We start from the raw sequence: 57,671 nt of genomic DNA on the forward strand, positions 1-57,671 counted from the left end.
AAGATTGAATCGGATAATTATTCAAATTCAGAAGTGAAAAATAATTTTACACTTGGATATTTATTTTGAGTCATTTGTATCGTAAAATCAGAATCGGCTAAAAACACTAATTGACCGTATTTATCTTTTGCTAAGAATTTTTGTTTGATACGTTTAAATTCTTTGAATTCATCATTTTTTGCATCATCAGGTTTTACCCAACATGCTTTGTGAACAGGGAAATTTTCATACGTACATTTTGCACCATATTCATGCTCCAAACGGTACTGAATTACCTCATATTGAAGAGCTCCAACAGTTCCGATTACCTTACGGTTATTCATTTCAAGAGTAAATAACTGCGCAACACCTTCATCCATTAATTGATCAACACCTTTGTCTAATTGCTTAGCTTTCATTGGGTCGGCATTATTAATGTATCTAAAGTGTTCTGGTGAGAAACTTGGGATTCCTTTAAAGCTCATTACTTCACCTTCGGTTAATGTATCACCAATTTTGAAATTTCCTGTATCGTGTAAACCAACAATATCACCAGGATATGAAATATCTACAATTTCTTTCTTCTCTGCGAAAAAAGCATTCGGACTAGAAAATTTTAGATTTTTTTTCTGGCGAACGTGGTAATAAGGTTTGTTTCTTTCGAAAGTACCCGAAACAATTTTGATAAATGCTAAACGGTCTCTATGTTTAGGATCCATATTGGCATGTATTTTAAATACAAAACCAGTCATTTTTTCTTCTGTTGGATCAACTAAACGAGTTTCAGAATCTTTTGGTCTTGGTGATGGAGCGATAGTAACAAAACAATCTAATAATTCACGTACTCCAAAGTTATTTAATGCAGAACCAAAAAAGACAGGTTGCAATTTTCCATCTAAATAATCCTGACGATCAAATTTAGGATAAACTTCATCAATTAATTCTAATTCTTCACGAAGTTTTTCCGCTGCTTTCTCTCCAACAATTTTATCTAGTTCTGGATTATTTTGAACATCAGAGAAAGCGATAGTTTCTTCGATATTTTTACGGCTGTCTCCACTAAAAAGGTTGATGTTTTGTTCCCATAAGTTGTAGATTCCTTGAAAATCGTAACCCATTCCGATAGGGAAACTTAATGGAGTAACAGTCAAACCTAATTTTTGTTCTACTTCGTCCATCAAATCAAAAGCATCTTTACCTTCACGATCTAATTTGTTGATAAAAACAATCATCGGAATATTACGCATTCTACAAACTGCAACCAATTTTTCAGTTTGTTCCTCAACTCCTTTTGCAACGTCTATTACAACAATTACGCTATCTACAGCAGTTAAAGTTCTAAAAGTATCTTCAGCAAAATCCTTGTGCCCAGGAGTATCAAGGATATTGATTTTTTTATCTTTATAATTAAAGGCTAGTACAGATGTAGAAACCGAAATTCCTCTCTGACGTTCGATTTCCATGAAATCACTCGTAGCTCCTTTTTTTATTTTATTGTTTTTTACTGCACCTGCTTCTTGAATAGCACCCCCAAATAACAGTAACTTCTCCGTTAAGGTTGTTTTACCGGCATCAGGATGCGATATAATTCCAAATGTTCTTCTGCGTTGTATTTCTTTTAAAAAGCTCATATTTCGTATAAATAGGTTGCAAAAGTACTATTAATTACGGCTTAATAAAAATATTAGCTTCTTATTTAAGCCTGTTTGGTTTAGAAAATTTGTTGTTATTATTAGATTGTTTGAATAAAAAAGAGGCTGATTATTTAAATCAGCCTCAAAATTAAATCAGTTTTATTAGTTAATAATTAATTATTAATCGACCAGACGGTATATCCTTTTGGCGGACATTGAATTTTTACCCACTGATCAGCTTGTGTTGTAGGATACCAACTAGAACTTCCTGTAAAATCTTTTATTTGAGTATTAGCCCAATTAGTTTGGATCCATCTTTCTTGCCATGATGATGAGTTATTGATATATACCACTAAACCGGGGTTTCCGTTATATCCGTTTCTGCGGGCAATATATTCGTCGTTGTCAGAATATAAAATAGAAGTTGTTCCTGTTGCTTTATTATTATGAATCCAGATAAGATTATTTAATTTGCTTTTATCTAGCCATTCTTCATAATCTCTGTAAAAAATAGTTGGATATCCTTCGTGAGTTAAAATATAGGAATAAGCCAATAATTTGTTTGAAATTTCATCAGTATCATGATTCGTAACAAAAGTTACCGCTTTATACGGGTTTCTTTTCCACATCATATCATCATTTAATACGGCAAGATTATTTCCATCAAACGCATCATTCATTTTGTAATAACAAGCAAAATCAAAAACAGAACTATTGGCATTATTAGCCCAGTCATTTAATACGTTTACATTCGAATCCCATAATTCGCCAACCGAAAAGCCGCCTACATTTGCATTCCAAGCATTTACGACCCACGCACCAAATCCTTTAACGTAATCAAATCTCCAGCCATCAAATTTCATGGTATTTTTATAATATTTACCAACACCATCAGCTCTAAGCCATAACCAATCTTGGACATGAGGATTTGCGTGGCATAAATCTGGGAAACCACCAAAAGATCCTTCGTCATTATTACCGTAGCTATTTTTATAAAAGTCATTATAATTACGAGTGAATTTTCCTGAAGCAACTCCGCTAAAATTAGTCCAAGTATTTGTTCCAGTAAATGGATTTGCTTCCGATTGTCCTCCACTGTTATGATTAATTACAATATCGGCATATACTTGCATATTTTCAGTATGTGCTTTGCTAATCAAACTTACCAATTCAGTTTTAGAGCCAAATCGAGTTTCTGTAGAGCCATTTTGATTATAATCTCCAAAATCAAAATAATCTGTAGGATCATAGCCCATAGAAAAAGCTCCGTTTTGTGCTTTTGATGCAGGAGGTAACCAAATTGAGCCAATTCCAGCATTCGACCAGTCGGTAATTTTGGTGTTTATTGTATTCCACCAATTACCGCCAGCAGGAACATCCCAATAAAAAGCCTGCATCATTACGCCTCCACCAGGATTGGCAACGTATTTTCCAGTAGTAGGAGTTCCTGTGCTAAATGGACGTCCATCATGTTTAGTTACGTTAATAACTTTGAACTGAGTATTTGCAGCAGCAACTTCAGATTCTGCATTTTCATTTGAGCTACAGGAGTAAAAAAATGCTGTTAAAGCAGTAACTAAATAGAGTTTTACAATTTGTTTTTTCATGATTAAATGATTTTTAGGTTAATTAAGGATTTGGGTAATCAAATTGTGATTAATTAAATAATTAGCTAATTAATTGTTTAATTACTGTTTTTAAATGCTAAATAGTAATAATCACATATCGAATGTATGCAAAACTTGTTTACCTAATTATTTTGAAATTTTATTTAATAAGCGAAAACGTTGTAGTGTTGAAAACTTTGTTGTATTAAGTTAAAAATGAGTGATTTGATTGGGTGTTGTTTTGGGTTTTATAGATAAAAAACAATGAGATAATAGGATAGATGATTCTTAAAATTGCTTTAAATATTAGATGTAGTGAATTCTTGAGAATAAGATTTTTTTTAGTTGCATATAATTTTTTGTTAATAGTATTAACTATACTTGTATTATGTGATTGAATTGTTATTTTTGTTCGTTATAAGTTAATTAAGCAATGTTTGTTAGATTTGTAAAGATTTTTATTTTCTGAACATTTAAAATATATATTGAAATATGCGGTTTACTATATTTGTAAGCCAATAATGCTAAATAATAAAGCTACTTTACATTAAAATTAAATTTTAAAATAATGCTATTAAAAAAATTACGAATAAAAACTATCAATTGTCAATTTGTATTTACAATAAGTTTTTTGCTTCTTTTCAATTCGCTAACCAGAGCGCAAGAAATTATTAAGGATACGGTTATAGCAAAGCCAGTTGTAGTTAAAAGTAATCAGAAACAAAAAATTGATGGTATTATCGCTACTGTAGGTGATTACATTATTTTAGATTCAGATATCGATAAAGGATACCTAGAAATTAGTAGTCAGGGAGGATCTATAAAAGATGTTTCTAGATGCCAGATGTTAGGAAAACTTCTAGAAGATAAACTATACGCGCACCAAGCTATTCAGGATAGTATTATTGTAAGTGATGCCGAAGTAAAAGGTATGATGGATGAACGATTAAATTATATGGTTCAGCAAATCGGAGATATAAATAAGGTAGTTCAGTATTACAAAAAGAATTCTATTGAAGAATTTAAAACATATTTTGCCGACATCTTAAAAGAGCAAAAGTTAGCATCTGAAATGCAAAAAAAGATCATCGATGGAGTTGAAATAACTCCAGAAGAAGTTCGTAGTTTTTTCAAAAAAATTCCTGAAAATGAATTGCCAACATTTGGAGCAGAAATGGAAGTGGCACAGATTGTTGTGAATCCTAAAATTTCTGACGCTGAAAAGAAAAAAGTAATCGATCGTTTAAACGGTATTAAGAAAGATGTAGAAGACGGAGCTAGTTTTGCAACCAAAGCTGTTTTGTACTCACAAGATCCAGGTTCTAGTTCGAATGGAGGATATTATAAGATGACAAGAAAGACACCTTTCGTAAAAGAGTTTAAGGAGGTAGCTTTTAGTCTTCAGGAAGGAGAGATTTCTGCGCCTTTTGAAACTACTTTCGGGTTTCATATTATAAAAATTGATAAGATTAAAGGACAAGAAGTAGAGTTGCGTCATATCCTGATAGCGCCAGTAGTTTCTGAAGATGCTTTAAAAGAAGCAAAAGAAAGAATTACAGGAATTAGAGAGAAGATAATAGATAAGAAAGTAACTTTTGCTGAAGCAGCCAGAGCAGATTCTGACGAAAAAGAAACACGTGCAAACGGTGGAGCTTTGATTAATCCAAATACGCAAGATACACGTTTTGAATTAACAAAAATGGATCCTACTTTATATAGTCAGGTTTCTAATTTAAAAGATAATGAAGTTTCACAACCAGTTTTAGATACTGATCCACAAGGGAAAAAGAGTTATAAGTTAATTACTGTAACAAAAAGAATCGAAGCACATACTGCTGATTACGGTAAGGATTATATCAAGATTAAAGATTTAGCTTTAAAAGAAAAACAAATTAAAGCTATCGCTAAATGGTTTGATGAAAAAATAAAAGAAACTTACATTAAGATTCTTGGTGAGTACAGAGATTGTACTTTTACTAATAATTGGTTGAAAAAATAATTTTTATATAATAAATAAAAAGAGTTAGTTTTATGTGTTCATAGAACTAACTCTTTTTAATTTTAAATACATTCATAGATGTCTGATGTAACAGCAATTCATAACTTAGTTCAAAAACGTAATGAATTAAAAACCGAAATCGCAAAAATTATTGTAGGTCAGGATGCAGTTGTAGATCAAATTTTGATTTGCATTTTCTCTGGCGGACATGCTCTTTTAATAGGTGTGCCTGGATTGGCAAAAACATTATTGATAAATACGCTATCTCAGGCTTTAGGACTTGATTTTAAAAGAATTCAATTTACTCCAGATTTAATGCCTTCTGATATTTTGGGAAGCGAAATCTTGGATGAAAACAGACGTTTCAAGTTTATAAAAGGACCAGTTTTTTCTAATATTATTTTGGCAGATGAGATTAATAGAACGCCGCCAAAAACGCAAGCAGCTTTACTAGAGGCGATGCAGGAGCGTTCGGTAACGATTGCTGGTGAAAATCATAAATTAGATTTGCCTTACTTTGTATTGGCTACACAAAACCCGATTGAGCAAGAAGGAACGTATCCTTTGCCAGAAGCACAATTGGACCGTTTTATGTTTGCTATAAAATTAGAATATCCAAGTTTTGAAGAAGAAGTACAAGTTGTAAAGCGTACAACTTCAGATAACACAAGTACAATAAATCCGCTGTTTACTGCTCAGGAAATTATAGATTTTCAGCATTTAATTCGTCGAATTCCAGTTGCTGATAATGTGATAGAATATGCTGTAACGTTGGTGAGTAAAACACGTCCTGATAATAGTCTGACGAATGATTTTGTTAAAAATTACCTGGATTGGGGAGCAGGTCCAAGAGCTTCGCAAAATTTAATTTTGGCGGCAAAAGCACATGCTGCATTCAATGGTAAATTCTCGCCAGATATTGAAGATGTAAAAGCTGTAGCGACTGGTATTTTGAGACATCGAATTATTAAAAATTATAAAGCCGATGCCGAAGGAATTACAGAAGAAATCATCATTCAAAAATTGATGTAAATTATAGGAAAAACTTTTAGAGTAAGCCTGATGATTGTCGTCAGGCTTTTTTATTTATGTTGATTTGAATTTTAAATAATTATCAATTTTGTGATAATGAGAAATGTTTCAGATGATGTAAAAAGGTGTAACTATAACGTTGTAAATTTTAATTTAGAAAGATTCTTAGTTAAAAACGAGGTAAAATCTGACTTCCTTTTTAAGGTCGAATTTCGACTTTGCTAAAGAAAAGATTTTAAAATGTTAATAATTCATTTTTTTAATTCAAAACTGTTGTTTTGACAAAAACAAGCAGTCAAAATCGTTTTTTAATAATAATAATTTTTGAAAAGGCGAGTTCTGTTATATTTTTTTTAATTCTCGGCTTTAATTTTTAAATTTGCGTACAAAAAAATAAGATACCTAGAAAATACTTCGATTATGAATACTTATAACGATTACATTAAAGAGATTGCAGAACGCAAAGACCAAGGACTTCACCCGAAGCCAATTGATGGTGCTGAGTTGTTAAGCGTGATTATTGACCAAATTAAAGATTTAGATAACGAATATCGTGAAGAATCTATTAAACACTTTATTTATAACACTATACCAGGAACTACAAGTGCTGCAGGTGTAAAAGCTAAGTTTTTAAAAGAGATTATTCTTGGAGAATCTGTAGTGAAAGAAATAACACCAGCTTTTGCATTTGAGTTGTTATCACACATGAAGGGTGGACCTTCTATTGAAGTGTTGCTAGATTTAGCTTTAGGTAATGATGCTGCTATTGCAAAAGAAGCTGGAGATGTTCTTAAAACACAAGTTTACCTTTATGAGGCAGACACAGATCGTTTAAAAGAAGCGTTTAAAAATGGTAATCCAATTGCTATAGAAATTATTAAAAGCTATGCACAGGCAGAGTTTTTTACTAAACTACCAGAAGTAGTAGAGGAAATTAAAGTAGTTACTTTTATTGCTGGTGAAGGTGATATCTCTACCGATTTATTGTCTCCGGGTAATCAGGCTCACTCACGTTCTGATCGTGAACTTCATGGGCAGTGTATGATTACACCAAAAGCACAAGAAGAAATTAAGGCTTTACAAGCACAACATCCAGACAAAAGTGTGATGTTAATTGCTGAGAAAGGTACTATGGGAGTTGGTTCTTCTAGAATGTCAGGTGTAAACAACGTGGCACTTTGGACAGGAAAACAAGCAAGCCCATATATTCCATTCGTTAACATAGCTCCAATTGTTGGAGGAACAAATGGTATTTCACCAATTTTCTTAACAACTGTAGATGTTACAGGAGGTATTGGTTTAGACCTTAAAAACTGGGTTAAAAAGCTAGATGCAGATGGTAACGTTGTTCGTAATGAAAGTGGTGATCCTGTTCTTGAAGAGGTATATTCAGTCGCTACAGGTACAGTACTTACAATAAATACAAAGACAAAAAAACTTTATAACGGAGATAAAGAATTAATTGATATTTCTAAGGCTTTTACGCCTCAGAAAATGGAATTTATAAAAGCTGGAGGATCATATGCAATTGTATTTGGTAAAAAACTTCAAACATTGGCAGCTAAAATTTTAGAAATTGAGGCTCCTCTTGTGTTTGCTCCGTCAAAAGAGATTTCTCTTGAAGGACAAGGACTTACAGCAGTAGAAAAAATCTTCAACAAAAATGCTGTTGGTATAGCTCCGGGTAAAGTATTACACGCAGGTTCAGATGTTCGTGTAGAAGTAAACATTGTAGGGTCACAAGACACTACAGGACTTATGACTGCTCAAGAATTAGAGTCTATGGCAGCTACAGTAATTTCGCCAATCGTTGATGGTGCATACCAATCAGGTTGTCACACCGCTTCAGTATGGGATAAAAAAGCTCAGGCAAATATTCCTAAACTGATGAAATTCATGAACGATTTCGGATTAATCACAGCTCGTGACCCGAAAGGAGTTTATCACGCAATGACAGATGTAATTCACAAAGTTCTTAATGATATTACTATTGATGAGTGGGCTATCATTATTGGTGGTGACTCACATACAAGAATGTCAAAAGGTGTTGCTTTTGGTGCTGACTCAGGAACAGTTGCACTTGCACTTGCTACTGGAGAGGCTTCTATGCCAATTCCGGAATCTGTGAAGGTGACGTTTAAGGGTGAGATGAAAGATTATATGGACTTCCGTGATGTGGTTCATGCTACACAAGCTCAAATGCTTAAAAAGTTTGGTGGAGAGAATGTTTTCCAAGGTAGAATTATCGAGGTTCACATCGGAACTCTTACTGCTGACCAGGCATTTACATTTACAGATTGGACTGCAGAAATGAAAGCTAAGGCTTCTATCTGTATTTCTGAAGATGACACCTTGATTGAATCATTAGAGATTGCAAAAGGAAGAATCCAGATTATGATCAATAAAGGAATGGACAATGAAAAACAAGTTCTTCAAGGGTTGATCAACAAAGCAGATAAGAGAATTGCAGAAATTAAATCGGCTGAGAAACCAGCTCTTACTCCAGATGCAAATGCTAAGTATTATGCAGAAGTTGTTGTAGATCTTGATCAAATTATTGAGCCAATGATTGCTGACCCAGACGTAAATAATGCTGATGTTTCTAAGAGATATACGCACGATACAATTAGACCTCTTTCTTTCTACGGAGGAGAGAAAAAAGTAGACTTAGGGTTTATTGGTTCTTGTATGGTTCACAAAGGAGATATGAAGATTCTTGCTCAAATGCTTAAAAATATCGAAGAGCAACATGGTAAAGTTGAGTTCAAAGCGCCACTTGTTGTAGCGCCACCTACTTATAATATTGTAGATGAGCTTAAAGCTGAAGGAGACTGGGAAGTTTTACAAAAATACTCAGGTTTCGAATTTAACGATAGCGCACCTAAAGGAGCAGCACGTACAGAATACGAGAATATGTTATACTTAGAGCGTCCAGGATGTAACCTATGTATGGGTAATCAGGAAAAAGCTGCAAAAGGAGATACTGTAATGGCAACATCTACACGTCTTTTCCAAGGGAGAGTTGTAGAAGATACTGAAGGTAAAAAAGGAGAATCATTACTTTCTTCTACACCGGTAGTAGTTTTATCTACAATTTTAGGTAGAACTCCTACGCTTGCTGAATATACAGCTGCAGTAGATGGTATTAGCTTGACTAGGTTTGCACCTTCTCATAAACTGTTAGTAATGTAATTTACGATTAGTTATAATCATTATATATAAAAGGCCTGAGTGATAAACTCAGGCTTTTTTTCTTTTCTACCTCTTCTATTTTTTGTAACTTGTGATGTTCAAAAAAAATAAAAAAAAACAAAAACAATTATACTTATGGCTTTTGATATTGAAATGATTAAAAAAGTGTATGAGAACATGCCAGGTCGTGTTGATAAAGCACGCGAGATTGTTGGTCGTCCACTTACTTTAACGGAGAAAATTTTGTACAATCACCTTTGGGATGGAAATCCAACTAAGGCGTTTGGTAGAGGAGTCGATTATGTTGATTTTGCTCCAGATCGAGTAGCATGTCAGGATGCAACAGCACAAATGGCATTATTGCAATTTATGCATGCTGGTAAGGCTAAAGTAGCAGTGCCTACAACTGTTCATTGTGATCACTTAATTCAAGCTAAAGTAGATGCTGTAACCGATTTGGCTAGAGCAAAAACTCAAAGTAATGAAGTTTTCGACTTCTTGTCGTCAGTTTCTAATAAATACGGAATTGGTTTCTGGAAGCCAGGAGCAGGTATTATTCACCAAGTAGTGCTTGAGAATTATGCTTTTCCTGGAGGAATGATGATTGGTACCGATTCACATACTGTAAATGCAGGAGGTTTAGGGATGGTAGCTATTGGTGTTGGTGGAGCCGATGCAGTAGATGTTATGTCAGGAATGGCATGGGAATTAAAATTTCCTAAATTAATTGGAGTAAAATTAACTGGTAAATTATCAGGATGGACAGCTCCAAAAGATGTTATCCTTAAAGTTGCTGGTATTCTTACTGTAAAAGGTGGTACAGGAGCAATCGTTGAATATTTTGGCGAAGGAGCAACTTCTATGTCATGTACAGGAAAAGGTACTATTTGTAATATGGGTGCAGAGATTGGAGCTACAACTTCAACTTTTGGTTATGATGATTCAATGAGTCGTTACCTGCGTTCTACAAATAGAGCCGATGTTGCAGATGCTGCAGATAAAGTAGCTTCTTACTTAACAGGAGATCCAGAAGTTTACGCTAATCCAGAAAAATATTTTGATCAAGTTATCGAAATTAACTTAACGGAATTAGAGCCACACTTAAACGGTCCTTTTACGCCAGATTTAGCTACGCCAATTTCTAAAATGAAAGAAGCAGCAATCAAAAATAACTGGCCATTACAAATTCAGGTTGGTTTAATAGGTTCATGTACAAACTCATCTTACGAAGATATTTCGCGTGCGGCATCTTTGGCAAGACAAGTTTCGGCTAAAAAATTAAAAACAAAATCACAGTTTACTATTACTCCAGGTTCGGAGGTAGTTCGCTATACAATCGAGCGTGATGGTTTTATCGATACATTCCATAAAATTGGAGCGACAGTATTTGCTAACGCTTGCGGACCGTGTATTGGTATGTGGGATAGAGAAGGAGCAGAGAAAGAAGAAAGAAATACAATCGTTCACTCTTTTAATCGTAACTTCTCAAAACGTGCCGATGGTAATCCAAATACGCTAGCTTTTGTAGGTTCGCCAGAATTGGTAACCGCTATGGCTATCGCAGGAGATTTAAGTTTTAATCCATTAACAGATACTTTAATCAATGAAGATGGAGAAGAAGTAATGTTAGATGAGCCTACAGGAGACGAATTGCCTCCAAAAGGATTTGATGTTAAAGATCCAGGATTCCAGGTTCCGGCAGCAGATGGTTCAGGAGTTCAGGTAGTTGTAAGCCCAACATCAGAGCGTTTACAATTATTAGCTCCGTTTGATGCTTGGGATGGTAAAAACATTACAGGTGCTAAATTGTTAATCAAAGCATTCGGAAAATGTACTACAGACCACATTTCTATGGCAGGACCATGGTTACGTTTCCGCGGACATTTAGATAATATTTCTAACAATATGTTGATTGGTGCAGTAAATGCATACAACCAAAAAACAAATTCAGTTAAAAATCAATTAACAGGAACATACGATGCAGTTCCTGCAGTTGCACGTGCATACAAAGCGGCTGGAGTTCCATCTATCGTTGTGGGAGACCATAACTATGGCGAAGGATCTTCTCGTGAGCACGCAGCAATGGAGCCACGTTTCTTAGGAGTTAAAGCGGTATTAGTAAAATCGTTTGCTCGTATCCACGAAACAAACCTTAAAAAACAAGGACTTTTGGGATTAACATTTGCTAATGAAACAGATTATGACAAAATCCAAGAAGATGATACAATCAATTTTGTTGATTTAGTAGATTTTGCTCCAGGAAAACCATTAACGTTAGAATTCGTTCACGCAGATGGAACTAAAGATATAATCTTAGCAAATCATACATATAATGCAGGACAAATTGGCTGGTTTGTAGCTGGTTCAGCATTAAACTTAATTGCAGCCGGAAAAGCGTAATTAAAGATTTAAACTATACTAAAAACTCTCAAGGCAACTTGGGAGTTTTTTTATTTGGAGCTATTTCCAGCTATCCGCTATATCTTTTCTTTTTTAAAGAAAAAAAGAAAAGGATGCCGCTCCTATCTGGGCTAGAAAACTCGTTTACAGGATTAACTTTTTTATAAATTATAAAAATTTACTTCTATTAGTTTTTGTGTTTTCAAATTCCGTTATATCAATACTATAATTGTTTGATGATGGGGATCTGGAATAATCATTCTCCGTATAACCTCCAAGTAAATACAATTTGTTATCACTGTAAAACATTTCAGCGGCTTTTAGTGGTAATGAAATTAAGTATTCTTTTAGTTGTTTGGTTAAGATATTGTAGGTGAAAATTTTTTCATTTTCAAGAATATAAATTATACTGTCATTATAAGTAACGGCAGGTTTGCTTAAACCATAAAATAGTTCGCCTTCAGTTTGCCATTTCTCAGTAGTTAAATCAAAAGATTCCATTTCAGATATAGGCTTTCCATTAAAACCACCAATTAGATAAATTTTATTTCCAATCAAAACTCCTTCCGTTTCTTTAGCAGTAAGCATATCTGGTAGTTCATACCAATATCCTGAAGATATATTATAAGAATGTGCTTTTTTAGAGTATTCCTTTATTCCATTTTCGGTCATTTTTACAGAACCGCCCATAACTATTATGTTGTCATTATATGTAAAAGAAGCAAAATCGGCTGCTTGATGTGGGTTTGTGTCATCTATAGTAATTGATCCTTTGTTTATGTCAAAAACTTCAATCTTATTATCCAGATATTCAAATTTTCCATTTGCCGAAGAACTTTTACCGCCCAAAACATAAATTGTATTATTGTAGAAATTGAGATTATGATAGGCTCTTTTTCTAAATTTTATTTTTGATGTTTCCCAGCTATCTGTTTTTATATCATAAATTAATAACTTGTTGCTGTATAATTTTAAGGTCATTTGCTTTCTAAGTTCTTCAATGTAGTCATTCAAGGTGAAATCTGCTTTAGTATATTTTGCTTTTTTAAAAGCATCAGATTCAAAAGAGGCATCACCACCAATAACATAGATTTTATTGTCTTTTAGTACAGAGCCAAAAGAAGAGATAGCATATTTTAAAGGAGCTAACTTGGTATAGGCAATTTTCGATTTTAGAGATCTATTCTTAGTAACAGTTACTCCATTTAAAATTTCTACTTCGGGGTCAAGAGAAATAATAGAATTATTTAGCTTTAATTCCGTAAAAGGAACTTTTTTGGCAATGTATCCAATATGCGATATATATAAAGTATCAGTCTCTTGAATTTTGCCAGAAACGACTAGTTTAAATTCTCCTTTTTCATTCGTTAAACTTCTTGTATTTAATTGTTTTACAAAAACATTAGCGTCTTCAATCGGAGTGTTATTTGTTTTGTCGATTACGATTCCTTTTATGTTTTGAGCAATTAATACCGCTGGAAAGAATATGGAAATTAAAATTAGCTTTTTCAAGAATGTTATTTTTTAGTCGGTTATTCCTTGTTTAAAAGTAGGATTATTTTTTCAGGTAAAATAATTGAATTAATATAGAATGATTCTTTTTTATGCGGAATTTGTTAATTTGAATATAAAGAGTTGTTAAAAAATAGCAATTTTTAGTTTAAAAAGTTAAATTAGCTTTTTAAGTAATTGGATTGTTGTTTTTTGATTTTTTTTAAATGAATTAAATGTAATCTGCGAATGTAATTTGAATAAGAATGAAAAGTTTTGGACTGATATTAGCGTTGTTTTTTTTTAGTTTTAGTGTTTTTTCACAAGAAAAATATATTAAGCATAAAATTTCTGAAGGAGAGAACGTTAGCGTTATAGCCAAAAAATACCATGTAAAAGTAAAGGATATTCTAGATTTAAATCCGAAAGCTAGTAAATTGTTAAAACTAAATTCAATTTTACTAATTCCAAGTTCAGAGAAAAATGTTGCTAATAAAGATAAAGCAACAAAAACAAAAACTAAGACCAAAGAAAAAGAGGTAATTGCAAGTAATAAAAGCAATTCAGACAATTCGAATACTGCAACAAGTAATCAAGAAACAACTACACATGAAATCCTACCAAAAGAAACATTGTACGGAATTTCAAAACAATATCAGCTTACAGTTGAAGAATTAAAAAAAGCCAATCCAAAATTAGAAAGTGAAGGATTAAGAATTGGACAGCAAATTATAATTCCAGGTAATGCTAAGCCAATTATAAAAGAAACTGCAATAGTTGCTACTACAATTGTCGCAACTCCTGAGCCAGAGATAATCGAAAAACCAGTAGAAGCCGAAATTGTTCGTGAAGTTTTACCTAAAGAAACTAAATATGCAATTGCCAAAGAATACGGACTTACGGTTAAAGAATTAGAAAGACAAAACCCATTTATAAAAGGAAAATTACCAGTAGGTTACGTTCTTAAAATAAATCCTTCAAAAACATATGTGAAGAAAGAAGGAGTACAAGAAGCTAAAACTTTAATTGATAATACAGCTACAGCAGTAGCAACAACAACGATTAAAGATACTGCAACAACCAACAATATAAAGTTTGTTCATAACTCAGATTTATTAAATCAATTGGTATTAAACGCTACTGAAAACGTAGGAGTCCGGTACCGTTCGGGAGGGACTTCGAGAGCAGGTTTTGATTGTTCAGGTTTAATGGTAACTACATTTGGAAGTTTTGATATTAAGTTACCTAGAAGTTCAATCGAGCAATCACGTATTGGAGTTAAAATAGCATCGGAAGATGCACAAAAAGGAGATTTAATCTTCTTTAAAACCAACGGAAGACGCCAGATAAACCATGTTGGGATGGTAGTTGAAGTATTAGATGGCGAAATTAAATTTGTTCACTCATCTGTACATGGTGGTGTAATTGTATCTTCTACAAAAGAAGCGTACTACGAAAGAAATTTCACCCAAGTCAATCGTATTTTACAATAAAACATAATATAAGTTTTAAGCTTTTAGGCTTACTTAGGTAAAGAATTTTCATTTCTTTATTTTTTCTAGATTTTCTTTCACCCGAAATTTTACAATCTTCGTTATTAAATCCAAAGGCATAGGTTTATTTAATGGAAACTGAATAGAACCTTTTCCTGATTTGTAGATGGAAAGTTGTTCTTGAAAAGCTTCGTTCCCTGAAGGCAACGCATAAAATCCAATATGATTTTTGAAAGCCGCAAAATGCACTAAGTTACCATTGAGCGTAAAAGTAGGAATGGCGTAACTTATTTTCTCTTCAGCATTTGGAGCTGCCTGTTTAATTGTCTGTCTAACTTGTTCTAATATTTCCTGAATTTCTACAGGAAAACCAGCAATATATTCATCAATAGTTTTAGGTTTTGAGCTTATCATAACTTTGAGTTTTATAAAAACCAAAACCGCAATTTTCTTAAATTGCGGCAGTTTAGGTAAATTTTTAAATGTATTATTTAGATATTTCTTCTAATGTTTTCTTTCCGCTTTCATTTTTTGGATCAAGTTGTATTGATTTTTTATAGTTTAAGATAGCGAGTTTTTTATCTCCATCTTTTAAATAAGCCTCGCCTAAACTATCATATACATTTCCTGATTTAGGAAAAGCATCTACATTTGCTTTAAAAACAGCTATTGCTTCTTTAGTTTTTCCTGATTGTAGTAATTCATATCCTGCATAATTCATCTCGTTTTCCTTAACAGCGTATTCATTAGATTTATTTAATTCTGCAAAGTTTTTCAATCCAGTTTCTAATCCTTGAGATTTAATAGTGTTTAATAAAGCATAAGCAGCAGACTTTTTTGGGGCATCATACGGCATATCGTATAAAATTGCTCGTATTGCTATAGACATTTCATTAAGACCAGTTCCTCCGGTATTGTTTAATAAAAGTATCAAATCTTTAGATGATGGAATGCGTGAGATTAATGTATTGAATCCATTTATTCCACCGCCATGTTCAATAATCTGGACTTTTTTATCAGTTTTATCAATGCTAGCTTCCTCAATAAACCAACCGTATCCATAATATGATGTATCAGAGAATCTTGTGTTTATGTATTTGTCAAATAGTAATTTTTTAGAATTAGCAGATAATAATTTTTCTGTATAAAGTGCCTGATCCCATAAGTATAAGTCTTCTACAGTCGAATACAAAGATCCTGCAGCATAAGGAAGAGACATATCGATGTAACTAGAATTTACATAGTTGTTTGTGCTTCTTTCTTTTCTTTCATATCCTGTGGCTCTATTGGCTAAAATAATGTCATGATGGTCGAAACCAGAATTATTCATCTTAAGAGGTGTGAAAATATTATCTTGTAAATATTGCTCATACGTTTTTCCGGTAACTTTCTCTATAATATAACCCAATACAAAATAACCAGAATTGCTATAAGCAAATTTTTCTCCTGGTTTAAACTCAAGAGGTAAGTCGGAAAATATTTTTACAAAAGCTTCGGGAGTGTAAGGATTACGACTAATATCTGAGAAAAAATTAGGAAAAGAAGTGTAATTGGGTATTCCTGCAGTATGTGTAAGTAATTGGTGAATAGTTATTTTATCTCCATTAGTTTTAGAGTAGTCAGGAAGATAAGTAGAAATTGGAACATCTAATTTAAGCTTTCCTTGTTCAACCAATTGGAGGATTGCTAATGCGGTAAATTGTTTGGTAATAGAACCTAACCTAAACTTTGTATTAGGTTCATTTGGGATTTTCCATTCCATGTTGGCCAATCCAAAGCCTTTTTCATAGATTATCTTTCCGTTTTCAGCTACGAGCACAGTTCCATTAAACTGATCATATTTTGAGTATACACTTAGTAATTCGTTAATTTTATCGGCCTTGCTAGTCTGACCAATACATACATTAACGAATAATTGGAAAGCGATACTGAAAATTAGTGCTTTAAATAAAGAGCGATTTGATTTTGTTTCCATGATGATTGATTTGATTGATGATTTTTTCAGTTACTCTACTTTAAATATATGTTAGAATAGACGGTAAATATTTAATAAAGTTACTAAAAAGAAAAACTATCTTCAATAAAGTGCTATAATTGTCGATGTTGTCGTCGTAACCCTCAGCGATAAGTTATGGCTAATCATGTATGCTATAATTTTTGTAGATTTTAGAATAGATGTTTGGTTAGTGTTTATGGCAATACTATGATTATAATAAGGTTCATATTTTTTTTGCTCACTAATTGAGAATAAACCTACAGTTGGTGTTTGTACTGAACTTGCTAAGTGCATGATTCCAGAGTCAGCCCCAATAAAAGCTTCGGTGTTTGCGATTAGCGCACCAATTTCTCGAATATTTTTACTGTAAAAATGAGTGGCTTTAAAGCCAATTTGAGAGACATTTTCGATAGGTAAAATTTCAATAATATTATGGTCAGGATATTGCGTTTTTAGTTTTTTATAAAACTTGCCCCACCATGATTCAGAGTAACATTTGTCACCAGTTGCATAAGTATAAATGCAAAGCGTTTTTCTATCGTTATTGACTAATTTGTCTAGAAGTTTTTTCCCTTCGGCAATTTCAGATTCACTTAATTTCAGATCTAATGGAGCGATAGGTTTGTTATTTGGAATAAAGCCTAATTCGCTTAAATAACTTCTGAAGTTGTATACAGGATATTTTGCGATATGTGCGTAATCAGAATATTTTGATTGGATGTCTTCGACTGTAGAATCTCCAAAGAATTTAAATTTGGAATTTGAAAACTTAACAGAAAGCCTCCCTGATGAAGAATTTTTGTCAACATTAATGGCAATGTCATACGGTTGTTTTCGGAGAGATATCCATGTTGCGATATATTGCAGCAAGCTCTTAAAAGGTTTTTTGGGTAGCTTAATAATTTTATCAACGTTGTCGTAGTTTTCAAACAATATAGGGGCGAGGTTACCTTTTACAAATAAATCTATTTTGCATCCAGGAAATGTAGTTATGACTTCTTCTATGAGTGGGGTGATTAACAGCAGATTTCCTAATCTGGCATTTGGGCGAGAGATTAAAACTCTTTTAATCTCGGGTTTAATGGTTAAGTGTTTTTTATTAGTATTTGTAGAGTGGCCAATATTTTTAGTTAAATTATACATTAACTTTCGTCTAATTATGTTTACGCTTTTTAAGATTTTCATAATGTAAATAATTATTTATTAAACTTATTTTGGTTAAAAAGAAATAAATGGCAACCCGAAGAACAGAAAGAATTAAAAGCAAATTGTAAAAACTTATTTTAGACTCATTGTAATGATAACTAAATGAGGTTGTTATCTGACTTGCTTAAAGTAAAGTTAACTAATTCATTTATAAGGCCATTACATAATTTCCTGTTTTTTTTATACGATCAATCTAAATTGAGTTTTTTTAGCTAATTAACGGTTAATCCTTAGTTAGCTTATAATTAAGTTTTTAGCAGTTGCATGGTGTTTTTAATAAATAGCTTTGTGAATGATTCTAAATGCAATTATTATTTAAAAAACTTCTAATGAAAATGGGATTTGCGTGAGGGGTAGAGGTGATATCCTTTTGCGAGCGAAGCAGAGTAAAAGATAAAGCCGAAAGCCCGACCCGCTTTTTCTGCGGGACACGCCCAAAACGGCATTGTTGTATAAAAGAGAATAATTTATTGGTTTTATCTGATAATGAAAAAGAACTTTGTCTATGCTTTATTTGTTAGTACGACTGAAACTAAAAACAGTGATTGGGGCATGATCTAAAATCGAGTGTGTAAATTCTAAAACTTCTTACAAATTGTATATCTTTAACCAACCAAAAACCAAAAAACATGCAAGAAAACAAACCAGAAGATTTTAAAAGAGAACTCGGATTACTAGACGGAACCATGCTTGTGGTAGGGTCTATGATTGGTTCGGGAATATTTATTGTAAGTGCCGACATAGCTCGACAGGTAGGTTCTGCAGGTTGGCTAACTTTGATTTGGCTAATTTCAGGATTAATAACAGTTATTGCTGCTGTAAGTTATGGAGAGCTCAGTGCGATGTTTCCAAAAGCAGGAGGGCAGTATGTGTACTTAAAAGAAGCTTATAATAAATTGATAGCATTCTTGTACGGATGGAGCTTTTTTGCCGTAATACAAACAGGTACAATTGCTGCAGTAGGAGTTGCATTTGCTAAATTTGCGGCTTATCTCTATGAACCTTTAAGTGATGAAAATATCCTTTTAGAGTTAGGTTCTTTTGATTTAAATGCTGCTCAATTAGTTTCTATTGTAACGATTATTCTATTAACATATATAAATAGTCGTGGAGTTAAAAATAGTAAGATTCTACAAACGGTTTTAACGATTATCAAGATCTTATCACTTTTAGGATTAATTGTTTTCGGGTTAACCCTTGGAGCAAAAGCTTCTGTTTGGGATGCAAATTGGGTAGATGGTTGGTCTACTCGTGCTTTTGATGCAGATACTAAATCTTGGTTTCCGATAGGTGGTACGGCTTTGCTTACAGGTATTTCGGCAGCGATGGTGGGATCTTTGTTCTCTAGTGATGCTTGGAATGGAGTAACCTTTATTGCGGGAGAAATTAAAAATCCAAAACGTAATGTAGGTTTGAGTTTGTTCTTGGGAACTTTTACTGTTGCAAGTATTTATGTTTTAACAAATTTAATGTATCTGGCTGTGGTTCCTTTTGATGAAATTGCAACGGCAAAATCGGATAGAGTAGCAGTTGTAGCATCACAATATATTTTTGGTAATATAGGAACGCTAATTATTGCAATTATGATTATGATTTCGACTTTTGCTTGTAACAATGGTCTAATAATGGCTGGAGCAAGAGTGTATTATACAATGGCAAAAGATGGCTTGTTTTTTAAGAAAGCGGCTGTATTAAATGAATCTAGCGTTCCGGCTTGGGCATTATGGGCGCAATGTGTTTGGGCTTCGGCTTTATGCCTGACAGGAAAATATGGTGACTTGTTAGACTTTGTTATTATCATTGTTCTGATTTTTTACATTCTGACTATTTACGGAATTTTTATTCTACGCAAGAAAATGCCAGATGCCGAGAGACCTTATAAGGCTTTTGGATATCCGTTCTTATCATTTTTATATATTGTAGTAGCATCGGCAATTTGTATTTGCTTATTGCTTACTAAATTTTCTACTTGTGGATGGGGAGTTTTAATTATGTTAACCGGAATTCCAGTTTACTATTTAACAAAGCCAAAAGAATAAGCGAGATAAATCATTAATCTGTGGCAAAATCACTGAAAATAATCAGTGGCAAGTAAAACTATATAAAAACAGAAAACCCGTCCTAAAGACGGGTTTTTCTAGTGTAGTAAGCACTTATGTAGTGATAACTAATTATTTAGCTAACACTAATTCTTCATTAAATGGAAGATTCCAAGCTTCTGCAACTCCTTTATAAAGGATTTTTCCATTAGCGATATTTAATCCTTTTTTCAATTCTTCGTTTTCAGCACAAGCTTTTTCCCATCCTTTGTTTGCTAATTGTAAAGCATAAGGTAAAGTAGCGTTTGTTAAAGCAAGTGTAGATGTGTAAGGTACAGCTCCTGGCATATTAGCCACACAGTAATGTACAATATCATCGATAATAAAAGTTGGGTTTTCGTGAGTTGTTGGTGTACATGTTTCGATACATCCACCTTGGTCAACAGCAACGTCTACAACAACAGTTCCTGGACGCATTAATTTAAGCATATCACGAGTAACTAAGTGAGGTGCTTTTGCTCCTGGAATTAATACTGCTCCAACTACTAAGTCAGCATCAGCGATTGCTTTTGTAATGTTATAGTGGTTAGACATTTGAGTGTTTACGTTTGCAGGCATAATATCATCTAAGTGACGAAGACGTGCTAAACTTACATCCATAATAGTAACTTGAGCTCCTAAACCAGCAGCCATTTTTGCAGCTTGAGTACCAACGATTCCACCACCAAGTACTAATACTTTAGCTGGAGGAACACCTGGAACACCTCCTAAAAGGATTCCTCTTCCTTTTAATGGTTTCTCAAGATATTTAGCTCCTTGTTGGATAGACATACGTCCAGCAACTTCAGACATTGGAACTAATAATGGTAAACTACGGTCAGTTTTTTCAACAGTTTCGTAAGCTAAACATACAGCTCCTTTTTCGATCATTGCGTGTGTTAACGGCTCTGATGAAGCAAAGTGAAAGTATGTAAATAATAATTGATCTTTTTTGATTAAATCATATTCAGATGCAATAGGTTCTTTAACTTTAATAATCATTTCAGCAATAGCATATACCTCTTCAATAGTTGCTAATACCTGAGCACCAGCATTAGTATACTCCTCATCGCTAAATCCACTTCCTAAACCGGCAGTTGCTTGAACGTAAACAACATGTCCGTGTTTTTTCATTTCCGAAACTCCAGCTGGTGTTACAGCTACACGGTTTTCGTTATTCTTGATTTCTTTTGGAACACCTATTATCATTTTTATATCTTTTTTTGTTTTTGTTAATTTTGTTTTACAAAGCTACATATAGAGAATATATTATCGATATTATGGGTATAATTAAGAAAATATTGTTTTTATTTAATATTTTTACAAAAAAATATTCTTTTTAAGGAGCTTTAATCGTCTGTAAAAAGAAAAATTGACTGATTAGCAATAATTTTTGAAACACTTTTTACTATGCTTTTAGACGAAACTGACAAAAAAATCCTACGCCTTTTACAAGAAGATGCGCACTATACCTTAAAAGACATTGCAAACAAAATAAATTTGTCTCTTACACCTGTTCATGATAGAGTCAAACGACTTGAGAGAGAGGGAGTTATTGAGAAATATGTGTCTATTTTGAATAAGAAAAAACTAGGGAATAATCTTACGGTTTATTGTCAGGTTACGCTCACAAAACAGACTTATGATACCTCAGAAGGGTTTAATCAATCTATTTTGAATTTACCCGAAGTTGTGGAATGTAATTATGTGTCGGGAAATTTTGATTATATGCTTAAAGTTATCATTCCGGATATGGAATCCTATCATCATTTCCATCAAAAAAAATTATCAATTTTACCCGAAGTTTCTTTGATCAATACAGTTTTTGTAATATCCGAAGTAAAAAGCACGACGGTTTTACCTATAATATAATTCAAAATAAAAAAAGCATCAAGAAATCTTGATGCTTTTTAGAAAAAGTTGGTTTTGGTTGGTGTACATCCTAGTAGTAAGTAAAACGTCTTACTTTCGCGATATATTTTGCTAATCGAATAACTTGGTGGCTATAGCCATATTCATTATCGTACCAAATATATAATACAATGCTTTTTCCGTCTTTAGAAACTATTGTAGCATTACTATCATAAATTGATGGTGCCGATGTACCGATAATGTCAGAAGAAACCAATTCTGTATTCAAAGAATATTTTATTTGTTCTACCAATTCGCCTTCAAGCGCATATTTCTTCATTATTTTATTAATTCCAGCAATCGAAGTTGCTTTCTTAACATCAAGATTCAATACAACAAGAGAGCCGTTAGGAACAGGAACGCGTATAGCATTTGAAGTTAATTTCCCTTCAAGCGATGGTAATGCTTTTGCAACAGCACTTCCAGCTCCAGTTTCGGTAATTACCATATTTAATGCAGCTGCTCTGCCACGACGGTATTTCTTGTGCATGTTATCAACCAGATTTTGGTCGTTGGTATAAGCGTGTATAGTTTCTAGGTGACCTTTTACAACACCTAATGTATCTTCAATTGCTTTTAAAACAGGCGTTATAGCATTTGTTGTGCAAGATGCGGCCGAGAAAATATCATTTTCGTCAGGATTGTATTCATTATGATTTACTCCGTGTACAATATTAGGAACTCCTTTTCCTGGTGCAGTAAGTAAAACTTTGCTAACACCTTTAGAAACTAAGTGTCTGCTTAATGCTTCTTGAGTTGTAAAAGCACCAGTATTATCGATTACAAGAGCATCATTTATACCATATATAGTATAATCTATTTCTTCTGGTGAGTTTGCCGAAATAATATGTACCGTAGTACCATTTATTAAAAGCGCATTATTCTTTGGGTCAGCAACTACAGATCCCTGAAAATCTCCATGAATAGAGTCATATCTTAATAAAGAAGCTCTTTTTTCAAGATTAGCTAATTCGCTTTTGTCACGAATAACAATTGCTCTTAATCTCAACTGATTTCCTTTACCAGTTTTAGACATTAATTCTCTAGCCAATAAACGACCAATTCGGCCAAAGCCATAAAGAACAACATCTTTAGGTTGAATTTCTTCAGATGTTTTAGCTTCTTTTAATTTTTCGATTACAAAATGGCGAGCATCTGGATATTTTTCATCCTCCAAACGATACTCATAAGTTAGTTTTCCGATATCTATTTTAGATGGAGGTAATTTTAAAGATAAAACAACTCTAGCAATTTCAACAGAGTCAAAAATTGTAATTGGTTTGCCTACAAATTCCCCAGCGTATTGATGTAAATTAATAATGTCGCTTACATTTTTATCCAGTAATTGATTTTTGAATAAAACCATTTCGATAGACTTATCATACCATAAATCACTTATGATTTTAATCAATTCTACTCCGGCTTTTCGTCTGTCGACTTGAAATGATACTTCTTTTTGGTACAAAGATTTTTTGCTCATAGTTGAAAATTTGTAAAAATAAAACAGCTTGTTTTTTTAAATTTGGCGCAAAAGTACCCATTTCAATCGATTTCGTAAACTATTTTGTGATTTATTTTGGAAACCTATGAAAAATAATATTCTCCTATAAAATGAAAATTAGGTTCTCTGAAAACAAAAAAATAAATTTATTATGAGAAGGAAATAAAAAAGCCATCCTGATTTTACAGGATGGCTTTTAAACTTGGGAAATAAAAAGATTTAGATGATAACTCGAATAACTTGACCGTTTCTATTAATCATTTCAATTCGTATACTTTGGTTTTCATCTTTTTTACTTAGTAAACTTGAAACCGTTTCGATATCGGTTGCTTTTATATTATCAATGCTCAATATAATATTGCCTTGTAATTCATTATTATATTGTTTAAGATTTTCGTTCGTTAGTGCTTTTATTTTTACACCATAGTTTATACCGAATCTCTTTTTGTCGGTTGCATCAATATTCTCTAATTCGATTCCTTTATATTCAGTACTAAAAAATTCATTTTTACTTAAAGTAACAGGAACAACTTTGTTTTTTCCGTCACGTATATAAGTTACCTGAATTACATCATTAGGTCTTTTAGTATTAATATATCCAGAAAAATCAGCATAAGTAGCAATATCTCTATTATCTAATTTTACAATGATATCTCCTTTTTGAAGACCCGCTTTTTCAGCCCCAGATTTTTGAGTTACTTTATTAATGTAAAAACCTTGAGTTTGAGGAATACCTAATTCTTTAGAAGCAGCATCATTAAGTTCGCCACCTTCTACACCTAGTATCGCTCTCTGAACATTACCAAACTCCATAATATCTTCGATTATTTTTCTGGCAATATTAGATGGGACCGCAAATGAATATCCTACATAAGAACCAGTTGTAGATGATATCATAGTATTAATACCAATTAAGTCACCTCTGGTATTTACTAATGCACCACCACTATTACCTGGGTTTACCGCAGCATCAGTTTGGATAAACGATTGAATTCCGTTTGTATCTAAATTTCTGGCTTTCGCCGAAACAATCCCAGCAGTTACTGTAGAAGTTAGGTTATAAGGGTTTCCAACTGCAAGAACCCATTCGCCTACTTTTACCGCATCAGAATCGGCAAAAGCGGTATAAGGTAATTTTTCGTCAGCATTAATTTTTAATAAAGCAATATCCATTTTAGAATCAGTTCCAATAAGTTTTGCGGTATATGATTTTTTATTGTTTAAAGTAATTTCAATTTCAGTAGCATTTTTTATCACGTGATTATTGGTTACGATATATCCGTCAGCAGAAATAATTACACCCGAACCCGTACCAACTTGTTCCTGTGTTTGCTGACCTCCATAACCATAAAAATATTCTAACATAGGGTTAGTAACAGTTCTGCGAGATACATTTTTTACGTGTACTACAGTATGAATAGTCTTATCGGCAGCAGCAGTAAAGTCTACAGTTTCGGCTCCTAATCCTACTGGTTTTGAGTAAGGATCTGAAGCAAGAGTTACTATCGATTTCTTTTCGCCAAAAAGAGAACCGTTATTATCAAATAATAACTTGTATGCACCAAGAGTAGTAGCACCACTTAATAAGGATACTAAAAATAAGGTTGAAAATCGTTTCATAGTTTTGATTAGTGTTTAAGTTATCTATTATAAAATTATATCAAAAAAAAACTGAAGTAAAGTGGTTTAACGCTCTTTAACAATGATTAACATTTCATTAATAGTTTGTACTTTTGTATTTCTCAATTCAATAAAAATGCAAGTAGAATTTTATAAATATCAAGGTACAGGAAATGATTTTGTAATGATTGATAATCGTTCTGATTTTTTTCCAAAGAAAGATACGAAATTAATTGAACGTTTATGCGACAGACGATTCGGAATTGGTGCAGACGGACTCATTTTGTTAGAAAATGATTCTGAAACTGATTTTAGAATGGTGTACTACAATGCCGACGGAAATCAAAGTTCGATGTGCGGAAACGGTGGTCGATGCTTAGTTGCATTTGCAAAAAAACTAGATGTAATAGAAAACGAAACTACCTTTATAGCTACAGATGGTTTGCATCATGCTACAATAGCGCCAGATGCTATTGTCTCTTTGCAAATGATTGATGTAGACGCTATAAATAAATTTGATAATTATACGTTCTTAAATACAGGATCTCCACATCATGTACAATTAGTAGACGATTTAGAACATTATAATGTAAAAGAAAACGGTGCTGCTATACGTTACGGAGAATTGTACGGAAAACCAGGAAGTAATGTAAACTTTGTAAAGAAAGTAGATGATAAAACTTTCTCATTACGTACTTATGAAAGAGGAGTAGAGGATGAAACTCTTGCGTGTGGAACTGGAGCTACAGCGGTTGCAATAGCTATGAATGCAATAGGAGAGACTAATGAAACTGATATCAACTTAAATGTTGAAGGAGGTAAACTAGTGGTTTCTTTTGATAAAGTTGGGGAGCATTTTACAAATGTTTTTCTTAAAGGACCGGCCGAATTTGTATTTAAAGGAACAATTGAGATTTAATGTTTCAGACTGAAATCTGAAATCTATCCCGATAGTTTCGGGACTAAAATCTAAAAAAATAAAATGATTACATTAAAAGGAGATACTATATATATACGAGCATTAGAACCCAATGATTTGGAGTTTATTTATGCAGTCGAAAATGACCTTAGTATCTGGGAAGTAAGCAATACTCAAACACCTTACAGCCGATTCTTGATAAAACAATATCTGGAAAATGCTCATCAAGACATTTATGAAGCTAAACAATTAAGACTTGCTATTTGCCAGGATCAGGATTTTCCTGCCATTGGTCTAGTCGATTTATTCGATTTTGACCCTAAAAATAATAGAGCAGGTATTGGAATTGTAATTCAGGATAATGAGAGAAGGAATCAAAATATTGGCTCAGAAGCTTTAACATTATTAATTAAGTATTCTTTTTATCATCTTAATTTACATCAATTATATGCAAATATTGGTGTTAAAAACGAAGCAAGTAATGCACTTTTTACTAAATTTGGCTTTGAAAAAATTGGAACAAAAAAAGATTGGCTTTTAGTTAATGGTGTTTATCAGGACGAAGCCATTTTTCAATTAATCAATAAAGAGTTTTAAAATTTAGTTTTCAAATTGTTATAATTAAAAAAAAATACTAGCAAGTAATGCAACCACATATGAATATAAAGAAAATTATAACAATAAGTGCCGTAATAGTAATTTCGGTTTTGATGGTTTATGGGTTTATTTTGATAAGCCAAATTTTTAGTGCTAATACTAAATTTTCTGAAAAAGAGGTTTACGTTTATGTACCTACGGGATCTACTTACGAAGATGTAAAAAAGATACTAGAACCTTATGTAAAAGATTTAAATAACTTTGAAATGGTTGCTAGTAAAAGAAGTTATCCTGATAATGTAAAGCCAGGACGCTTTTTGCTAACCAAGGATATGAATAATATGGATTTGGTTAGAGCTATGCGATCTAATGTTCCAGTAAAACTAGCTTTTAACAATCAGGAACGTTTAGAAAACTTTGCAGGACGTATTGCTTCACAAATAGAAGCTGATAGCTTATCATTGATGAAGGTGTTTAAAGACTCTATTTTCATGAAAGAAAATGGGTTTAACGAAGATAATGTGTTTGCGATGTTCATTCCGAATACATACGAAGTTTATTGGAATACTTCAGCTCTTAAGTTTCGTGATAAAATGATTAAAGAATATCATAATTTCTGGACTAAAGAAAGAATTGATCAGGCTGCTGCACAAGGATTAACTCCAGTAGAAGCTACAATCTTAGCTTCAATCGTACATAAAGAATCTGTAAAAAAGGACGAGAGACCTAGAATTGCAGGAGTTTATTTAAACAGATTGCGTTTAGAAATGCCATTACAAGCCGATCCAACGGTTATTTACGCAATCAAAAAGAAATCAAATGACTTTGATCAGGTAATAAAAAGAGTTTTCTATAAAGACTTAACCATGTCGTCTCCATATAATACATATATGAACACGGGACTTCCTCCTGGACCAATTGCAATGCCAGATATTACAGCATTAGAAGCGGTTTTAAAGCCAGAAAAAAATGATTACATCTATTTCTGCGCAAGTGTTGACCGTTTTGGATATCATGAGTTTGCATCTACACTAGCACAACATAATGTAAATGCAAAAAAATACTCAGACTGGATTAATAGTCAAGGAGTAGTAAGATAGACTCAGAAATAAAATATAATCTAAAAAAAGATGCCGAAGTTAATTATGACTTCGGCATCTTTTTTTTTATGAATATTGATAATATAAATTGCTCTCATAATTGAATTTATTTTTAGTTAAAAGGTAGAATTGTTTTTGTTAAAAATATCGTGGAAAACGATACTAATTTAACGGTTTAGAATTTTTAAATAGATTACTAGTTCTTATCCTGTCTCGACGTTTTTCTTACAAAAAATAATAAAAAAGTCTTTTTTTTGAAAACGTTTTCATTGGGATTCCGCGTTATTGAGAATTTAAATTTGTTTTTGGAACGCTCTTCTAACTAGACGGTTACGGGGCGTATTTTGTGTTTTTTGAAAAGTTTAACTGGTTGATTTATAGCTTTGTAAATTTTGTTGTATCTTTGTGGGCAGAAATTTTTGAATGGGACAGCGTTCAAAAGAAAAACAATCTATGATAAAGAAATGGTATTTTTACACAACATTAACCGTTATTATTGGGTTTTTAAGCTCAGGTTTTAAGTCCTTTAATTTAGACACCACTCCTTGGTTTCTTACAGAAAAAACAGATGGAACAGACTACTTATTACCATCTAAAGAAAAGAAAGATTATCCTGTCGCAGACAGTATCCCTTTCACCGGAAACCACCTAATCGGTTTCAAAGAAGCAATCGCTTTAAGAGAATCTCAAGGCAAATACAGAAAAGTAAATACACTTGGTTACATGGGAAAATATCAATTCGGAACCCAAGCTTTAAGAGCAATTGGAGTACGAAATGATGAAGCATTCCTAAAAAACCCTGCGTTACAAGAAAAAGCTTTTATTGCTTTATTGTCTAAAAATAAATGGATTTTAAGGAAGGAAATCGAGAAGTATGAAGGAAAGCTTATCAGCGGAATTTATATTACCGAATCAGGAATATTAGCAGCGGCTCATTTAGGAGGTGCTGGTTCTGTTAAAAACTTTTTTAAGTATAATGGACAGAAATATTTCAGAGATGCTTATGGAACGTCTATTAGAAGTTACATGAAAGCTTTTGGAGGTTACAATGTCTCTTCAATCGAAGCAGATAATGATGCCACAGTTCACTCGATATAATTCATTACGAATTAAGAATATAAAAAAACCTGCAAGAGATTGCAGGTTTTTTACTTTTTAGTCAATTAAGATTTCTAGGATTGTAATGGCAGCTTCGCTAATTTTTGTTCCAGGTCCAAAAACCGCTACAGCACCAGCATCAAATAAATATTGATAATCTTGTGCAGGTATTACACCTCCTACGATTACCATAATATCTTCACGACCATGTTTTTTAAGTTCTTCGATAACTTGTGGTACAAGTGTTTTATGTCCCGCAGCAAGTGAAGAAACACCTAGGATGTGGACGTCATTTTCTACAGCTTGTTTGGCAGCTTCTGCCGGAGTCTGAAAAAGCGGACCTATATCTACATCAAAACCTACATCGGCATAACCAGTGGCAACAACTTTTGCGCCTCTGTCATGACCGTCTTGCCCCATTTTGGCAATCATAATTCTTGGACGACGACCTTCTTGTTTGGCAAAGGTATCGGCCAGTTGTTTTGCTTTCTCAAAGCTCTTGTCGTCTTTTATTGCTGCACTGTACACGCCACTAAAGGATTTAATTTGTGCTTTGTATCTCCCGAAAACAGTTTCTAATGCATCGCTTATTTCGCCAAGTGTAGCACGATTTCTAGCAGCATCAATAGCTATTTCAAGTAAATTACCGTCGCCGGTTTTTGCACAATGAATTAATTTTTCGAGTATTGCTTTTACTTTTTCAGAATCTCTGGTTGTCTTTATGCGTTCTAGTTGAGCAACTTGTTGTTTACGTACCATTTGGTTGTCAACATCGAGAATCTGTAAAGGATCTTCCTTTTCTAGTCGGTATTTATTAACACCTACAATAATATCTTGTCCGCTATCTATTCGGGCTTGTTTTCTTGCCGCAGCTTCTTCTATTCGTAATTTAGGTATTCCAGCTTCGATAGCTTTTGTCATTCCACCAAGTTCTTCAACCTCTTCAATAAGTTTCCAAGCGTTGGCAACAATTTCATTTGTTAGGCTTTCTACATAATAACTACCTGCCCAAGGGTCAACGGTTTTAGTTATTTTGGTTTCTTCCTGCAAGAAGATTTGTGTATTACGAGCAATCCTTGCCGAAAAATCTGTTGGTAATGCAATGGCCTCATCTAGTGCATTTGTGTGTAATGATTGTGTACCACCAAACGCTGCTGCAGTAGCTTCAATACAAGTACGTGCTACATTATTAAATGGATCTTGCTCGGTTAAACTCCAGCCACTTGTTTGGCAATGTGTTCTTAGTGCAAGAGATTTATCGCTTTTAGGATTAAATTGCTGAACAAGTTTTGCCCAAATCATTCTTCCTGCACGCATTTTGGCAATTTCCATAAAGTGATTCATTCCTATTGCCCAGAAAAAAGACAATCGTGGAGCAAACTCATCTATCGGCATTCCTGTTGCTAATCCAGTTCTAATATACTCTAAACCATCGGCTAGTGTATAGGCTAATTCGATATCGGCTGTAGCACCTGCTTCTTGCATGTGATATCCAGAAATTGAAATAGAATTGAATTTCGGCATTTTTTTGCTCGTAAATTCAAAAATATCAGCAATAATCTTCATCGATGGAGTAGGTGGATAAATATAAGTGTTACGCACCATGAACTCTTTTAGGATATCATTTTGGATAGTTCCCGAAAGTTTTACAGGAGGAACACCTTGTTCCTCGGCAGCAACAATATAAAAAGCCATAATTGGTAAAACCGCCCCATTCATTGTCATAGAAACCGACATTTCTTCTAGCGGAATCTGATCAAATAAAACCTTCATGTCTTCGACAGAGTCTATCGCAACTCCGGCTTTCCCTACATCACCAACAACACGCTCGTGATCAGAGTCGTATCCGCGATGTGTAGGCAAATCAAATGCAATTGATAGTCCCTTTTGTCCAGCAGCAAGATTACGTCTGTAAAAAGCGTTGCTTTCTTCAGCAGTCGAAAATCCTGCATATTGCCTGATTGTCCAAGGACGTCTTACGTGCATAGTTGCATAAGGACCTCTTAAATTGGGCGCAAAACCAGCTCCAAAATCAAGATGTTCAATATTCTCAATATCTTGTTTTGTATAGGTTGCTTTTAGGTCAATCCCTTCGGCTGTTTCAAAGTTACTGCTTGTCGGTTGTTGGTCTTTAGGAGCAACGTCTAACTTCTCACTTTTAACATCTAACTTTATATGTGTAAGGTCTTTTCTCAATTGTAAAATTGTTATTAAAATAAGTTTAATTCGTTATCTCTCGATGTATGAAAAATGGATTTTATAACAATACAATTTTCATAAATAGAATAATGCAAAGCGTATGGAAAAGATTTAAAAAAAATGATTCGAACGTTGTCATATCTTATCTGAAATAATAATGGATTTTTTTTAATGATGGTTATACTTTTTTTAAAGGAATCATTAAATCTGACAGCTAATTTTGGATGTATATCTTTATAAAAGAACAAAGATTTTTTATAGTCTATTTTAGCTTCTTCAATAATAACTACTTTATAAATCATCTTCAATTTCTTTTAAAAAATCATCAATGTCAGTAACATTCTTTGGATTTTTTAAATAGATTTCTGTTCTTTCTCTAACTTGATCAATTTGCCATTGAGGAATTCTATATTCATCATTTTGAACAGGTAAAATAATTACTTCTACTTCATCTGCTTTAAAATCATCTGGTAGAATAACAGTTACAGAATGATTTTTGACCGATACTATTCTTCTAATTGCTTCCATAATTATTTTAGGTTTGTATTCAAATATAACTATTTGAAATTAATTTATTCAAGCTCAAGTCTTTCCTGTTCTAATTTCTCGGCCAACCGTTTTTCTATTATTGGTGTAATTAATGTCTTTCTTGGTTTTACTTTTACAAAAGGGAAGAGTTCCAAATCATGTTTCATTTTGTCGTCTTTGTTCGGATACTTATTCGTTCCGAGTAAGACCTCTTTCTTTGTGTCAAATAATTCTTGTTCCTTATCGGCACTTTCCTGAATTTTTCTTTTGATGACTCCTTCGTTTAATAACTTTAAGAAACCTCCACTGGCTTCAATATCTTTAAACAAGTTTAATGATTTCTCCGCAAGTTGGTTTGTAATACTTTCTATGTAATAACTTCCGTCGGCAGGATTATTGACTTTATCAAAGTAACTCTCGTTTTTAAGAATCAATAATTGATTGCGTGCAATTCTGTCTCCAAATTCGTTGTCTTTATGATATAAAGCATCGTATGGTAAATTTGCAACGGCGTCTGCACCACCTATTATTGCCGACATACATTCGGTTGTGGTACGTAACATATTTACATTGTAATCATACAAGGTTTTATTTCGCTTTGTAGGCGTAACAAGTAAATGACATTTTAGGTCAGGATTGTATTCGGTTGCAATTAAATTAAAAAGCAATCTTAAGGCACGAAGCTTAGCAATTTCAAAAAAGTAGTTTGTTCCTACGGCTACTTGTAACACAATGGTTCCGTTTATAGAGGGAATTCGGTTAAAGTATTCGTTTGCATGTGCAATTGTATACGCGATTTGCTGTACCATATTGGCACCAGCATTTTGATATAAACTAGCATTAATGCTTATTAAAGATGTATTAGGGATTTCTTTTGAAAGTATTTCAAGAGTTTCGAAATTGTTTTTCTCCTTGGTTGTAAATGAAAACCAATTTCCCTCTTTTGCTAATTGTCCGAGTGGGTCTAGATTATAGAAAAAATTTGCTTTCTTCTGTATTGAAATTGTATTTAATCTTTTTACGAAATCGATTGAAATGAAATTCAAATTAAAGTAAACATTGCTGTTTTCTAAAGGTAATTTTTCGAATAATTTATCAATGTTGATGGTGTCATTTTCAATTGTAAAATACAAACTTTCAGCACCTCTTTTTAGGGAGTCTAAAGCCCTTTCAACTGATTTTGAAACGTCGTGAACAAAAATGTTCTGACATATTTTAAAATCAGTTGATTTGGTTGTTACTTCAACAGGCTTGATGTCTTCATCACTATGATAAAATGGTTTTACCTGAATGTCTTCTGGCGAATTCCAAATCAGAGTTTCGTTATAATCGGCACCATCCAATTCAAATTGAATTTTTTGTTTCCATTGTTTGGATGATACTGGACTAAAATTATCGAAAAGGGGAGTAGCCATTTTTATCTTTTTATAATTCTGAAATTTATTTTTTTTCGATAGTGTCACCTTCAAACTCGATGATGTAAATGTCTTCACTATCTTTTTTCATAAAATACTTTTCCCTAGCATATTTCTCAATTTGCTCTGGGTTTTTAAGTTCTTTTATTTGTTCCTGGTCTTTTTTTATCTCTTCTTGATAATAGGTTTTATTGTCTTTTAACTCATTTATTTGGTTATCGAGAAAACGATGGTCAAAATAGGAGTAATTATCTAGAAAAACCATCCAGATTATAAAAAACAACAGTACCCAAACATACTTGTTGCTCAGGAATTTAAACCAAGGTTTATTTTTATACGGATTTGTCATTTTTTATTTTTTAGCCCCGATAAAGCCGATATCCTTTGAGAGGAACGAACAAAGATAAAGGCGAAAGCGGGAATAGCTCCTAATTATTAATGCAATAAAATTACAATAAAATTATAGAATACGTTGATTAATTACTGCACGAACTACATCTATTGCTACAGTATTGTACTTGTCGTTTGGTATAATAATGTCTGCAAAAGCTTTTGTAGGTTCGATAAATTGCTCATGCATAGGTTTTAAGGTGTTTTGGTAACGTGTTAAAACCTCGTCTAGATCACGACCACGTTCTGCGATATCACGCTTTAAACGTCTGATAAGTCTTTCGTCAGAATCAGCATGAACGTAAACTTTAATATCAAAAAGTTCTCTTAGTTCTGGATTTGTCAGGATTAAAATTCCTTCTACAAGCATTACTTTTCTAGGATGAGTGCTTATTGTATCGTCGGTTCTGTTATGAGTGATAAAAGAATAAACTGGCTGATCGATAGTTTTTCCTTCTTTAAGGTCTTTTAAGTGGGTAACTAATAAATCGAAATCGATCGCACGTGGATGATCAAAATTTATAAGGGCTCTTTCATCAAAAGATAGATTTTTATTTTCTTTGTAGTATGAATCCTGAGAGATTACGCCCACTTCTGTATGAGGTAATTCATTCATGATTTGATGTACTACGGTTGTTTTCCCGCTTCCTGTTCCGCCTGCAATTCCAATGATGAGCATAAAAATATTGTTATAATTTGAAGCCGCAAAAATAAGAATTAATACGGATTTGTCATTAGATAAAATTCCTAAAATTCGGTGTAGCTTTTATCTTGTTTTAATTTATTTATTGATTCGGTTTTTAATTCAATAAATAATCCTTGCCTGAAGAAAGGTTTAATGCTGATTTCTCAAATTTGCACTAATCAGTACTTTAGATTGGTTTGAATATCTTCGATAAAAAAGGACTTAAAAGAAAAGACCTCGATTACTTAGTAATCGAGGTCTTTGGTGCAATCAGTGATTTTTTAGGAATACCTGACTTTAGTAAGCACTTATTATTTGTTTTTCTTTGCTTTTATCATCATTTCAAGCTGATCCCAAAGTTCTTCCGGAATTGCTTCTAATAAATTAAATTGTCCAGCACCTTTTAGCCATTCGCCACCATCGATTGTGATAACATCACCATTTACATAGGCAGAGAAATCAGAAACTAAATAAGCAGCTAAATTTGCCAATTCCTGATGGTCTCCCACACGTTTCAAAGGTACTTTTTTTGCCATATCAAATTTTTCAGCAAGATCTCCTGGAAGTAATCTGTCCCAAGCTCCTTTTGTAGGGAATGGACCTGGAGCGATAGCATTAGTACGGATTCCGTATTTTGCCCATTCTACAGCAAGACTTCTTGTCATAGCTAGTACTCCAGCTTTTGCAGTAGCACTTGGTACAACATAAGCTGATCCTGTCCAAGCATAAGTAGTTACGATATTCAATACCGTAGCCGATGTTTGTTTAGTGTCAATCCAGTGCTTTCCGAAAGCAAGTGTACAGTTTTTAGAACCTTTTAATACAATATCGATAACAGTGTCAAAAGCATTAGCAGATAATCTTTCGGTTGGCGAAATGAAATTTCCAGCCGCATTGTTTAGTAAAACATCTACTTTACCAAAAGCTTTTAAAACTTCTTGCAGCATGTTTTCTACTTCTTCGTAATGACGAACATCACATTGTAGTGGTAAACAAGTTCCTCCTGTTTGGCCCTCAAGTTCTGTAGCTGTGTTTTTTAGTTTTTCTAAATCTCTCGACGTTATAGCAACTTTAGCACCTAACTCCAGAAAGTATTTTGTCATGGCTTTTCCTAGACCGCTTCCTCCACCGGTTACCACTATTACTTTGCCTTTTAAAGCATCGTCTCTTAACATTTTATCTGTATAACTCATGTTTTTTTAAATTTAAAAGGTAAATATAAGAATTAAATAGTATGCATGCATAATAAATGTGTTAATTTTAGTTTATGCTAAATGTTACATAATCTTTCGGCAGCAGCCTCGAGTGTTGCATTATCTTTGGCAAAACAAAAACGGATTAGTTTTAAATCTTTTCCGTTGGCATAGAAAGTTGAAATAGGAATTGCGGCAACTCCATATTCGGTTATTAGTCTTTTGCAAAAAGTTACATCATCTTCGTCGGAGATAGATTTATAGGATGCAACCTGAAAATAAGTTCCTTCGCATGGTTTTAATTCGAATCGACTTTTTTCTAGTAATTTTTTAAAGTAATCTCGTTTTTCCTGATAGAATTTACCAAGTTTAGTAACATCTACAATATCTTGGTATTCGCTTATTGCAACTTGCGAAATGCTGTTTACACTAAACACTAAAAACTGATGTACTTTTTTGATTTCTACCATTAAATGTTCTGGCGCTACAACGTAACCAATTTTCCATCCTGTAATATGAAATGATTTCCCGAAAGACGAAATCATAATGCAACGGTCTAAAAGTTGCTCACGGGTATGTGCCGAGATATGTTTTTCTTCAAAAGTGATGTACTCATACACTTCATCGGATAATACTAATAGGTCTGGATATTTTTTAAGAATGTTTTCTAATCGCACAAAATCTGCTTCCGCTAAAATTTTTCCTGTTGGGTTGTGCGGATTATTAATGATTATCATTCTTGTTTTGGCTGAACAAGCTTTCTCGATAGTTTCCCAATTTGGTGTGTAATCATCGTTTAAGGGAACTCGAATAGGATTTGCGCTGCTTAATAAAACGGGTGCTTCGTAACAATCATAACTCGGGTCGAGGATAATTACTTCGTCGTTTGCTTTGATTAATGCTTGTATGGTGGTAAAAATACCTTGAGTTGCCCCGGCAGTTACAAGGATTTCGGTTTCTGGTATAGCTACTCGGTTATAAGAGTCTAGAACTAGTTTTGCTATTTTGGTTAATAATGGCGGGTAACCTGCCATTGGGGTGTATTGATGTACGTTTTCGGTGGCAAGTCGGGCTACAATACTAGTTAATCGTTCGTCAACAGGAAAATTAGGGAATCCTTGCGATAGGTTAATGGCATTGTATTCGTTTGCCATTTTAGACATTACTGTAAAAATACTTGTGCCAATGTGGGGGAGTTTGCTCATAAAAATCTATAATTACTTTTATAAAGATAGCTTTTTTATGATAATTTTAATTTCTTTTTCTGAAACGAATATTTTTCTAAAAAGAGAATCTATAACTTATTAGTTGACAGTTATAGGGAGAGAATAAAGAACTCTTACTTCTTTATTTTTTAGTTTTCCAGGTGACCATTTTGGAGATATTTTTAAAACGCGAATGGCTTCAGCACTGGTTCCATAGCCAATATCTCTTAAAATTTTGATATCACTTAATGAGCCATCTTTTTCTATTATAAACGTCACATATATTTTGCCATTTAGATTATCTGTTGGGTTTTTATAATTTTGTTTTATAAAACTGTCCAAACCGATCAATCCTCCGGGAAATTCAGGCTTAACTTCTATGCCAGCGGTATTATAGATGTAATCCGGACCTTTTGCCTCTTGACTTTTAAGTAATTCATTTGAGGGTATTTCAGTTTTAGAATCTTCTTTAATAGTCTGAGAAGTTATATTTTGTACTGAATAAATTAAAATCAGGATTAAAAACTTCTTCATTGATGATGGCTTTAAGGTTTAATTACATTTTATGAATAATAAAAATCGTAGGACGATTGTGTAAATCTACTTTAATTTTTTTCCAATCAGAAATACGCATTGTTTTGATAAACTCGGTTGGTAGCGTAATATCTGTTGCAATACAAAGATGTGTTGAAGGATTTACTATTTGTAAAATATCTTCGACTAGTTTATTGTTTCTGTATGGAGTTTCGATGAAAATCTGAGATTGATTTTTGTCTTGTGACAATTTCTCAAAATGTCTCAATGCTGATTTTTTCTCGTCTTTATCTATTGGTAAATACCCATTAAAGGTGAAGCTTTGTCCGTTCATTCCAGAAGCCATCATGGCGAGTAGGATAGAAGAAGGCCCGACAAGTGGTACTACCTGAATTCCTTTTTCATGTGCTAATTTTACAATTACAGCACCAGGATCAGCAACACCAGGACAACCTGCTTCGCTCATTAATCCAACATTTTTTCCTTCTAATAAAGGTTTGATGAAATCTAAATGCTCGCTGTTTTCGGTGCGCTTGTTTAGTGTAAAAAGAATAAGTTCAGATTGTTTTTTTTCGGGAGAAACTGCTTTTATTGATTTTCGAGCAGTTTTTTCATTTTCAACAATATAATGGTCTATAAAATCAATGCTTCTCTTTATTGTTTGTGGTAAAACATCCATAGGGTCACTTTCGCCTAAGGTTGTCGGAATCAAATAAAGTTTTCCTAATAAAGAAGTTGATTTCATGTGTTTGATTTTTTTATTTATTAAGACAGATTTTTATTATTGATGTTTGTCTATTAGTTTCTTGGCAATCACTTCAGCAGCTTCGTCCAGCATTTGGTAAACTGAGTTAAAGCCGTTTGGTAAGCCGTAATAAGGATCGGGAACATCAACGTTTTCTGCGGGAAATAATTCGTTCAGAATAAGTTGTACTTTATCTTTTTGCTGTTGATTTTTTGTCAATGCAATAACGTCATTATAATTGGAGGCATCCATGACGTAGATATAGTCGAAGGTGTCAAAATCGGAAGTCTTGAATTGTCTTCCTTTTTGATTAGATATGTTTAAGCCGTTTTTTTTGGCTACTGCGATAGAACGTTCATCGGGACTGCGCCCAATATACCAACCGCCCGTTCCTGCCGAATCAACTAAAAAAGTGTCTTTAGGTAATTTTGAAGCTAGAATGCCTTCGGCTAGTGGTGATCTGCAAATATTACCCAAGCAGACCATTAAAATTTTTACGGGCATGGTGCGTTTATAGCGTTAATTTTTTATTGATGTCTTCGACAAATTTCTTGAATTGTTTGTCTGTAGAGACTAAATTATCAACTGTTTTACAAGCGTGTAATACGGTTGCGTGATCACGATCACCAATTTGTGAGCCAATGTTTGCTAAAGATGCTTTAGTGAATTTCTTTGCAAAAAACATAGCCAATTGTCTTGCCTGTACAACGTGCCTCTTTCTAGTTTTAGATTGAAGTGTTTCGATATCAAGCTGGAAATAATCGGATACAATTTTTTGGATGTAATCGATAGAAATTTCTCTTTTTACATTTTTAACGAATTTTTCGACTACACTTTTAGCCAATTCAATCGTTACTTCTTTTTTGTTGAAAGAAGATTGTGCAATCAACGAAATAATTGCTCCTTCTAGTTCACGTACATTAGATTTAATGTTGCGTGCTACATATTCGATAATATCATCAGGCATTTCAACTCCGTCACGATATAATATATTCTTTAAGATAGAAATTCTTGTTTCGTAATCTGGCTGATGTAACTCAGCAGATAATCCCCATTTAAAACGTGATAATAAACGTTGTTCAATGTCTTGCATGTCAACAGGAGCTTTGTCAGAAGTCAAAATTACCTGTTTTCCGTTTTGATGTAAATAATTAAAAATATGGAAGAAAACGTCTTGCGTACCTGATTTTCCAGATAAGAACTGAACATCGTCTATAATTAAAACGTCAATTAACTGGTAAAAATGAATGAAATCATTACGATTATTCTTTTTTACCGAGTCTATATATTGTTGTGTGAAAATTTCGGCAGAAATATATAAAACCGTCTTTTCTGGGTATTTGTCTTTTACTTCAACACCAATTGCGTGAGCCAAGTGTGTTTTTCCTAATCCAACTCCGCCAAAAATCAATAAAGGATTAAATGATGTTCCTCCAGGTTTATTGGCAACAGCCATACCTGCAGAACGAGCTAACCGGTTAGAATCTCCTTCAAGGAAATTATCAAAACTATAATTAGGATTTAATTGAGACTCAATTTTTAAATTACGAATTCCTGGAATTACAAATGGGTTTTTTAATTCTGGGTTTAAGTTTTTAAACGGAGCATCAACATCTTGGGGTTTCATTGGTCCTCTATTGGCACTTGGCAATTGTTCCGTAAACGGTTGTTTGTTGCCATAAGTGTTTTCCATTTTGATTTTATAGAGTAACTTTGCATTTTTTCCAAGTTCTTTGGTAAGTGCAACTTTAAGTAATTTTACGTAGTGCTCTTCTAGCCATTCGTAGAAAAATTTACTTGGAACTTGAATATATAATGCGTTGTCGGTTAGCTCAACTGATTTGATTGGTTCAAACCAAGTTTTGTACGCTTGATCTTGAATGTTGTCTTTTATAAAAGACAAACAGTTTTCCCATACCGATTGTGCAGTTTTAGTCATAGATTCAAATAAATTATGTGAATTGATAATATTACTCTTATAAAAACGAGGTTGAATTATTGTCATTTTTCAAGATAACAAATATGTGAACAAATTTCGTTAAAAAAAAATATTTAGGGTGGTAATTATCTAAAATATTGTTGTAAGGCGGAGTCTAAAAATTAATTTTTTTTAATAAATAAATAATGAAAAATCATCAAACTCAAGTGCGTGTTCGTTACTCTGAAACGGATCAAATGGGAGTCGTTTATCATGGGAATTATATTCCTTATTTTGAAATTGGTCGAGTGGAATGGCTTAGAAACAAAGGGGTTTCGTATAAAAGCATGGAAGAAAGCGGGATTGCTTTGCCAATTGTTTCCATGAATATAAATTACAAAAAATCGGCACGATATGATGAGTTGTTAACGGTGCATACAACATTTAAAAGTCAGTCATCTGTTAAGATAGAATTTGATTGCGAGATTTATAACGAGGCAAATGAGTTATTAACAACTGCTGTCTTTATTTTGGTTTTTGTGTCCTTAAAAACGGGTCGTCCAACTGCTCCTCCAAGCTACATTTTGGAGCTTCTTAAAAAGATTGAATAATTGCTAAAATTTACCATAAATGAAAATGATTTTAGCATAATTTTATTCCTATTTCAAACATTGAATCAAAAATGTCGAATATCATTTCGGCATTTTTTTTGCGAATTTGGATCGTTATTTTGCCAATTGGAAGACCAGAATCTTCGTTAATTTCCATTTCTTGTGAAACAATCTCTAATCTTTTTTCTTTAATAACACGCATTACTTTATTCATGTTTTTGTAGTCAAAAGAAATTAAAAACTGTTCATCGATGGTTTTTTCGACAATTTCACAAACTTCTAATGCCATTTGTGCTGTTGTTCTGTAAGCTGCGATTAATCCTCCTACGCCTAATTTAATTCCTCCATATATACGTACTACTACAATAAGAACGTTTGTTACATTAAAAGATTGTATTTGCCCATAAATAGGCATTCCGGCAGTATTACTTGGTTCTCCATCATCGTTAGCTCTATAGCTTACATTAGGTTCGATTCCTAATTGATAGGCATAGCAATAATGTACAGCACTCGGGTGTTGTTTTTTTAAGGATTCGATTATGGGTTTTACTTCCTCTTCGGATGTGATGGGATATGCATAACCAAAAAATTTGCTGCTTTTTTCTTTATACAGTACTTCTTCCGATGGGAATGCTATCGTTTGATAAGTATCTTTAATTTCCAAGATTGTTTTCTAAATTATTTTTTTATCAAATAAATCTACGACATCTTCTTTTCCTACTTGTAGGTTCCATACCTGAAGACCAAGTTCGGCAGCAGCATTGGTGTTTTCGATTTTGTCGTCAACAAACAAAGTTCGTTTTGGGGATAACTCGTGTTTGTTTATTATATAGGTGTAGGCTTCGTGATTTGGTTTTCTCATTCCGATTTCAAATGAAAAGTAAACTTTTTCAAAACATTGGTAGAAATCACTATAAAATGATACTCCAGTTTTATGTTCGAATGTTTTAATATGAATAGAATCGGTGTTGCTTAATAAAAACAATCTATATTTCTCAGAAAGCATTTGTAGAAACTCTAATCGATATAATGGAAAATCTAGCAAAACAGCATTCCATGCATTCAGAATTTCTTTTGCAGATGCATTAGGAATCTCTTTTTGAAATCCTGATATAAATTCTTCGGCAGTAATGTTACCTGTTTCGAATTTAATATTCAATTGATCTAAATTATTATTCCATTCTGATAGGCCAAGCTTTTTTAGTCCATCAATTGTGGCTTGTTTATCTAAATTGATAAATATATCTCCAAAATCAAAAATAATAGTATCAATCATGGTTTCTAACTTGTATTAATTCGTCTTTACCAATATAGGTTTTTTTATTTTTTTTGCCAATAACTACAGGAGCTTTAGTACCTTTTGTAAAGGAGGTGTTTCCGATAAAAAAGCGTCCTTCATCCCATAGATTACTATCGATAAAGGTTTGTAAAGTTTGTAACCCGCCTTCGATAATTATCGATTGAATTTGATGTTGGTATAAAACGGCAAGTATTTGCGGGATTATATTTTCTTTAAAATCAATTACTTCAAAGATAAGGTTTTCTTTTTCAATGGCAATTTTGGATTTTGTAAATACGATAGTTTTAACATCGTTGCTAAAAATATGACTGTCTTGAGGAATGCGATTGTTTTGATCCAGAACAACGCGTACAGGATTGTTTCCAGCCCAATCACGAGTGTTTAATTTAGGATTATCATCGATAACAGTTTGTGTCCCTACCAAGATAGCTTGTTCTTCGCTTCGCCATTTGTGTACCAATTGTCGTGAATAGGTATTGGTAATCCAGATAGGTTCTCTTTTTAAAATTGAATCGTTGTCTTTTTCGGGAGCAAGAAATCCATCTTTAGATTCTGCCCACTTTAAGATTATATAAGGTTTTTTTTGTTGATGAAAAGTAAAAAAGCGTTTGTTTAGTTCGTTGCATTCCTCTTCAAGAACTCCAATAGTAACTTTTTTTCCGGCTTCCAGTAGTTTTTTAATTCCTCGACCAGCAACTTTTTCGTTTGGATCTACAGTTCCGACAACCACATTCGGGATTTCGTTTGCAATAATTAAGTCGCAACAAGGAGGTGTTTTGCCAAAATGACTGCACGGCTCTAAGCTTACGTAAATAGTTGCTTTTTTGAGCAATGATTTATCTTTTACTGAATTTACAGCATTTACTTCGGCATGTGGTTCGCCTGCTTTTTTATGCCAGCCTTCTCCAATAATAGTATCATTATAAACGATTACGCTACCAACCATTGGGTTTGGGTATGTAGTTCCTAAGCCATTTTTGGCAAGTTGTATGCAGCGTTTTATGTATTTTTCATGTATATTCACAATGCAAAAGTAGTTATTTTTGAGTTTATGATTTAGTTTTGAAACTGCCTAAAGTGATAATCTAGCGTAATCTACTGAGTGTATTTTTTTTAACAGATAGAATCATAGTTTGCTAAGTCTAAAAAAGGGCGCTTCACTCAAAATAGATAACATAAGACTATGTGAAAAGATTGTAATTTTCTAGAAAAACTTTTAGATTGTAATTTTAAATCTATGTATCTATGTGTTGAATATTTTTTTGCGAATTGCAGCCAGCGAATTAAAGTATATTTACTTTTGTACTTAAACAAGACAGAATAAGAAGGAATGGAAAATTGGATTATCAGAAAAATAACTAAAGAAGACAATCAAGCTGTGGCACAATTAATAAGAGCCGTTTTTGATGAGTTGAATATCCCGAAAGTAGGAACTGCGTATGAGGATCCGTATTTGGATTTTATGTTTGAAGAATATAATAAGCCAAAAGCGGTTTATTATGTAGTCGAAAATAATAACAAAATTGTGGGTTGTGCAGGAATTGCTCCGTTAGAGAATGAAGCACCAACAATTTGCGAATTGCAAAAGATGTATTTCTTACCAGAAACTCGTGGTTTGGGAATAGGAAGTAAAATGATGGAAAAATGCTTAGAGAGTGCTAAAGATTTTGGTTTTGAAAATTGTTATATCGAAACAATGCCATTTATGCATGCTGCCCAAAAATTATATAAAAAATCAGGTTTTGAATATCTAGATGCTGCAATGGGAAATACGGGACATACTTCATGCCCAGTTTGGATGTTGAAAAAACTATAACATTATGAAAAAATTAGTTATTGGAATTGCTTTAATTTCAATCTTGTCTTCTTGCAAAGATTCTAAAGAAACTAAGATTGAAAAAACGATTAAAGTTGGAGAAAAAGAGGTTGTTAAAGATTCTGTTCAGGAAAAAGAAATAGTTTCGGATGAAGAGTTTAAAAATGACTTTGATATTTTGCTGCCACGAAGTTACCGAAGTTATATTGGTGAAAGACCTGGTATTGACTTAACTGAAAAATGGATTGATTTGCATGAGCAGAACGGAGAATACTATTTAGGAAAGGCAGATTTTAAAATAGAAAAAGGATTTGATGAATGTTCAGGAGATTCTTTAATATCTATTATTCCTAAAAAGAAATCTATTGTTTTTATGGATTATCCTAGTTTGAAATTAGGGAAAATAAAGTCTTTAAAAATTGAAGAAGATAAAATTTGGCCTGACGAGAAAATGACTTTAGCATTTAATAATGTTAATTATACTTTGCGTGCTGAGGGAAAAGTGTTGTCTTCGGAAATGGTTTCTACAGATGATAATACGGAAGAAGTTTTTAAGAAGGTCGAAAATTATAAGCTTTATCTAACTACGGGAAATACTACCGAAAAATTACTTTTAGCAGAGCAATCGTTTAATGATACTTTTGTAGAGTTGCTTTTTGCAGGAGATATTGATAACGATGGAAAATTAGATTTCATTTTTAGCGCAAATAGACATTATGAGGAGGAGCGAGTGATTTTATTTCTTTCGTCTAAGGCTAAAGACGGAGAAGCGATGAAGAGGGTTTCTGAAATTGCAGTAGGATTTGATTGCTAATTAAATCTATTTTTTAACAACAAATATATAATGAAAATAAAACAATACAGAACACAATTTATTCAGGAGCTTTCGGGGATTTATGATGTTCTGGAAGTGGAGAGTTTCTTCTATTTAATTCTGGAAGAGAAACGAAATCTCAAACAAATAGATTTGGCTCTAAATCCTGATTTGTCTTTTACAGACGAAGAAATTGCAGATTTGAGTATTCTGGTGACTGAATTGAAAAAGGAAATCCCAATACAATATCTGTTAGGGAAAACGAATTTTTACGGATTAGATTTTGAGGTAAACTCAAATGTTTTGATTCCGCGTCCAGAAACCGAAGAATTGGTTGAGTGGATTATTAAAGAAAATTCAAAGATTGAAAAATTCAAAAATTTAAAGATTTTGGATATAGGAACGGGGAGTGGTTGTATTGCTATTTCGCTGGCTAAAAATCTTCCTCATGCGCAGGTTTTTGCAATTGATGTTTCGGAGAATGCTTTGGCTACTGCCAAAAGAAATGCTGAGGCTAATGGAGTTTCGGTTACTTTTTTGCTTCAGAATATTCTGGAAACCGAAGATTTAATGCAGGAGTTTGATGTAATTGTTTCGAATCCGCCTTATGTAAGGAATCTCGAAAAAGAAGAAATTAAGAAAAATGTATTAGATTATGAACCTCATTTGGCGCTTTTTGTAGCAGATAATGATGCGCTTATTTTTTACAGAAAAATAGCTGAATTAGCGCAAACAAACCTGAGAAAAAATGGAAGTCTTTATTTTGAAATCAATCAGTATTTAGGAAAAGAAACTATTGAATTACTTGAGAATTTGAGCTTTAAAAACATCGAATTACGTAAGGATATTTACGATAATGATAGAATGATTTTTTGTGTTAAATAAGTTTTTAGTAGCGATTTAGGTTTTTATCCTGCAAGGTTTCTGGAACCTTGTAGGTATCTAGTTATTAGATTTTTTTTTTTAACACATAGAAACATAGATTTTGTATTCTCGAAAAAGACGTTTCACTTATTTAAAGTGCACATAGCTAGCTATGTGAGAGAAATGTGTTTCTGTTTGTGTTCTTTTTATATGTAAAATCTATGTTTCTATGTGTTGAAATTAATGGTGTATATAAGTGTTAGGTGAGTTTGCTTTCTTTAGAATTTAAGTCATATCAAAACATTGTTTTGGCTTTAAAAAAAACATACAGAATTATATACCTGCAAGGTTTTAAAAACCTTGCAGGATGAGAACGTGACTTGAAAATGTAAGTTGTAAAATAGCCCCGATTGCAGTGAAAATCCTTTTATCTTGATTTTTTCAAGATAAAAGATTGGAACGTAAAGCGGGACAGTTCGTGTTATGAAACGATTATGTTGTGCTCCTGCAAACTTTTAGTAAAATAGTTAAGCTGAAACTGAAAACTGTGACTGAATACTATTCGTAGCGTAAAGCTTCGATCGGGTCAAGTTGCGAAGCTTTTATTGCTGGATATAATCCTGACACAATGGCAACTACAAAGCTAGTACCGAAAGCAGCGAAAATTGCCATCCAAGGAATTACAAATACAAATTTCATTGCTGATGCAAACGCAAAACCAACTAGGATTCCTAGAATAATTCCGATTAAACCACCTAGTTGTCCTATAAGTAAGGTTTCGATAAAGAATTGTATGGCAACGGTTGACTTTTTTGCTCCCAGAGCTTTGCGAACTCCGATTTCGCGGGTACGCTCTGTTACCGATACGATCATGATATTCATTAAAGCAATCGATGAACCTAAAATAGTAATGATACTAATAGCCCATGCTGCTAAGCCAAGGTATTGTGTGATGCTGAGGATGCGATTGATAAGATCATCGCTTCGTACTACGCCAAAATTATTATCGCGTATTGGGCTTAATTTACGAACACGACGCATAGTACTTGTTGCATTGTCGATAGCTTGATCCAGTAATTCTTTTTTGGAAACCATTACACTTATCGTGTAATTTATATTTGGTGCTGTAAATAAGGAACGCGCTACTTGTATAGGAATTAATACTCGTAAATCCTGACTGTTCCCAAATGTAGATCCTTTTTCTTTTAGTACACCAATAACTTTAAATCGTGCGCCACGAATAGAAATGATTTTGTCGATTGGGTTTACATCTTTTAATAATCCTTTCATAAAATCGGAACCTAATATACATACATAAGTATTGTTCTCGATATCAAACTGATTAAATGTTCTACCGATACTTGTTTCCAGACCTGAGTTACCAATAAAATGTTCGTCGACACCTAGAACTTTAATTTCGGGATCGGTTTTAGTGCCAAGGTATTTTACTTCGGCAGTAGATGTTGCTGTAAATGAAAGAGATGTTTCGGTAAAAGGATATTTGTATTTGTTCTTGAATGCTACGGCTTCGGGATAGGAAATAATAGGATTTATAACTTCTCTTTCGTTACCACCACGGTTTCGAACTTCGTTTTCGTATTGGTTTATATTAAAGGTATTTGCTCCCATAGAAGCAAAATCGTTAGAAATAGTGTTTTCTAATGCCGAAACCACGGTTAGTATCCCAACTAAAGCTGTGATGCCTATTGCAATAATTAATACGGTAAGAATGGTACGTAATAATTGTGTTCGAATGGAACCAAATGCAATTCGAATATTTTCTTTGAATAATTTTAGCATCATACTAGTTTGTCACGAAAATACAATTTTTGTTACAAGTTTGTTTTAGAAGAGTCATTATTTATTTTAAAAAGTAAGATATTTGCACTCGATTAGAATTTAAGATTTCGAAAGCAAATCTAAAGTCTAAAATCAGAAATCTAAAATAGCAAAGAGAAATGGCTTCTAAACCAAGTATTCCACAAGGAACAAGAGATTTTTCGCCTGCAGAGGTGTCAAAACGTCAATATATTATTCAAACCATAAAAAATAATTTTGAGAAGTTTGGTTTTCAACCGATTGAAACACCATCTTTTGAGAATTCTGAAACTTTAATGGGAAAATATGGTGAAGAAGGCGATCGTTTGATTTTTAAAATATTGAACTCTGGTAATTTTTTCTTCAATAAAAGTAAAATTGAATTACCAGAATCTATAGAATCTTTACAAGTTAATTCTGCTGAAAAAATTGATCTCAACGAAAGAATTGAGTTGAATAAATTTACAGGGAGAATTTCTGAGAAAGCATTGCGTTACGACTTAACAGTTCCGTTTGCAAGATATGTGGTACAACACCAAAACGAAATTGAATTTCCTTTTAAAAGATATCAAATTCAGCCAGTTTGGAGAGCTGACAGACCTCAAAGAGGACGTTACAGAGAGTTTTTTCAATGTGATGCCGATGTGGTTGGTTCTAAATCATTATGGCAAGAAGTGGAGTTGGTACAATTATATGATACTGTTTTTACTTCTTTGGGTTTAAGTGGTGTGACTATAAAAATAAACAACCGAAAAATATTATCTGGAATTGCGGAGGTTATTGGTGCTTCGGATAAATTAATTGATTTTACGGTTGCATTAGATAAGCTTGATAAAATAGGCGAAGATGGTGTGAAAAAAGAAATGGTGGAGAAAGGAATTTCGGAAGAAGCGCTTGTAAAAGTGCAGCCATTATTTAGTTTTACAGGAACAATTTCGGACAAAATTAATCAACTTTCAGATTTATTAGCTTCTTCTGAAGAGGGAATGAAAGGGGTAGAGGAGTTGCGTTTTATTTGTGACAATGTGTCTAATTTAGGATTGTCTACAGCAATTTTAGACTTGGATGTTACGCTTGCGCGTGGACTTAACTATTATACAGGAGCTATTTTTGAAGTAGGTGCGCCAAAAACTGTTGCCATGGGTTCTATCGGTGGTGGTGGAAGATATGACGATTTAACTGGTGTTTTTGGGTTAAAAAATATGAGTGGTGTTGGAATCTCTTTCGGGTTAGATCGTATTTATTTGGTGCTTGAGGAATTGCAATTGTTTCCAGAAACGGTTACGGCAACATCTAAAGCTTTGTTTATAAACTACGGTGATAAAGAGGCGTTTTATGCGCTTAAAGCGATTCAGGAATTAAGAAAAGAAAATATTAAAGTGGAGTTGTATCCAGATAATGTAAAGGTAGGAAAGCAGTTTCAGCATGCTGATAAACGTATGATTCCTTTTGCTGTTATTGTTGGTGAGCAAGAAATAGAATCTAATACGTACTCGCTTAAGAACTTAGTGACGGGCGAACAAGTTTCGGTTGATTTAGAAGGGTTGAAGAAAGCATTATTGGCGTAATAATTTAACCGCAAAGTGAGCTAAGATTTAATTTTACTCACGCATAGAAAACACAAAGTTTGCAAAGCTAGATCAACACAAAGCTTTGTGAACTTTGTGTTTTTATAAAACCATACTTTTAAAATCTTGGTGATCTTTGCGGTTATTTCATAAAGAGATTAAGCTTTTTTTAGATTGTCTATAGAGGAACGCGGATTAAGCGGATTCGCTATCGCGAAAACACGGATTAAACGGATTTTTATTTTTGTAAATCCGTATCATCCGCGTTCCTTTCGGATATAAAATACAAAGTTCGCAAAGCTAGATGAACACAAAGCTTTGTGAACTTTGTGTTTTTATAAAACTATACTTTTAAAATCTTGGTGAATCTTTGTGGTTATTTCGCAAAGTTTTTGTTTTGATTAAAGAATACGGAATTCACAAAGTTCTGGAGGTGATTGTGTTAGTGAATTGTTGAGGTTTATTAGCTTAAATCTTTTCAAATTTGCATGAAATAATTGGTGGAAAAGAAAAAAAAGCCTTTAATTTGCGGCCTTAAGTTACGGGCGTAGTTCAAGGGTAGAATAGCGGTCTCCAAAACCGTTGATGGGGGTTCGAATCCCTCCGCCCGTGCAAAAACAAATTAAATAACAACTGTTATTAATTATTTATCACAAGCTTTCGTTAGGAAAAGCAAAAAGCATAAAAAAAAGCTTCGTCTATCAGGCGAAGCTTTTTTTAATATAAGGTAAAGTTGAATTAATAATTTATTATAAAGCCGAAGCTAACCTTAAATTCAATTTGTGATAGGTAATAATTAATTTGTAATTACCTCAAATGTATTTATTCTAAATCGCAATTATCTTAAAATTATACTAATTTTTTTGAGGATATGATGGTTTTAGATACATTGGCTGAATACTTAATAGTGTGAAAATTTATCGAAAGGTGACAATTTGACATTTTATAAGGTTTGGCAGTACTTTTGCAATCCATAGAAAAGAATAAAAAATGAAGTTTAAGAATATTTTTAAAAATAAAAGTAATATGACTACGGAAAATACAGAAATCGATCAAGAAATAGATGACGTAACGTTAGAGAATAATGCCAATGGCGAACAGATTATTATTGAGGAATTAAGTGTAGAAGAACAGCTAGCTCAAGATTTAGCAAAAGAAAAAGATAAATTCTTGCGTTTGTTTGCTGAATTTGAAAATTACAAAAAAAGAACTTCAAAAGAAAGAATAGATTTGTTTAAAACTGCTAATCAAGAGGTATTATTGGCAATGCTTCCTGTATTAGATGATTTTGACAGAGCAATGGTTGAAATCAACAAATCTGAGGATGAAACATTGACTAAAGGAGTTGAGTTAATTCATGAGAAACTAAAAAGCACATTAGTAGCTAAAGGTTTAGAGCAAATTGAAGTAAGAGCAGGGGATGCATTTAATGCTGATTACGCTGAAGCGATTACTCAAATTCCAGCACCTTCGGATAAATTGAAGGGTAAAATCGTTGATGTTATAGAAAAAGGATACAAATTAGGAGACAAAATTATTCGTTTTCCTAAAGTTGTGGTTGGAAACTAAAATAACAAATTATAACTCCCAAACCCCAAATAAATAGTTTTGAATCTTCAGAATTGAGTTATTTATTGGGTTTTGTTTTTTTGGAATTTAAACAATTATGAAAAAAGATTTTTACGAAATATTAGGCATTTCAAAAAATGCGGATGCTGCCGAGATTAAAAAAGCGTACCGTAAATGTGCGTTAAAATATCATCCGGATAAAAATCCAGACGACAAACAGGCAGAAGAGAACTTCAAATTGGCTGCAGAAGCATATGAAGTTTTAAGCGACCCTAATAAAAAAGCCAAATACGATCAATACGGTCACCAAGCCTTTGATGGTTCAGGTGGTTTTGGAGGTGGTGGTCATGGTGGCATGAATATGGATGACATATTCAGTCAGTTTGGCGACATCTTCGGAGGCGGATTTGGTGGTTTCGGAGGCGGTGGAGGCGGAGGCCCTCGTCGTACTAAAGGAAGTAATCTTAGAATTAAAGTAAAATTAACTTTAGAAGAGATTGCAAATGGTGTTGAGAAAAAAGTAAAAGTAAAACGTAAGGTTCAAGCCAAAGGGGTTACTTATAAAACATGTTCTACATGTAATGGTCAAGGGCAGGTAATGCGTGTGACTAATACTATTTTAGGTAGAATGCAATCAGCTTCGACTTGTCCAACTTGTGGAGGTTCTGGTCAGATTTTAGATAAAAAACCTAGCAATGCAGATTCGCAAGGAATGGTTCAGGAAGATGAAACTGTATCAATCAAAATTCCTGCGGGAGTTGTTGATGGTATGCAGCTTAAAGTTTCTGGCAAAGGAAACGATGCTCCAGGAAACAGCGTTCCAGGTGATTTAATTGTTGCAATTGAAGAACTTGAACACGAATTCTTGAAACGTGAAGGCGAAAATTTACATTACGATTTATATATAAGTTTTCCAGAAGCTGTTTTAGGTATCTCTAAAGATATTGAAGCAATTAACGGGAAAGTGAGAATTAAATTAGAAGAAGGAATTCAATCTGGAAAAATCTTAAGATTAAAAGGAAAAGGAATTCCAAGTATCAATGGATACGGAAATGGAGATTTATTGGTTCATGTAAATGTTTGGACACCAAAAACATTAAGCAAAGATCAGAAGCAATTCTTTGAAAATGCTTTAACAGATGACCATTTTATTCCGAGTCCAGAGAAAACAGATAAGTCATTTTTTGAAAAAGTAAAAGATATGTTTTCATAAACACATCTTATCTTTTGTAAAACGTTACAATTAATTTATAAACCCATCTTAAATTTATTTTAGGATGGGTTTTTTTTGTAACAATATGAAGTTTTCGCTACTAATTATTTACTTTTACACACGCTAAACCAAAAAGGTTAAGTAGTCAAGTAGACGTAGTAAACCCAAATAAAAAGCATGAGCAACTTACTCGAAGTACATAATGTCGTAAAACAATACGGTGATTATGTTGCGCTTAACGAAGTTTCATTAAATGTCCCAAAAGGCAGTATTTACGGATTATTAGGTCCTAATGGAGCGGGAAAAACATCACTAATAAGAATTATAAATCAGATTACTTATCCAGATAGTGGAAAAGTAATTCTAGATGGTGAGAAATTACAGCCTAAACACGTACAACATATCGGATACCTTCCTGAAGAAAGAGGATTGTATAGTTCTATGAAAGTAGGAGAGCAATGCTTGTATCTGGCTCAGATGAAAGGATTGTCTAAAGCCGAAGCTAAGAAACAATTAGATTATTGGTTTGATAGATTAGAAATTCAAGGTTGGTGGAACAAGAAAGTCCAGGAATTATCAAAAGGAATGGCGCAGAAAATTCAGTTTGTGGTTTGTGTATTGCATAAACCAAAATTATTGATTTTTGATGAGCCTTTTTCTGGATTTGATCCAGTTAATGCCAATGTCATAAAAGATGAAATTTTGGCATTAAAAGAACAAGGTTCGACTATTATTTTTTCGACACATCGTATGGAAAGTGTTGAAGAACTTTGTGATCATATAGCTTTGATTCATAAATCGAATAAACTGATAGAAGGAAAACTGATTGATGTAAAAAGACAATTTAAAACAAATAGTTTTGAAGTTGGAATATTAACCAATAACATCGAAGGATTAATGTATGATATCTCACAAAAATTTACCGTTTTGCCTGCTCATTTTAAATCATTGGGTGACGAATTAAAACTGGAAATTCAGATAGGAAATGCAACTCCAAATGATTTATTGAATGTATTAACACAACGCGGACAAGTGACTCATTTTGTTGAGAAAATTCCAAGTGTAAACGATATTTTTATTCAAACAGTAACCTCTTAGATCATTAGACTACTTAGATTTTAGACTGAATTTAAGAGTCAAAAATGTAATTCTAAGAAGTCTAAGAAAGTCTAAAATCTAAGCAAGTCTAAGCAGTCTAATAATCTAGTAATCTATATAAATGAGTATTATATCATTAATTATAAAAAGAGAATTTATTTCTAAAGTCCGTAATAAGTCTTTTATCGTAATGACTTTTTTAAGTCCGTTATTGTTTGTTGCAATAGCTGCTTTTATCGGATATTTAAGTTCTATGAAAGCCGATACAAAACGTATTGCAATTTATGATGAAACAGGTTTGTTTGCTTCGGAATTTACCAAGCAAAATGCAAAAAATGTCGAGTTCAGGTATCTTGATTTATCCAAAATGCCTTTGCAATCGCTAAAAGATAGTATTGCTAAAGAGAGTTTAGATGGATTACTTCTGATTCCTAAAACGGGTAAAATAAAAGATTTAGAAAGTAAAATTGAGTTTATATCAAATAATAGTCCAAGTATTTCTTTTATTGAAAATACACAAAATACAATCGCCGACGAGATTACAAGACTTAATTTTCAAGAAGCAAATTTAGATACATTAGCGATAAAAAATGCTCAGGCAAAAGTAAATATTCATCTCGCAAAAGCTTCGGGAGAAGAGAGTTTAAAAGGACTTAACGAGATAAAAATCGCAATTGGAGGTTCTTTTGGTTACTTAATAATGATGTTTATCGTTATTTACGGTAATATGGTTATGCGTAGTGTAATCGAGGAAAAAACGAATCGAATCATCGAAATTATTATCTCATCGGTAAAACCTTTTCAGTTAATGATGGGTAAGATAATCGGAACTTCATTGGCTGGATTATTACAATTCTTAATTTGGGCAGTAATAGGTTTTGCTTTAATGTTTGCAGCATCGGCATTTTTTGGTGTAAATGTTGGTCCAACCGCTAAGGTTCCGCCAGAGTTAATGCATGCAGCACAAAAGGAACTTCTTGGAACGGCACAAATGTATATCAATGAATTATGGAATTTACCAATTGCAAGTATCCTGATTGGATTTGTGGTTTATTTCATAGGTGGATATTTCTTATATAGTTCATTTTATGCGGCTATTGGTGCAGCGGTAGATAACCAGACTGATTCACAACAATTTCTTTTGCCTATTATTATGCCATTGATTTTGAGTGTTTACATAGGTTTTTTTACTGTTGTAAATGATCCACACGGAACAATTGCAGTAGTGTTTTCTATGATTCCACTAACATCACCAATCGTTATGTTAATGCGACTTCCGTTTGGAGTGCCTTGGTGGCAAATACTTATTTCCGTAACTTTATTGTTTGCTTCGTTTTTTGCAGTAGTTTGGTTTGCTGCCAAAATTTATCGTGTAGGTATATTAATGTACGGTAAGAAACCAACATGGAAGGAATTATATAGATGGCTTAAATATTAATTTTTTAAGCTGCTAAGGTTCTAAGATGCAGAGTCGCTAAGTTTTTAGCTTCTTAAAGAAATAACCTAGAACCTCAAAAAAAGATACAGAGTGACAAAGGGGCAAAGGTTTTAGACTTTGTGCCTTTGTTTTTTTTTAATCTTGTTGTTAATACTAAAATAATAATAAAGCTGTGGGGTTATAAAGCGACAAAGATTTTAAACTTTGTACCTTTGCGCCTTTGCAACTTAGAACCTCAAAAGAAATGAGTAAAATACTAATTATTGAAGACGAAGCAGCTATTCGTAGAGTACTTACAAAGATATTATCTGAAGAAAATGACAGCTATCAGGTTGAGGAGGCAGAAGATGGTGTTTCGGGACTTGAAAAGATAAAGAATAACGATTACGATTTGGTTTTGTGTGATATCAAAATGCCAAAGATGGATGGTGTTGAGGTGTTAGAAGAAGCAAAAAAAATCAAGCCTGAGATTCCGATGGTTATGATTTCTGGACATGGTGATATGGAAACAGCGATTCATACGATGCGTCTTGGAGCGTTTGATTATATATCAAAACCACCAGATTTAAACCGTTTATTAAATACGGTTCGTAATGCTTTGGACAGAAAAAAACTTGTTGTAGAAAATAAGATTTTAAAGAAAAAAGTAAGTAAGAATTACGAAATGATTGGTGATAGTGAAGCTATAAGTCATATTAAAATTATGATTGAAAAGGTAGCCGAAACAGAAGCGAGAGTTTTGATTACTGGGCCAAACGGAACAGGAAAGGAACTGGTAGCACACCAATTGCATGAAAAAAGCGCTCGTTCTAATTTCCCTTTAATCGAAGTAAACTGTGCTGCGATTCCGAGTGAATTAATTGAAAGTGAGTTGTTCGGTCACGTAAAAGGAGCTTTTACATCGGCGGTTAAAGATAGAGCAGGAAAATTTGAAGCTGCTGATAAAGGAACTATATTTCTAGATGAAATTGGAGATATGAGTCTTTCGGCTCAAGCCAAAGTATTACGTGCTTTACAAGAAAGCATGATTACAAGAGTAGGAGCAGAGAAAGATATTAAAGTAGACGTTAGAGTAGTTGCCGCAACCAATAAAGACTTAAAAACAGAAATTGCTGAAGGTCGTTTCCGTGAAGATTTATATCACCGATTGGCAGTAATCTTGATAAAAGTTCCGCAATTAAATGATAGAAGAGAAGATATTCCGGCTTTGATTTCGCATTTTGCCGAAAAAATAGCTTCAGAGCAAGGGAATACAATGAAGATGTTTTCGCCTCAAGCGATAAAACTTTTGCAAGAATATGATTGGACAGGAAATATCAGAGAATTGCGAAATGTTGTAGAGCGACTTATCATATTGGGTGGAAGCGAAATTTCGGAAACAGATGTGAAAATGTTCGCAAGCAAATAGATGCTTCGCGCAATAGGCTTTAAGCTATACGCTTTAAGCTATTAATATTATTATAAATAATTTTTGCTTGAAGCGTATAGCTTAAAGCTTAAAGCATTAAAAAGATGAAACTAAAAAAAATAAACGAAACGTTACAAGAAGCATTAATCGAAAACGGTTTAACTGATGCTAATGCATTACAGCAAGAAACTTTTTCTACGCTAAAAAGTGGTGCCGATTGTATTATTGTTGCTCCAAAAGGAAGCGGAAAATCTACTACAATTGTTCTAAATGTTATTCAGCAATTGATAGGTAAAAATGAAGAATCTCCTCGTGCTTTAATTATCGTAGAAGATAAAGCAAAGGTGCTGGAAATGGAAGAACTTTTTGAGAAATACGGGAAGTATAGTAAGCTTGAAGTTTATGGTGTGCATGACAAAGGAGATATGGATTATGATAAAAACTACATCTCTACTGGAATTGATGTTTTAATAGGTACACCAAATAAACTAAGCGATATGTTTACTACTGCAGGGTATAATGTAAACCGTTTGAAGATGTTTATCCTGGATGATGCAAATCCAATTTTAAAATTACGTCATGAAACTAAAATCATGCGTATTTCTAATAGTATTGCTAAAACGCAGCGAATTATTTTTGCAGAACAACTGACAGAAAGTATTGATATTTTGGCAGATAAAATGTTGCTTGAGCCTTATTTGTTCGAAATAGATGAGGACGATGAGGATGAAGAAGAGGATATTGAAGAATAGACTAGCTTGAAAATAAGATGAGGAATAATAAATGGAAATTTTTAAAACACTTAAGTTTTTGGTTATAATAGTTTTAGGATTGTTGTTTATTGTTTATTTGTCTGTGGTTTCATATATCTATTTTAATCAGGCGGGTATGGTTTTTCAAAATTCCAAACTACCTGACAATTTTAAATTTGAATACCACCAAAATTTTGAAGAACTTAATATTCGTTCCTTCGATGGAGTGAATTTGAATGGTTTATTGTTTAAAGCAGAAAATCCTAAAGGACTGATTTTTTATCTTCACGGTAATGCTGGTACTCTGGATACGTGGGGCAGTATTGCAAGCGTTTATACGAGTTTAGGATATGATATCTTTATCTTAGATTATAGAAGTTTTGGAAAAAGTGAAGGGAAGATTGATGATGAAACCCAATTAAACAAAGATATTTCGATAGTTTATAAAAAACTATGTGAGAGATATAATGAAAACAAAATCATTATTACTGGATATTCAATAGGTAGTGGTCTTGCTACCATTTTGGCATCAAATAATAAGCCTAAAGCTTTGATTCTTCAGGCTCCATATTATAGTTTTACAGAATTGGCAGGTACCAAAGTTCCATTTTTTCCTGATTTTATGAAAAAATTTAATTTTGAAACACATGATTATTTTTCCAAAATAAAGGCGCCAATTTATATTTTTCATGGAGATCAGGATCAATTAATTCCTTTTTCTAATTCGGTTAGATTAAGTAAATTATTAAAATCGAATGGGTATCTTTATGTTTTAAAAGGACAAAATCATACTGGAATAAATGAAAATGAAGATTTTCAAAATCAATTAAAAATAATATTATTAAAATAAATAGGATATGGGACTAATGAAAGTGTTTTCGGGAAGTGAGATTTTAGCGCAAGCGTTACAACAAAAATTAGAAGAAGCGCAAGTAGATACAGTTATTAAAAACAATATCCAATCGGCTCGTTTAGGCGGTTTTGGTAATACGGATTTAGCTGTTGAGGTATTTATTCAAGAGACTGATTTTGCAAAAGCAAATCCTATTATCGAAGATTTCAGAATGAGTCTTTAAGGATAAGTAATTAAGTTTTTAGTCGCAGTTTACAGTGCTTACTGTAACTGAAAACTGCGACTGCGACTGAAAACTGAAACTGGTAACTCAAAAAAGAATATGCAATATAAAATGCTGGTTTTAGACATGGATGACACCTTGTTGACCGATGACCATAAAATATCGGATATTAATAAAGAAATGCTCCTTAAAGCTCAGGCAATGGGAGTTTATGTGGTTTTAGCTTCTGGAAGACCAACTTCGGCAATGACAGCTTTTGCAAAAGAACTAGAATTGGATTTGAATAATTCGTACATGATTTCGTTTAACGGAGCTGTGATTAGCAATGTTAAAGATGATGAAATTCTTTTTGAGCAAACTTTGTCAAAAGAACAAATTCACGAATTGTACGATTACAGTTTAAAGAATAAAACACATATTATTACCTATTTAAATAATGAAATTATCAGCGAAACTGACTCAGAATTTATAGAAATAGAAAAGATTATTACTGGATTAAAACACCATAAAGTAGCAAGCTTTAAAGAAGCTGTTACGACTGCTGCTGTGAAATGTATTTTGCTCGAAGAGCCAAGTTATTTAAAAGGACTTGAAGATGATTTAAAGGCCGAAATGCCTCATTTGAGTGTAGCAATGTCTAAACCTTTTTTCTTAGAAGTAG

Annotated in this window: 49 protein-coding genes and 1 tRNA gene (1 of these 50 running past the window's edge); 26 read left to right on the forward strand and 24 right to left on the reverse strand. The window is 33.1% G+C overall.

What is annotated here, in order from left to right; translation table 11 throughout:
* Positions 1 to 17 precede the first annotated feature (17 nt).
* The gene (locus IW20_RS12045; RefSeq protein WP_035622490.1) at positions 18 to 1,610 is read right to left on the reverse strand and encodes a peptide chain release factor 3; all 1,593 of its coding nucleotides are present in this window, start codon (positions 1,608 to 1,610) and stop codon (positions 18 to 20) included.
* A gap of 176 nt (positions 1,611 to 1,786) precedes the next feature.
* Positions 1,787 to 3,220 carry an alpha-amylase gene (locus IW20_RS12050; protein WP_035622493.1) on the reverse strand — a complete coding sequence of 478 codons (1,434 nt, stop codon included), beginning with the start codon at positions 3,218 to 3,220 and terminating at the stop codon, positions 1,787 to 1,789.
* Between the two features lie 568 nt (positions 3,221 to 3,788).
* Here IW20_RS12050 and IW20_RS12055 point away from each other — a divergent pair.
* The 4 genes from IW20_RS12055 to IW20_RS12070 all read left to right on the forward strand — a co-directional run bounded on the left by IW20_RS12055 (position 3,789) and on the right by IW20_RS12070 (position 11,843).
* Positions 3,789 to 5,219 (forward strand): peptidylprolyl isomerase, encoded by a 1,431-nt coding sequence (locus tag IW20_RS12055; protein ID WP_035622496.1) that lies wholly within the window; start codon positions 3,789 to 3,791, stop codon positions 5,217 to 5,219.
* 78 nt (positions 5,220 to 5,297) lie between these two features.
* Positions 5,298 to 6,251 carry an AAA family ATPase gene (locus IW20_RS12060; protein WP_035622499.1) on the forward strand — a complete coding sequence of 318 codons (954 nt, stop codon included), beginning with the start codon at positions 5,298 to 5,300 and terminating at the stop codon, positions 6,249 to 6,251.
* A gap of 420 nt (positions 6,252 to 6,671) precedes the next feature.
* The gene (locus IW20_RS12065) at positions 6,672 to 9,443 is read left to right on the forward strand and encodes a bifunctional aconitate hydratase 2/2-methylisocitrate dehydratase (RefSeq protein ID WP_035622503.1); all 2,772 of its coding nucleotides are present in this window, start codon (positions 6,672 to 6,674) and stop codon (positions 9,441 to 9,443) included.
* A gap of 135 nt (positions 9,444 to 9,578) precedes the next feature.
* The gene (locus IW20_RS12070) at positions 9,579 to 11,843 is read left to right on the forward strand and encodes an aconitate hydratase (protein ID WP_035622506.1); all 2,265 of its coding nucleotides are present in this window, start codon (positions 9,579 to 9,581) and stop codon (positions 11,841 to 11,843) included.
* A gap of 168 nt (positions 11,844 to 12,011) precedes the next feature.
* On the opposite strand, the gene IW20_RS12075 is transcribed toward IW20_RS12070, so the two are convergent.
* Positions 12,012 to 13,355 carry a Kelch repeat-containing protein gene (locus IW20_RS12075; RefSeq protein ID WP_035622509.1) on the reverse strand — a complete coding sequence of 448 codons (1,344 nt, stop codon included), beginning with the start codon at positions 13,353 to 13,355 and terminating at the stop codon, positions 12,012 to 12,014.
* 245 nt (positions 13,356 to 13,600) lie between these two features.
* Here IW20_RS12075 and IW20_RS12080 point away from each other — a divergent pair, with 245 nt between their 5' ends.
* Positions 13,601 to 14,827 (forward strand): C40 family peptidase, encoded by a 1,227-nt coding sequence (locus tag IW20_RS12080; RefSeq protein WP_035622512.1) that lies wholly within the window; start codon positions 13,601 to 13,603, stop codon positions 14,825 to 14,827.
* A 48-nt stretch (positions 14,828 to 14,875) separates the two neighbouring features.
* Here IW20_RS12080 and IW20_RS12085 read toward each other — a convergent pair whose 3' ends face one another.
* The 3 genes from IW20_RS12085 to IW20_RS12095 all read right to left on the reverse strand — a co-directional run bounded on the left by IW20_RS12085 (position 14,876) and on the right by IW20_RS12095 (position 18,008).
* Positions 14,876 to 15,241: an iron chaperone gene (locus tag IW20_RS12085; protein WP_035622515.1), complete on the reverse strand. Its 366-nt coding sequence runs from the start codon at positions 15,239 to 15,241 to the stop codon at positions 14,876 to 14,878.
* A 73-nt stretch (positions 15,242 to 15,314) separates the two neighbouring features.
* Positions 15,315 to 16,802, reverse strand: coding sequence for a serine hydrolase (locus IW20_RS12090; protein ID WP_035622639.1), 1,488 nt, complete (start codon positions 16,800 to 16,802; stop codon positions 15,315 to 15,317).
* A gap of 102 nt (positions 16,803 to 16,904) precedes the next feature.
* Complete coding sequence (locus IW20_RS12095) at positions 16,905 to 18,008, reverse strand: glycosyltransferase family 9 protein (RefSeq protein ID WP_051885715.1); 1,104 nt, start codon at positions 18,006 to 18,008, stop codon at positions 16,905 to 16,907.
* Positions 18,009 to 18,658: 650 nt separating this feature from the next.
* Between IW20_RS12095 and IW20_RS12100 the strand changes: the two genes are divergently transcribed.
* The gene (locus IW20_RS12100; RefSeq protein ID WP_035622518.1) at positions 18,659 to 20,068 is read left to right on the forward strand and encodes an APC family permease; all 1,410 of its coding nucleotides are present in this window, start codon (positions 18,659 to 18,661) and stop codon (positions 20,066 to 20,068) included.
* Between the two features lie 132 nt (positions 20,069 to 20,200).
* Here the strand turns inward: IW20_RS12100 and ald are convergent, their stop codons facing one another.
* Positions 20,201 to 21,316, reverse strand: coding sequence for an alanine dehydrogenase (gene ald, locus IW20_RS12105; protein ID WP_035622521.1), 1,116 nt, complete (start codon positions 21,314 to 21,316; stop codon positions 20,201 to 20,203).
* A gap of 201 nt (positions 21,317 to 21,517) precedes the next feature.
* Between ald and IW20_RS12110 the strand changes: the two genes are divergently transcribed.
* Positions 21,518 to 21,979, forward strand: coding sequence for an Lrp/AsnC family transcriptional regulator (locus IW20_RS12110; protein WP_035622524.1), 462 nt, complete (start codon positions 21,518 to 21,520; stop codon positions 21,977 to 21,979).
* 70 nt (positions 21,980 to 22,049) lie between these two features.
* On the opposite strand, the gene IW20_RS12115 is transcribed toward IW20_RS12110, so the two are convergent.
* Both IW20_RS12115 and IW20_RS12120 read right to left on the reverse strand, forming a co-directional pair.
* Positions 22,050 to 23,498, reverse strand: a complete 1,449-nt coding sequence (locus IW20_RS12115) for a glyceraldehyde-3-phosphate dehydrogenase (RefSeq protein WP_035622526.1) — start codon at positions 23,496 to 23,498, stop codon at positions 22,050 to 22,052.
* 240 nt (positions 23,499 to 23,738) lie between these two features.
* Positions 23,739 to 25,139 carry a trypsin-like peptidase domain-containing protein gene (locus IW20_RS12120; protein ID WP_035622529.1) on the reverse strand — a complete coding sequence of 467 codons (1,401 nt, stop codon included), beginning with the start codon at positions 25,137 to 25,139 and terminating at the stop codon, positions 23,739 to 23,741.
* A 136-nt stretch (positions 25,140 to 25,275) separates the two neighbouring features.
* On the opposite strand from IW20_RS12120, the gene dapF reads away from it, so the two are divergent.
* The 4 genes from dapF to IW20_RS12140 all read left to right on the forward strand — a co-directional run bounded on the left by dapF (position 25,276) and on the right by IW20_RS12140 (position 28,853).
* A complete protein-coding gene (dapF, locus tag IW20_RS12125) occupies positions 25,276 to 26,058 on the forward strand; it encodes a diaminopimelate epimerase (RefSeq protein WP_035622532.1) in 783 nt (260 codons plus the stop codon).
* Between the two features lie 63 nt (positions 26,059 to 26,121).
* On the forward strand, positions 26,122 to 26,655 hold the full coding sequence (locus tag IW20_RS12130; RefSeq protein ID WP_035622535.1) for a GNAT family N-acetyltransferase: 534 nt from the start codon (positions 26,122 to 26,124) through the stop codon (positions 26,653 to 26,655).
* A gap of 59 nt (positions 26,656 to 26,714) precedes the next feature.
* A complete protein-coding gene (mltG, locus tag IW20_RS12135; protein ID WP_035622643.1) occupies positions 26,715 to 27,755 on the forward strand; it encodes an endolytic transglycosylase MltG in 1,041 nt (346 codons plus the stop codon).
* Between the two features lie 453 nt (positions 27,756 to 28,208).
* Entirely contained in the window at positions 28,209 to 28,853 is a 645-nt protein-coding gene (locus tag IW20_RS12140) for a peptidoglycan-binding protein LysM (protein ID WP_081912478.1), read from the forward strand.
* A gap of 57 nt (positions 28,854 to 28,910) precedes the next feature.
* Here IW20_RS12140 and scpA read toward each other — a convergent pair whose 3' ends face one another.
* From scpA to dnaA, 11 genes are all read right to left on the reverse strand, one after another.
* Complete coding sequence (scpA, locus tag IW20_RS12145; RefSeq protein ID WP_035622539.1) at positions 28,911 to 31,049, reverse strand: methylmalonyl-CoA mutase; 2,139 nt, start codon at positions 31,047 to 31,049, stop codon at positions 28,911 to 28,913.
* A gap of 294 nt (positions 31,050 to 31,343) precedes the next feature.
* The gene (locus IW20_RS12155) at positions 31,344 to 31,580 is read right to left on the reverse strand and encodes a hypothetical protein (RefSeq protein WP_035622541.1); all 237 of its coding nucleotides are present in this window, start codon (positions 31,578 to 31,580) and stop codon (positions 31,344 to 31,346) included.
* A 44-nt stretch (positions 31,581 to 31,624) separates the two neighbouring features.
* On the reverse strand, positions 31,625 to 32,995 hold the full coding sequence (locus tag IW20_RS12160; RefSeq protein ID WP_035622649.1) for a methylmalonyl-CoA mutase subunit beta: 1,371 nt from the start codon (positions 32,993 to 32,995) through the stop codon (positions 31,625 to 31,627).
* A gap of 25 nt (positions 32,996 to 33,020) precedes the next feature.
* On the reverse strand, positions 33,021 to 33,344 hold the full coding sequence (locus IW20_RS12165; RefSeq protein ID WP_035622543.1) for an FtsB family cell division protein: 324 nt from the start codon (positions 33,342 to 33,344) through the stop codon (positions 33,021 to 33,023).
* Positions 33,345 to 33,455: 111 nt separating this feature from the next.
* Positions 33,456 to 34,064, reverse strand: coding sequence for a uridine kinase (gene udk / locus IW20_RS12170; RefSeq protein ID WP_035622546.1), 609 nt, complete (start codon positions 34,062 to 34,064; stop codon positions 33,456 to 33,458).
* Positions 34,065 to 34,381: 317 nt separating this feature from the next.
* Complete coding sequence (locus IW20_RS12175) at positions 34,382 to 35,263, reverse strand: SDR family oxidoreductase (RefSeq protein WP_035622549.1); 882 nt, start codon at positions 35,261 to 35,263, stop codon at positions 34,382 to 34,384.
* A gap of 77 nt (positions 35,264 to 35,340) precedes the next feature.
* A complete protein-coding gene (locus tag IW20_RS12180; protein ID WP_035622551.1) occupies positions 35,341 to 36,468 on the reverse strand; it encodes a methionine aminotransferase in 1,128 nt (375 codons plus the stop codon).
* A gap of 99 nt (positions 36,469 to 36,567) precedes the next feature.
* Positions 36,568 to 37,002, reverse strand: a complete 435-nt coding sequence (locus IW20_RS12185; protein ID WP_051885719.1) for an energy transducer TonB — start codon at positions 37,000 to 37,002, stop codon at positions 36,568 to 36,570.
* A 22-nt stretch (positions 37,003 to 37,024) separates the two neighbouring features.
* Positions 37,025 to 37,747, reverse strand: coding sequence for an SAM-dependent methyltransferase (locus IW20_RS12190; RefSeq protein ID WP_035622554.1), 723 nt, complete (start codon positions 37,745 to 37,747; stop codon positions 37,025 to 37,027).
* 36 nt (positions 37,748 to 37,783) lie between these two features.
* Complete coding sequence (locus IW20_RS12195; protein WP_035622557.1) at positions 37,784 to 38,251, reverse strand: low molecular weight protein-tyrosine-phosphatase; 468 nt, start codon at positions 38,249 to 38,251, stop codon at positions 37,784 to 37,786.
* A gap of 7 nt (positions 38,252 to 38,258) precedes the next feature.
* On the reverse strand, positions 38,259 to 39,686 hold the full coding sequence (dnaA, locus tag IW20_RS12200) for a chromosomal replication initiator protein DnaA (RefSeq protein ID WP_035622656.1): 1,428 nt from the start codon (positions 39,684 to 39,686) through the stop codon (positions 38,259 to 38,261).
* A 185-nt stretch (positions 39,687 to 39,871) separates the two neighbouring features.
* Between dnaA and IW20_RS12205 the strand changes: the two genes are divergently transcribed.
* Positions 39,872 to 40,276, forward strand: coding sequence for an acyl-CoA thioesterase (locus tag IW20_RS12205; RefSeq protein WP_035622559.1), 405 nt, complete (start codon positions 39,872 to 39,874; stop codon positions 40,274 to 40,276).
* Positions 40,277 to 40,307: 31 nt separating this feature from the next.
* On the opposite strand, the gene IW20_RS12210 is transcribed toward IW20_RS12205, so the two are convergent.
* The 3 genes from IW20_RS12210 to ribD are packed head-to-tail and all read right to left on the reverse strand — an operon-like array spanning position 40,308 to position 42,600.
* Positions 40,308 to 40,940, reverse strand: a complete 633-nt coding sequence (locus tag IW20_RS12210) for an IMPACT family protein (RefSeq protein WP_035622562.1) — start codon at positions 40,938 to 40,940, stop codon at positions 40,308 to 40,310.
* 9 nt (positions 40,941 to 40,949) lie between these two features.
* Positions 40,950 to 41,552 carry an HAD family hydrolase gene (locus IW20_RS12215; RefSeq protein WP_035622565.1) on the reverse strand — a complete coding sequence of 201 codons (603 nt, stop codon included), beginning with the start codon at positions 41,550 to 41,552 and terminating at the stop codon, positions 40,950 to 40,952.
* Positions 41,545 to 42,600 (reverse strand): bifunctional diaminohydroxyphosphoribosylaminopyrimidine deaminase/5-amino-6-(5-phosphoribosylamino)uracil reductase RibD, encoded by a 1,056-nt coding sequence (gene ribD, locus IW20_RS12220; RefSeq protein WP_035622568.1) that lies wholly within the window; start codon positions 42,598 to 42,600, stop codon positions 41,545 to 41,547. Before ribD ends, IW20_RS12215 begins: the two co-directional genes overlap by 8 nt.
* Positions 42,601 to 42,906: 306 nt before the next feature.
* On the opposite strand from ribD, the gene IW20_RS12225 reads away from it, so the two are divergent.
* Genes IW20_RS12225 through prmC form a run of 3 tightly spaced genes read left to right on the forward strand, consistent with a single transcriptional unit; the run spans position 42,907 to position 45,091 of the window.
* On the forward strand, positions 42,907 to 43,392 hold the full coding sequence (locus IW20_RS12225) for a GNAT family N-acetyltransferase (RefSeq protein WP_035622571.1): 486 nt from the start codon (positions 42,907 to 42,909) through the stop codon (positions 43,390 to 43,392).
* 4 nt (positions 43,393 to 43,396) lie between these two features.
* Positions 43,397 to 44,206 (forward strand): hypothetical protein, encoded by an 810-nt coding sequence (locus IW20_RS12230; protein ID WP_035622573.1) that lies wholly within the window; start codon positions 43,397 to 43,399, stop codon positions 44,204 to 44,206.
* 30 nt (positions 44,207 to 44,236) lie between these two features.
* Positions 44,237 to 45,091: a peptide chain release factor N(5)-glutamine methyltransferase gene (gene prmC, locus IW20_RS12235; protein ID WP_035622576.1), complete on the forward strand. Its 855-nt coding sequence runs from the start codon at positions 44,237 to 44,239 to the stop codon at positions 45,089 to 45,091.
* Between the two features lie 537 nt (positions 45,092 to 45,628).
* Here the strand turns inward: prmC and IW20_RS12240 are convergent.
* The gene (locus IW20_RS12240) at positions 45,629 to 46,873 is read right to left on the reverse strand and encodes an ABC transporter permease (protein WP_035622577.1); all 1,245 of its coding nucleotides are present in this window, start codon (positions 46,871 to 46,873) and stop codon (positions 45,629 to 45,631) included.
* Positions 46,874 to 47,028: 155 nt separating this feature from the next.
* On the opposite strand from IW20_RS12240, the gene hisS reads away from it, so the two are divergent.
* The 11 genes from hisS to IW20_RS12295 form a co-directional block, all read left to right on the forward strand.
* On the forward strand, positions 47,029 to 48,456 hold the full coding sequence (gene hisS / locus IW20_RS12245) for a histidine--tRNA ligase (protein WP_035622579.1): 1,428 nt from the start codon (positions 47,029 to 47,031) through the stop codon (positions 48,454 to 48,456).
* A gap of 541 nt (positions 48,457 to 48,997) precedes the next feature.
* Positions 48,998 to 49,068, forward strand: a tRNA-Trp gene (locus IW20_RS12250).
* 378 nt (positions 49,069 to 49,446) lie between these two features.
* Positions 49,447 to 50,025 (forward strand): nucleotide exchange factor GrpE, encoded by a 579-nt coding sequence (locus IW20_RS12255; RefSeq protein ID WP_035622580.1) that lies wholly within the window; start codon positions 49,447 to 49,449, stop codon positions 50,023 to 50,025.
* A gap of 97 nt (positions 50,026 to 50,122) precedes the next feature.
* On the forward strand, positions 50,123 to 51,238 hold the full coding sequence (gene dnaJ, locus IW20_RS12260; protein WP_035622581.1) for a molecular chaperone DnaJ: 1,116 nt from the start codon (positions 50,123 to 50,125) through the stop codon (positions 51,236 to 51,238).
* Between the two features lie 177 nt (positions 51,239 to 51,415).
* Positions 51,416 to 52,336, forward strand: a complete 921-nt coding sequence (locus IW20_RS12265; protein ID WP_035622582.1) for an ABC transporter ATP-binding protein — start codon at positions 51,416 to 51,418, stop codon at positions 52,334 to 52,336.
* Positions 52,337 to 52,457: 121 nt separating this feature from the next.
* Positions 52,458 to 53,774, forward strand: coding sequence for an ABC transporter permease (locus IW20_RS12270; protein WP_035622583.1), 1,317 nt, complete (start codon positions 52,458 to 52,460; stop codon positions 53,772 to 53,774).
* Positions 53,775 to 54,018: 244 nt separating this feature from the next.
* Positions 54,019 to 55,182 carry a sigma-54-dependent transcriptional regulator gene (locus tag IW20_RS12275; RefSeq protein WP_035622584.1) on the forward strand — a complete coding sequence of 388 codons (1,164 nt, stop codon included), beginning with the start codon at positions 54,019 to 54,021 and terminating at the stop codon, positions 55,180 to 55,182.
* Positions 55,183 to 55,286: 104 nt separating this feature from the next.
* Positions 55,287 to 55,934, forward strand: coding sequence for a DEAD/DEAH box helicase (locus IW20_RS12280; protein WP_035622587.1), 648 nt, complete (start codon positions 55,287 to 55,289; stop codon positions 55,932 to 55,934).
* A gap of 31 nt (positions 55,935 to 55,965) precedes the next feature.
* Positions 55,966 to 56,784, forward strand: a complete 819-nt coding sequence (locus IW20_RS12285; RefSeq protein ID WP_051885721.1) for an alpha/beta hydrolase — start codon at positions 55,966 to 55,968, stop codon at positions 56,782 to 56,784.
* Between the two features lie 7 nt (positions 56,785 to 56,791).
* Complete coding sequence (locus IW20_RS12290) at positions 56,792 to 57,010, forward strand: putative signal transducing protein (protein WP_035622589.1); 219 nt, start codon at positions 56,792 to 56,794, stop codon at positions 57,008 to 57,010.
* A 99-nt stretch (positions 57,011 to 57,109) separates the two neighbouring features.
* Positions 57,110 to 57,671, forward strand: the 5' portion of a protein-coding gene (locus tag IW20_RS12295) for a Cof-type HAD-IIB family hydrolase (protein WP_035622591.1). 242 nt of this gene lie beyond the right edge of the window; only the first 562 of its 804 coding nucleotides appear in the window; the start codon lies at positions 57,110 to 57,112; its stop codon lies beyond the right edge, outside the window.

The sequence above is a fragment of the Flavobacterium hydatis genome (genome assembly GCF_000737695.1).
In the GTDB taxonomy this organism is placed as follows: Bacteria; Bacteroidota; Bacteroidia; order Flavobacteriales; family Flavobacteriaceae; genus Flavobacterium; species Flavobacterium hydatis.

Excerpts from the sequence above, each read along its gene's own strand:
- IW20_RS12050 (WP_035622493.1), bottom strand. The coding sequence starts at position 3,220 with ATGAAAAAACAAATTGTAAAACTCTATTTAGTTACTGCTTTAACAGCA.
- IW20_RS12190 (WP_035622554.1), bottom strand. The coding sequence starts at position 37,747 with ATGAAATCAACTTCTTTATTAGGAAAACTTTATTTGATTCCGACAACC.
- IW20_RS12085 (WP_035622515.1), bottom strand. The coding sequence starts at position 15,241 with ATGATAAGCTCAAAACCTAAAACTATTGATGAATATATTGCTGGTTTT.
- IW20_RS12275 (WP_035622584.1), top strand. The coding sequence starts at position 54,019 with ATGAGTAAAATACTAATTATTGAAGACGAAGCAGCTATTCGTAGAGTA.
- IW20_RS12090 (WP_035622639.1), bottom strand. The coding sequence starts at position 16,802 with ATGGAAACAAAATCAAATCGCTCTTTATTTAAAGCACTAATTTTCAGT.
- IW20_RS12045 (WP_035622490.1), bottom strand. The coding sequence starts at position 1,610 with ATGAGCTTTTTAAAAGAAATACAACGCAGAAGAACATTTGGAATTATA.
- IW20_RS12240 (WP_035622577.1), bottom strand. The coding sequence starts at position 46,873 with ATGATGCTAAAATTATTCAAAGAAAATATTCGAATTGCATTTGGTTCC.
- IW20_RS12055 (WP_035622496.1), top strand. The coding sequence starts at position 3,789 with ATGCTATTAAAAAAATTACGAATAAAAACTATCAATTGTCAATTTGTA.
- IW20_RS12130 (WP_035622535.1), top strand. The coding sequence starts at position 26,122 with ATGATTACATTAAAAGGAGATACTATATATATACGAGCATTAGAACCC.
- IW20_RS12095 (WP_051885715.1), bottom strand. The coding sequence starts at position 18,008 with ATGAAAATCTTAAAAAGCGTAAACATAATTAGACGAAAGTTAATGTAT.
- IW20_RS12060 (WP_035622499.1), top strand. The coding sequence starts at position 5,298 with ATGTCTGATGTAACAGCAATTCATAACTTAGTTCAAAAACGTAATGAA.
- IW20_RS12185 (WP_051885719.1), bottom strand. The coding sequence starts at position 37,002 with ATGAAGAAGTTTTTAATCCTGATTTTAATTTATTCAGTACAAAATATA.
- IW20_RS12225 (WP_035622571.1), top strand. The coding sequence starts at position 42,907 with ATGGAAAATTGGATTATCAGAAAAATAACTAAAGAAGACAATCAAGCT.
- dapF (WP_035622532.1), top strand. The coding sequence starts at position 25,276 with ATGCAAGTAGAATTTTATAAATATCAAGGTACAGGAAATGATTTTGTA.
- IW20_RS12285 (WP_051885721.1), top strand. The coding sequence starts at position 55,966 with ATGGAAATTTTTAAAACACTTAAGTTTTTGGTTATAATAGTTTTAGGA.
- IW20_RS12180 (WP_035622551.1), bottom strand. The coding sequence starts at position 36,468 with ATGAGCAAACTCCCCCACATTGGCACAAGTATTTTTACAGTAATGTCT.
- IW20_RS12195 (WP_035622557.1), bottom strand. The coding sequence starts at position 38,251 with ATGCCCGTAAAAATTTTAATGGTCTGCTTGGGTAATATTTGCAGATCA.
- IW20_RS12115 (WP_035622526.1), bottom strand. The coding sequence starts at position 23,498 with ATGAGCAAAAAATCTTTGTACCAAAAAGAAGTATCATTTCAAGTCGAC.
- IW20_RS12270 (WP_035622583.1), top strand. The coding sequence starts at position 52,458 with ATGAGTATTATATCATTAATTATAAAAAGAGAATTTATTTCTAAAGTC.
- hisS (WP_035622579.1), top strand. The coding sequence starts at position 47,029 with ATGGCTTCTAAACCAAGTATTCCACAAGGAACAAGAGATTTTTCGCCT.
- IW20_RS12165 (WP_035622543.1), bottom strand. The coding sequence starts at position 33,344 with ATGACAAATCCGTATAAAAATAAACCTTGGTTTAAATTCCTGAGCAAC.
- mltG (WP_035622643.1), top strand. The coding sequence starts at position 26,715 with ATGAATATAAAGAAAATTATAACAATAAGTGCCGTAATAGTAATTTCG.
- udk (WP_035622546.1), bottom strand. The coding sequence starts at position 34,064 with ATGCTCATCATTGGAATTGCAGGCGGAACAGGAAGCGGGAAAACAACC.
- IW20_RS12110 (WP_035622524.1), top strand. The coding sequence starts at position 21,518 with ATGCTTTTAGACGAAACTGACAAAAAAATCCTACGCCTTTTACAAGAA.
- IW20_RS12255 (WP_035622580.1), top strand. The coding sequence starts at position 49,447 with ATGAAGTTTAAGAATATTTTTAAAAATAAAAGTAATATGACTACGGAA.
- IW20_RS12290 (WP_035622589.1), top strand. The coding sequence starts at position 56,792 with ATGGGACTAATGAAAGTGTTTTCGGGAAGTGAGATTTTAGCGCAAGCG.
- IW20_RS12265 (WP_035622582.1), top strand. The coding sequence starts at position 51,416 with ATGAGCAACTTACTCGAAGTACATAATGTCGTAAAACAATACGGTGAT.
- IW20_RS12065 (WP_035622503.1), top strand. The coding sequence starts at position 6,672 with ATGAATACTTATAACGATTACATTAAAGAGATTGCAGAACGCAAAGAC.
- IW20_RS12155 (WP_035622541.1), bottom strand. The coding sequence starts at position 31,580 with ATGGAAGCAATTAGAAGAATAGTATCGGTCAAAAATCATTCTGTAACT.
- IW20_RS12215 (WP_035622565.1), bottom strand. The coding sequence starts at position 41,552 with ATGATTGATACTATTATTTTTGATTTTGGAGATATATTTATCAATTTA.
- prmC (WP_035622576.1), top strand. The coding sequence starts at position 44,237 with ATGAAAATAAAACAATACAGAACACAATTTATTCAGGAGCTTTCGGGG.
- IW20_RS12100 (WP_035622518.1), top strand. The coding sequence starts at position 18,659 with ATGCAAGAAAACAAACCAGAAGATTTTAAAAGAGAACTCGGATTACTA.
- ald (WP_035622521.1), bottom strand. The coding sequence starts at position 21,316 with ATGATAATAGGTGTTCCAAAAGAAATCAAGAATAACGAAAACCGTGTA.
- dnaJ (WP_035622581.1), top strand. The coding sequence starts at position 50,123 with ATGAAAAAAGATTTTTACGAAATATTAGGCATTTCAAAAAATGCGGAT.
- IW20_RS12230 (WP_035622573.1), top strand. The coding sequence starts at position 43,397 with ATGAAAAAATTAGTTATTGGAATTGCTTTAATTTCAATCTTGTCTTCT.
- IW20_RS12070 (WP_035622506.1), top strand. The coding sequence starts at position 9,579 with ATGGCTTTTGATATTGAAATGATTAAAAAAGTGTATGAGAACATGCCA.
- dnaA (WP_035622656.1), bottom strand. The coding sequence starts at position 39,686 with ATGACTAAAACTGCACAATCGGTATGGGAAAACTGTTTGTCTTTTATA.
- IW20_RS12160 (WP_035622649.1), bottom strand. The coding sequence starts at position 32,995 with ATGGCTACTCCCCTTTTCGATAATTTTAGTCCAGTATCATCCAAACAA.
- IW20_RS12080 (WP_035622512.1), top strand. The coding sequence starts at position 13,601 with ATGAAAAGTTTTGGACTGATATTAGCGTTGTTTTTTTTTAGTTTTAGT.
- IW20_RS12175 (WP_035622549.1), bottom strand. The coding sequence starts at position 35,263 with ATGAGTTATACAGATAAAATGTTAAGAGACGATGCTTTAAAAGGCAAA.
- IW20_RS12140 (WP_081912478.1), top strand. The coding sequence starts at position 28,209 with ATGATAAAGAAATGGTATTTTTACACAACATTAACCGTTATTATTGGG.
- IW20_RS12280 (WP_035622587.1), top strand. The coding sequence starts at position 55,287 with ATGAAACTAAAAAAAATAAACGAAACGTTACAAGAAGCATTAATCGAA.
- IW20_RS12205 (WP_035622559.1), top strand. The coding sequence starts at position 39,872 with ATGAAAAATCATCAAACTCAAGTGCGTGTTCGTTACTCTGAAACGGAT.
- IW20_RS12120 (WP_035622529.1), bottom strand. The coding sequence starts at position 25,139 with ATGAAACGATTTTCAACCTTATTTTTAGTATCCTTATTAAGTGGTGCT.